The sequence below is a fragment of the Agarivorans sp. MS3-6 genome, from assembly GCF_054112545.1.
Map to the genome: position 1 here is coordinate 4,230,092 of NZ_CM134202.1, position 57,671 is coordinate 4,287,762.

Annotated in this window: 48 protein-coding genes (2 of these 48 running past the window's edge); 24 read left to right on the forward strand and 24 right to left on the reverse strand. The window is 43.5% G+C overall.

All coding sequences use genetic code 11. The features are described from left to right. Both ACVFI8_RS19510 and purF read left to right on the forward strand, forming a co-directional pair. Positions 1-303, forward strand: the 3' portion of a protein-coding gene (locus ACVFI8_RS19510; protein ID WP_248711928.1) for a CvpA family protein. Its footprint begins 189 nt before the window's first position; the window shows 303 of its 492 coding nt (coding positions 190-492); its start codon lies off the left edge, out of view; its stop codon occupies positions 301-303. Between the two features lie 14 nt (positions 304-317). Further along, positions 318-1,841 carry an amidophosphoribosyltransferase gene (gene purF, locus ACVFI8_RS19515; RefSeq protein WP_457872403.1) on the forward strand — a complete coding sequence of 508 codons (1,524 nt, stop codon included), beginning with the start codon at positions 318-320 and terminating at the stop codon, positions 1,839-1,841. Positions 1,842-1,914: 73 nt separating this feature from the next. On the opposite strand, the gene ACVFI8_RS19520 is transcribed toward purF, so the two are convergent. The 5 genes from ACVFI8_RS19520 to ACVFI8_RS19540 form a co-directional block, all read right to left on the reverse strand. Next, positions 1,915-2,871 carry an alpha-L-glutamate ligase-like protein gene (locus tag ACVFI8_RS19520; RefSeq protein ID WP_457872404.1) on the reverse strand — a complete coding sequence of 319 codons (957 nt, stop codon included), beginning with the start codon at positions 2,869-2,871 and terminating at the stop codon, positions 1,915-1,917. Beyond that, on the reverse strand, positions 2,871-4,394 hold the full coding sequence (locus ACVFI8_RS19525; protein ID WP_457872405.1) for an inactive transglutaminase family protein: 1,524 nt from the start codon (positions 4,392-4,394) through the stop codon (positions 2,871-2,873). Before ACVFI8_RS19525 ends, ACVFI8_RS19520 begins: the two co-directional genes overlap by 1 nt. Before the next feature lie 5 nt (positions 4,395-4,399). Next, positions 4,400-5,116 carry an ATP-dependent zinc protease family protein gene (locus ACVFI8_RS19530; protein WP_457872406.1) on the reverse strand — a complete coding sequence of 239 codons (717 nt, stop codon included), beginning with the start codon at positions 5,114-5,116 and terminating at the stop codon, positions 4,400-4,402. Positions 5,117-5,188: 72 nt separating this feature from the next. Beyond that, positions 5,189-6,163, reverse strand: coding sequence for a tRNA 5-methoxyuridine(34)/uridine 5-oxyacetic acid(34) synthase CmoB (gene cmoB, locus ACVFI8_RS19535; protein ID WP_457872407.1), 975 nt, complete (start codon positions 6,161-6,163; stop codon positions 5,189-5,191). A 121-nt stretch (positions 6,164-6,284) separates the two neighbouring features. Continuing rightward, complete coding sequence (locus tag ACVFI8_RS19540) at positions 6,285-6,998, reverse strand: hypothetical protein (RefSeq protein WP_457872409.1); 714 nt, start codon at positions 6,996-6,998, stop codon at positions 6,285-6,287. Between the two features lie 103 nt (positions 6,999-7,101). Between ACVFI8_RS19540 and ACVFI8_RS19545 the strand changes: the two genes are divergently transcribed. Continuing rightward, positions 7,102-8,973 (forward strand): methyl-accepting chemotaxis protein, encoded by a 1,872-nt coding sequence (locus ACVFI8_RS19545; RefSeq protein WP_457872411.1) that lies wholly within the window; start codon positions 7,102-7,104, stop codon positions 8,971-8,973. Between the two features lie 66 nt (positions 8,974-9,039). Here ACVFI8_RS19545 and chrA read toward each other — a convergent pair whose 3' ends face one another. After that, the gene (gene chrA / locus ACVFI8_RS19550; protein WP_457872413.1) at positions 9,040-10,203 is read right to left on the reverse strand and encodes a chromate efflux transporter; all 1,164 of its coding nucleotides are present in this window, start codon (positions 10,201-10,203) and stop codon (positions 9,040-9,042) included. A 139-nt stretch (positions 10,204-10,342) separates the two neighbouring features. Here chrA and ACVFI8_RS19555 point away from each other — a divergent pair, with 139 nt between their 5' ends. Together ACVFI8_RS19555 and ACVFI8_RS19560 are read left to right on the forward strand one after the other, a co-directional pair. Further along, positions 10,343-11,794 carry a hypothetical protein gene (locus ACVFI8_RS19555; RefSeq protein ID WP_457872414.1) on the forward strand — a complete coding sequence of 484 codons (1,452 nt, stop codon included), beginning with the start codon at positions 10,343-10,345 and terminating at the stop codon, positions 11,792-11,794. A gap of 52 nt (positions 11,795-11,846) precedes the next feature. Next, complete coding sequence (locus ACVFI8_RS19560) at positions 11,847-12,266, forward strand: HIT family protein (protein ID WP_248711918.1); 420 nt, start codon at positions 11,847-11,849, stop codon at positions 12,264-12,266. Positions 12,267-12,338: 72 nt separating this feature from the next. On the opposite strand, the gene cmoA is transcribed toward ACVFI8_RS19560, so the two are convergent. Further along, positions 12,339-13,067 carry a carboxy-S-adenosyl-L-methionine synthase CmoA gene (gene cmoA / locus ACVFI8_RS19565; RefSeq protein ID WP_248711917.1) on the reverse strand — a complete coding sequence of 243 codons (729 nt, stop codon included), beginning with the start codon at positions 13,065-13,067 and terminating at the stop codon, positions 12,339-12,341. A gap of 250 nt (positions 13,068-13,317) precedes the next feature. Between cmoA and aspS the strand changes: the two genes are divergently transcribed. Next, positions 13,318-15,078: an aspartate--tRNA ligase gene (aspS, locus tag ACVFI8_RS19570; protein ID WP_248711916.1), complete on the forward strand. Its 1,761-nt coding sequence runs from the start codon at positions 13,318-13,320 to the stop codon at positions 15,076-15,078. 95 nt (positions 15,079-15,173) lie between these two features. Here aspS and ACVFI8_RS19575 read toward each other — a convergent pair whose 3' ends face one another. The 3 genes from ACVFI8_RS19575 to ACVFI8_RS19585 form a co-directional block, all read right to left on the reverse strand. Then, entirely contained in the window at positions 15,174-17,645 is a 2,472-nt protein-coding gene (locus ACVFI8_RS19575) for a putative bifunctional diguanylate cyclase/phosphodiesterase (protein ID WP_248711915.1), read from the reverse strand. A gap of 84 nt (positions 17,646-17,729) precedes the next feature. After that, positions 17,730-18,935 (reverse strand): hypothetical protein, encoded by a 1,206-nt coding sequence (locus ACVFI8_RS19580; RefSeq protein ID WP_457872415.1) that lies wholly within the window; start codon positions 18,933-18,935, stop codon positions 17,730-17,732. Further along, positions 18,904-19,368 carry a type 2 periplasmic-binding domain-containing protein gene (locus ACVFI8_RS19585; RefSeq protein WP_248711913.1) on the reverse strand — a complete coding sequence of 155 codons (465 nt, stop codon included), beginning with the start codon at positions 19,366-19,368 and terminating at the stop codon, positions 18,904-18,906. Before ACVFI8_RS19585 ends, ACVFI8_RS19580 begins: the two co-directional genes overlap by 32 nt. Before the next feature lie 375 nt (positions 19,369-19,743). Between ACVFI8_RS19585 and ACVFI8_RS19590 the strand changes: the two genes are divergently transcribed. From ACVFI8_RS19590 to ACVFI8_RS19615, 6 genes are all read left to right on the forward strand, one after another. Next, positions 19,744-20,487: a YebC/PmpR family DNA-binding transcriptional regulator gene (locus tag ACVFI8_RS19590; protein ID WP_457872416.1), complete on the forward strand. Its 744-nt coding sequence runs from the start codon at positions 19,744-19,746 to the stop codon at positions 20,485-20,487. A gap of 5 nt (positions 20,488-20,492) precedes the next feature. Beyond that, positions 20,493-21,014, forward strand: a complete 522-nt coding sequence (ruvC, locus tag ACVFI8_RS19595) for a crossover junction endodeoxyribonuclease RuvC (RefSeq protein WP_248711911.1) — start codon at positions 20,493-20,495, stop codon at positions 21,012-21,014. 130 nt (positions 21,015-21,144) lie between these two features. Beyond that, complete coding sequence (gene lon, locus ACVFI8_RS19600; RefSeq protein WP_248711910.1) at positions 21,145-23,493, forward strand: endopeptidase La; 2,349 nt, start codon at positions 21,145-21,147, stop codon at positions 23,491-23,493. Positions 23,494-23,706: 213 nt separating this feature from the next. Continuing rightward, a complete protein-coding gene (gene hupB / locus ACVFI8_RS19605; protein WP_248711909.1) occupies positions 23,707-23,979 on the forward strand; it encodes a nucleoid-associated protein HU-beta in 273 nt (90 codons plus the stop codon). An 89-nt stretch (positions 23,980-24,068) separates the two neighbouring features. Next, positions 24,069-25,958 carry a SurA N-terminal domain-containing protein gene (locus ACVFI8_RS19610; RefSeq protein ID WP_457872417.1) on the forward strand — a complete coding sequence of 630 codons (1,890 nt, stop codon included), beginning with the start codon at positions 24,069-24,071 and terminating at the stop codon, positions 25,956-25,958. Positions 25,959-26,025: 67 nt separating this feature from the next. After that, a complete protein-coding gene (locus tag ACVFI8_RS19615) occupies positions 26,026-26,388 on the forward strand; it encodes a DUF2850 domain-containing protein (protein WP_248711907.1) in 363 nt (120 codons plus the stop codon). A 52-nt stretch (positions 26,389-26,440) separates the two neighbouring features. Here the strand turns inward: ACVFI8_RS19615 and fabV are convergent, their stop codons facing one another. Beyond that, positions 26,441-27,646 carry an enoyl-ACP reductase FabV gene (gene fabV / locus ACVFI8_RS19620; RefSeq protein ID WP_248711906.1) on the reverse strand — a complete coding sequence of 402 codons (1,206 nt, stop codon included), beginning with the start codon at positions 27,644-27,646 and terminating at the stop codon, positions 26,441-26,443. 386 nt (positions 27,647-28,032) lie between these two features. Here fabV and ACVFI8_RS19625 point away from each other — a divergent pair, with 386 nt between their 5' ends. Next, entirely contained in the window at positions 28,033-28,893 is an 861-nt protein-coding gene (locus ACVFI8_RS19625) for a PEP-CTERM/exosortase system-associated acyltransferase (protein ID WP_248711905.1), read from the forward strand. 6 nt (positions 28,894-28,899) lie between these two features. On the opposite strand, the gene ACVFI8_RS19630 is transcribed toward ACVFI8_RS19625, so the two are convergent. From ACVFI8_RS19630 to pspF, 6 genes are all read right to left on the reverse strand, one after another. Continuing rightward, positions 28,900-29,679, reverse strand: a complete 780-nt coding sequence (locus tag ACVFI8_RS19630) for a peptide ABC transporter ATP-binding protein (protein ID WP_457872418.1) — start codon at positions 29,677-29,679, stop codon at positions 28,900-28,902. Continuing rightward, the gene (locus ACVFI8_RS19635) at positions 29,672-30,679 is read right to left on the reverse strand and encodes a peptide ABC transporter ATP-binding protein (RefSeq protein WP_248711903.1); all 1,008 of its coding nucleotides are present in this window, start codon (positions 30,677-30,679) and stop codon (positions 29,672-29,674) included. The genes ACVFI8_RS19630 and ACVFI8_RS19635 overlap by 8 nt, the downstream gene beginning before the upstream one ends. Beyond that, positions 30,679-31,566, reverse strand: coding sequence for an ABC transporter permease subunit (locus tag ACVFI8_RS19640; RefSeq protein WP_457872419.1), 888 nt, complete (start codon positions 31,564-31,566; stop codon positions 30,679-30,681). Before ACVFI8_RS19640 ends, ACVFI8_RS19635 begins: the two co-directional genes overlap by 1 nt. Beyond that, entirely contained in the window at positions 31,553-32,518 is a 966-nt protein-coding gene (locus tag ACVFI8_RS19645; protein ID WP_248711901.1) for an ABC transporter permease, read from the reverse strand. Before ACVFI8_RS19645 ends, ACVFI8_RS19640 begins: the two co-directional genes overlap by 14 nt. 3 nt (positions 32,519-32,521) lie before the next feature. Next, the gene (locus tag ACVFI8_RS19650) at positions 32,522-34,120 is read right to left on the reverse strand and encodes an ABC transporter substrate-binding protein (protein ID WP_457872420.1); all 1,599 of its coding nucleotides are present in this window, start codon (positions 34,118-34,120) and stop codon (positions 32,522-32,524) included. Between the two features lie 72 nt (positions 34,121-34,192). Next, a complete protein-coding gene (pspF, locus tag ACVFI8_RS19655) occupies positions 34,193-35,173 on the reverse strand; it encodes a phage shock protein operon transcriptional activator (RefSeq protein WP_457872422.1) in 981 nt (326 codons plus the stop codon). Between the two features lie 169 nt (positions 35,174-35,342). Between pspF and pspA the strand changes: the two genes are divergently transcribed. The 7 genes from pspA to ACVFI8_RS19690 all read left to right on the forward strand — a co-directional run bounded on the left by pspA (position 35,343) and on the right by ACVFI8_RS19690 (position 42,173). Beyond that, entirely contained in the window at positions 35,343-36,008 is a 666-nt protein-coding gene (gene pspA, locus ACVFI8_RS19660; protein WP_457872423.1) for a phage shock protein PspA, read from the forward strand. Positions 36,009-36,016: 8 nt separating this feature from the next. Further along, positions 36,017-36,244 (forward strand): envelope stress response membrane protein PspB, encoded by a 228-nt coding sequence (pspB, locus tag ACVFI8_RS19665; protein WP_248711897.1) that lies wholly within the window; start codon positions 36,017-36,019, stop codon positions 36,242-36,244. After that, a complete protein-coding gene (gene pspC / locus ACVFI8_RS19670; protein ID WP_248711896.1) occupies positions 36,244-36,618 on the forward strand; it encodes an envelope stress response membrane protein PspC in 375 nt (124 codons plus the stop codon). The genes pspB and pspC overlap by 1 nt, the downstream gene beginning before the upstream one ends. A gap of 259 nt (positions 36,619-36,877) precedes the next feature. Beyond that, entirely contained in the window at positions 36,878-38,350 is a 1,473-nt protein-coding gene (locus ACVFI8_RS19675) for a TyrR/PhhR family helix-turn-helix DNA-binding protein (RefSeq protein WP_457872424.1), read from the forward strand. A 231-nt stretch (positions 38,351-38,581) separates the two neighbouring features. Beyond that, entirely contained in the window at positions 38,582-39,688 is a 1,107-nt protein-coding gene (gene leuB, locus ACVFI8_RS19680) for a 3-isopropylmalate dehydrogenase (protein WP_248711894.1), read from the forward strand. A 68-nt stretch (positions 39,689-39,756) separates the two neighbouring features. Then, on the forward strand, positions 39,757-40,935 hold the full coding sequence (locus ACVFI8_RS19685; protein WP_457872425.1) for a cystathionine beta-lyase: 1,179 nt from the start codon (positions 39,757-39,759) through the stop codon (positions 40,933-40,935). Positions 40,936-41,093: 158 nt separating this feature from the next. Continuing rightward, positions 41,094-42,173 carry a DM13 domain-containing protein gene (locus ACVFI8_RS19690; RefSeq protein WP_457872427.1) on the forward strand — a complete coding sequence of 360 codons (1,080 nt, stop codon included), beginning with the start codon at positions 41,094-41,096 and terminating at the stop codon, positions 42,171-42,173. Between the two features lie 97 nt (positions 42,174-42,270). On the opposite strand, the gene ACVFI8_RS19695 is transcribed toward ACVFI8_RS19690, so the two are convergent. Further along, on the reverse strand, positions 42,271-45,111 hold the full coding sequence (locus ACVFI8_RS19695) for an EAL domain-containing protein (RefSeq protein WP_457872429.1): 2,841 nt from the start codon (positions 45,109-45,111) through the stop codon (positions 42,271-42,273). 243 nt (positions 45,112-45,354) lie between these two features. On the opposite strand from ACVFI8_RS19695, the gene ACVFI8_RS19700 reads away from it, so the two are divergent. Continuing rightward, the gene (locus tag ACVFI8_RS19700; RefSeq protein WP_457872430.1) at positions 45,355-46,293 is read left to right on the forward strand and encodes a DUF808 domain-containing protein; all 939 of its coding nucleotides are present in this window, start codon (positions 45,355-45,357) and stop codon (positions 46,291-46,293) included. Between the two features lie 655 nt (positions 46,294-46,948). On the opposite strand, the gene ACVFI8_RS19705 is transcribed toward ACVFI8_RS19700, so the two are convergent. Then, positions 46,949-47,821 carry a LysR family transcriptional regulator gene (locus ACVFI8_RS19705; protein WP_457872431.1) on the reverse strand — a complete coding sequence of 291 codons (873 nt, stop codon included), beginning with the start codon at positions 47,819-47,821 and terminating at the stop codon, positions 46,949-46,951. Positions 47,822-47,951: 130 nt separating this feature from the next. Between ACVFI8_RS19705 and ACVFI8_RS19710 the strand changes: the two genes are divergently transcribed. Then, on the forward strand, positions 47,952-48,380 hold the full coding sequence (locus ACVFI8_RS19710) for a PACE efflux transporter (RefSeq protein ID WP_457872432.1): 429 nt from the start codon (positions 47,952-47,954) through the stop codon (positions 48,378-48,380). A 1,041-nt stretch (positions 48,381-49,421) separates the two neighbouring features. Here ACVFI8_RS19710 and ACVFI8_RS19715 read toward each other — a convergent pair. The 5 genes from ACVFI8_RS19715 to pdsR form a co-directional block, all read right to left on the reverse strand. Further along, positions 49,422-50,588: a MalY/PatB family protein gene (locus tag ACVFI8_RS19715; protein ID WP_457872433.1), complete on the reverse strand. Its 1,167-nt coding sequence runs from the start codon at positions 50,586-50,588 to the stop codon at positions 49,422-49,424. A 113-nt stretch (positions 50,589-50,701) separates the two neighbouring features. Then, positions 50,702-52,225 carry a glutathione synthase gene (locus ACVFI8_RS19720; RefSeq protein ID WP_457872434.1) on the reverse strand — a complete coding sequence of 508 codons (1,524 nt, stop codon included), beginning with the start codon at positions 52,223-52,225 and terminating at the stop codon, positions 50,702-50,704. Between the two features lie 152 nt (positions 52,226-52,377). Next, positions 52,378-52,917, reverse strand: coding sequence for an RNA polymerase sigma factor SigZ (gene sigZ / locus ACVFI8_RS19725; RefSeq protein WP_457872435.1), 540 nt, complete (start codon positions 52,915-52,917; stop codon positions 52,378-52,380). Positions 52,918-53,287: 370 nt separating this feature from the next. Continuing rightward, the gene (gene pdsS, locus ACVFI8_RS19730; protein WP_457872436.1) at positions 53,288-55,450 is read right to left on the reverse strand and encodes a proteobacterial dedicated sortase system histidine kinase; all 2,163 of its coding nucleotides are present in this window, start codon (positions 55,448-55,450) and stop codon (positions 53,288-53,290) included. Continuing rightward, positions 55,450-56,142, reverse strand: a complete 693-nt coding sequence (pdsR, locus tag ACVFI8_RS19735; protein WP_248711886.1) for a proteobacterial dedicated sortase system response regulator — start codon at positions 56,140-56,142, stop codon at positions 55,450-55,452. Before pdsR ends, pdsS begins: the two co-directional genes overlap by 1 nt. A 233-nt stretch (positions 56,143-56,375) precedes the next feature. On the opposite strand from pdsR, the gene pdsO reads away from it, so the two are divergent. After that, a complete protein-coding gene (gene pdsO, locus ACVFI8_RS19740) occupies positions 56,376-57,119 on the forward strand; it encodes a sortase-associated OmpA-like protein PdsO (protein ID WP_457872438.1) in 744 nt (247 codons plus the stop codon). A 26-nt stretch (positions 57,120-57,145) separates the two neighbouring features. Next, positions 57,146-57,671, forward strand: the start of a protein-coding gene (locus tag ACVFI8_RS19745; protein WP_457872440.1) for a marine proteobacterial sortase target protein. The gene runs 1,691 nt beyond the window's last position; only the first 526 of its 2,217 coding nucleotides appear in the window; it begins with the start codon at positions 57,146-57,148; the stop codon falls past the right edge of the window.

A 57,671-nucleotide genomic window follows, 5' to 3' on the forward strand; every position in this document is an offset into this window, starting at 1 on the left:
GTAGCCATTGTTCTGCTTTTCATAGCCACCTTGGTATTAGGTGCCTTAGTTAATTATTTATTTGGTCATCTTGTTAACTCCACAGGACTCACTGGTACCGATAGGGTGCTGGGGATTTGTTTTGGAGCAATACGTGGTGCCTTAGTGGTAAGCGCATTACTGTTTGTACTGTCGTTTACTGGTTTTCCTGAGTCTTCTTGGTGGAAGGGCTCAATATTGATCCCCGAATTTACCGTGATTGTTCAGTGGTTTTTTGAGTTTTTAAAAGATTCTTCTAGTTTTTTAGATAACTACCAATCTTAATAAGGAAAAGCTTCATGTGTGGTATTGTCGGCATTGTCGGTGCTAGTCCCGTTAACCAGGCGATTTATGATGCACTAACTGTTTTACAGCATCGTGGTCAAGACGCTGCGGGTATCGTAACAATTACTGAAGGCATGTTTAAACAACGCAAAGCCAATGGATTGGTAAGAGATGTGTTTGAAGTGAAACACATGCAGCGTTTACGTGGCAACTTAGGTATTGGTCATGTTCGTTATCCAACTGCGGGCAGTTCTAGCGCTGCTGAAGCACAGCCTTTTTACGTTAATTCACCCTTTGGTTTAGCCCTAGCGCACAATGGTAATTTGACGAATGCTAAAGAACTACGCGAGCAAATGGCTAAAACGGCTCGTCGCCACATCAACACGACTTCTGACTCTGAAGTATTACTTAACGTGTTAGCTCATGAATTAGACCGTATTGTTAAAGATGAGCTGTGCGAGAAGCAAGTGTTTACCGCAATACGTGCGGTACATAAGCAAGTGCGTGGAGCGTATGCAGTGGCTGCCTTAATCATTGGTCAAGGCATGGTAGCGTTTCGCGACCCTAACGGCATTCGCCCCTTAGTATTGGGTAAAAAAGTGTGCGATGTCGATGCCAGCAAAATGGAGTACATGGTTGCTTCTGAAAGTGTTGCGTTAGACGCGGTTGGCTTTGAGTTTGTGCGCAGTGTTGCTCCTGGTGAAGCAATTTATATTACTGAAGATGGGCAATTATTCACTCAACAATGTGCTGAAAACCCAGCGCATAACCCGTGTATTTTTGAGTATGTGTATTTTGCTCGTCCTGATTCAATTATGGATAAAATTTCAGTATATGGTGCTCGCGTAAACATGGGGACCAAACTGGGTGAAAAAATTGAGCGCGAGTGGGATGATCTCGATATTGACGTGGTGATACCGATTCCTGAAACGTCTTGCGATACGGCCCTACAAATTGCTATGCACCTAGATTTACCTTACCGCCAAGGTTTCGTTAAAAACCGTTACATCGGTCGAACCTTTATTATGCCGGGGCAAACCCAGCGTCGTAAATCAGTGCGTCGTAAGCTAAACGCCATTGATGTTGAGTTTAAAGGCAAGAACGTATTGTTAGTTGATGATTCAATTGTTCGCGGCACAACCTCAGAACAAATTATTGAAATGGCGAGGGATGCGGGCGCTAAGAAAGTTTATTTTGCCTCTGCTTCACCTGAAATCCGTTTTCCTAATGTTTACGGCATCGATATGCCTTCGGCTAACGAATTAGTTGCTCATGGTAGAGAAGTCGACGAAATTTGCGAGCTGATAGGTGCGGATGGCCTAATTTTCCAAGACTTGGAAGACTTAATTGAAGCTTGTCGTCAAAGTAACCCTGAAATTCATACTTTTGAAACCTCAGTATTTAATGGTAAGTATGTGACCAATGATATTGATCAGGACTATTTGAACTACTTAGATCAACTACGAAATAATGATGCACAAGCGCTTCAAGCTCATGAAGAAGTAGCAAGTTTAGAGTTGCACAACGAAGATAGCTAAAGCCTATCATCGCTCAATAAAAAAGCACCTCATGGTGCTTTTTTTATTTGAGTTGACTGGTCTAAAACGAGGCTTAGCGAGAGAACTCTCGCTTACTGAACTCGACACGTTCGTTGGGCGTGCGTTGTATATTCAACCGTTGTTGTTCTTCAACAAGCTTTAAGCGTGGCAGAATACCTTCACCATTTGCTATCTGAATAGCCAGGCCAGGGCGGGCGTTTAGCTCTAGTAACATTGGACCATTTGAGCTGTCTAAGACCATATCAGTACCAAGGTAGCCCATGCCAGACATTTCATAGCAACTAGACGCTAGTTCAAGTAAACGCTGCCAATGTGGCACTATCAGCTCTTTTAGCGGACGGTCGGTGTCTGGGTGTTTATCAATTGGCCTATCAAACTGAACCGCGTGCAAGGCTTTACCGGTTCCAATATCGATACCTACCCCAACAGCGCCTTGGTGCAAGTTGGCCTTGCCGTCAGAAGCCGCGGTGGATAAACGCATCATCGCCATCACCGGATAGCCTTGGAACACGATCACTCGCACGTCAGGTACGCCTTCGAAGCTAAACCCATCAAAACAAGGGTCAAACTCAATGAGTGCTTCAATTACCGCTACATCAGGGCTGCCCCCCAAAGAAAACAAACCAGCCAAAATATTCGAACAATGACGTTTTACATCTTCTTCGTGAGTAGGAGCACCACTGGGCTTAAAAAACACCCCAGATTCTTGCTTAGTGATAACTAAAATACCTTTGCCACCAGAGCCCTTAGCGGGCTTGATAACGAAACCAGAGTGTTTATGCAACAACGGAATGATTGACTCAATGTCATGCTGAGTACGTACCACTCCTATCAATGCAGGAATGGTCACGTTATCACGTTGGGCAATAATTTTTGTTTTTAACTTATTATCCACTAGCGGATAAAGTTTCCGCGGGTTATACCGGCTAATGTAGCCGGTATTACGTTGATTCATGCCCATGATGCCTTTGCGGGCTAACTTAAAGGGACTGGAAAATGGATTTATCATCAGTCCTCCTTATCCGCTAAAGGCTTAAAACGACGCAATTCTAATAGGCGGTAGCCAGTGTAGTTACCTAACACTAAAATAATACCCAAAACAATGAATTGGATACCCATAAAGTTGAAGGTGAGATGGCGAACATAATCGTTATTCATCGCCATAAATGCCAGTACCGCAACAAGTAGGCTGCCTCCGCCTTGCAATACTACTTCTTTAGGGCCTTCCTCTTCCCACAATATCGACATCCTCTCAATGGTCCAAGATAAAATAATCATCGGGAAGAAAGTGATTTTTAAACCTTCGGTTAAGCCCACTTTAAAACTCATTACGCTGAAAATGGAGATAATCCCAATTACCGTAATAATCACTGCTGATATTCGCGAGACCAATAACAAGTTTAAATGAGAGAGGTAACCACGAATAACCAAGCCTACGCCGACGACGAGTATGAAACCGACTAAGCCTGTCACCAGCGAAGTTTGCATAAATGCCATTGCTATGAGCACAGGCATAAAGGTTCCAGAGGTTTTCAGGCCAATAAGCACACGAAGTAATACGACAATAAGCACCCCGATAGGGATAAGCAAAATGCCTTTAAATAGCGCTTGTTCTTCTAGAGGTAGGCTGTCAATGGAGAAGTTTAAGAAATCCGCTTCGCTAATTTTAGGGGCAACAGCTGCTTGAGCGCTTTGCTCAACAAGAAGCATAGAGAAGGTGACTTGTGAATCTTGGCCGCCAACCACTTCTAACATGCTATTGCCGTTGTATTCCCATAGCAGGGTATTATCTGGTCTACCTTGCGTACCGGTTTTTAAGTCGAAAACTTGCCAGTCATTTTCATCTTTAAATACTTGAATATATTCGGTGATACTTTGGCGACGACGGCCGTCTTCTAGTTGTAAGCCACGAACAATTCTCGCTGGTACGTTGGCGTTATTTAGTAGGTCTACTACCAGTCGATTTTTCGGTTTGTAATCGAGAATCAGCCCGGTATTTTGGTTGCTTGTTGCTGTTTCGCCGGTTAATGCTTTAATCAGCTCACGGGTAAAGCTGTAGGCATCAGCCGACACTCCTTCTGCTTGTTTCGATAAGTGATTGGCCGCCGTTAGGTAAGGTTCTGGGTATTCAACGAACGGTGTATCTGGCATTTGCGGTTGGTAAATGTCAGCGGCTTTTGGGTCGACTAGAAAATCGACCTTGTAGTACATTTCTTGATGGCCGCTCGCTTCTCGCTTGGTCCAAATCGCTCTAGGATTATCTTGGTCATTAACAAATGACAAGCCATAAGCTAAAGAAGCGGTTGATTCATGAATACGGGTATAGCCCTGTTGGGTTTGGGGTAGTGCTAATACAGTCTCAACGCTATCGCCTTTAGCATCAAATTCTACTTTGGCTTCAATCGACCAAATTTGACGTTTTTCACCGGGAAACCAAGGCACTTCAAATTGAGTGTGGCGGTACATGGTCATGCTTATTCCTATCAGCATGCACAGGGTTACGATGAAATAGAATATATTGCGGGAGCTCATTGGCATTAATCCTTAAATGTCGGCTTTGCTTGAGTAAATTTTTGGCTTATATCAACCACACTAATGTCTCTTAAGAAACTACGCCCTAATAATACTGGATAACTTAGGTGGCTGCGGTCGGTTAGAGTAAATTGAGCATTTTCCGAAATAGGTCCAAGTTTAACTAGCATGGAAACTACTGGACGCTTATCTATGGTGTTGGTTGATGCTTGCGTGACTTCCGCGGTACGTATCACCGGGCGCTCAACCATAATATCGCTATCTATAGTTTTATGACGTAAGTTAAAACGAACCCAATTTTTACCATCTCGTTCAAACTTCACAATGTTGGTCGCATTTAATGAAGAGGTCGCCGCGCCAGTATCTATGCGCGCTTGAAAAGCCTGATTTTGTCCCTGAAGGCTCACCCACTCAGACTCCCCGAGTACCGTTTTGTTGCCTAACTTATAAGCGCTTTGTTTGTTACAAGATTGTGCTGAAGACTTACTATTAACGGCTACAGGAGCAGGCACTATTGCGACTATTTTCTCTTCCAGTTGGTCAAAACGCTGTTGATTAGCGGCGAGTTGCTCTGACATCGCTTCACATTGGCTAAGCACGTTAGTTTGTTGTGCAGAAAGCTGAGAGAGTTGCTCTAGTGCTTGATCATTTTGCTGGGACGTTGGTTGATTGGCGCAAGCTGATAGCGCGAGCGAGACTGCAATAACTGAAAGCTTTTTCATAGTATAAATCCATTAGGCAAAAGTAATAATAGCGGTTGATTCGTTTTTGTTAGCATAGCGTAACAACCTTGATTAGTCTGGGTTAATTGCAATAAAAACAGCACGTTTAGGCGCGGGTAACCCCTCAACTGTGAGCGTTTTGTCGCCTGGATCAAGATAATCATCAAGAGACTCATGCGTCATCCAAGAGGTGCTACGTTGTTCTTCGGTGGACGTTACATCAACATCTACCACCCTTACATCAACAAAGCCCACTTTCTCAAGCCACAGTTTTAACGCAGCGGTGCTTGGCAGAAACCATACATTGGGCATTTTCCCATAGCGCCCTGCAGGCACGAGAACTTGATTTTCGTCACCGTCAACGACTAGCGTTTCTAGGACCAGCTCGCCGCCAGTGTGTAACTGGTCTTTTAATTGAATTAAATGGTCCATGGGTGAGCGTCGGTGGTACAGCACGCCCATTGAAAATACCGTATCAAAGGCTCTTAACTTGGGTAATTCTTGAATGCCTAATGGCAACAAATGAACCCGTTGCTCGTTATTGGCGAAGTTGCGAATGGCTTCAAATTGCATGAGAAATAGGGTGGATGGGTCGATACCTACTACAAACTCAGCGTCATCGCCGAGCATACGCCACATGTGATAACCACTGCCGCATCCTACATCTAATACGTAGCGGTGTTTTAGCGGTGAAATATGTTGACGAAGGCGTTCCCACTTCCAATCAGAGCGCCACTCGGTGTCAATGTAGATGCCATAGATGTCGAATGGGCCTTTTCGCCAGGGATGCAAATGGCGCAGCAAACTTTCAACTTTCTTTCTTTCTCCGGCCGACATATCTTCGGCTTGACCAATACTGACTTTATCTTTCAGCTCGATATGAGTGGTAGTTTGTTGAGGGAGTTTATTCAGCACTCGCTGCCAACGAGGAAAATCGCCGTGGGCATGCTCTTTCTGCCAATCGCCCAATTGGGCGGGTAGCGTGTAGAGCCAATGTTTTAAACGGTTTTTAGCGATTATTTGGTAAAAATCAGAAAAGTCTATCATCGGTTACAAGAGTTTGATATTGCTTGAGTATATAAACCTAATTGTAGCAATGTTTACTTGATATAGGGGGATTTCTTGATTGTAAACTAAGCCATTCCCCCATTTTATGCGCTTTATCGTTTTATTTTTGCAAATCTGTTTTTATCCAAGCTAAGTGTTGCTGGTTATTGCCTTGCTGAACGCCGCTATCGCAAACTGCAACACCACGAGTCGCAATAATGAGCTGTCCTGTTTGGTGAACCTGAAGATCATGTTCTTGCAGAATGAGTAAGTCTGAGCCATTTAGAGGGGCTGCACTATTTATAAAAACGATTAATGGGCTGCGCTGCTTAATATAGTCTTCTTCTAAGAATGCAGGCAGTTGTTGTTGGTTGGTGATTGAGGCTGCTGCACTAGCCCACGTTTGTTGTTTGATACGCGCTAATGCTAAAAACGGTGCTGGTGTCAGTTGGCTTTGATTAGATTGATAAGCGTTAAACCACTCAAAATACTTTTTTTCCCAATGATAGCTGAACGCCATATCACTAGGTTTAATTGTGCTTTTACTGGTTGATTTGTTTAGCAGTGCGAAATCAAAATAAGGCTGAGTTGAGTTAACTGAAGGTAAATGAGCGACTAAAATACTCTCGTCAATCAGTGCCTTGGTTATCGGTTGCAATTGTTCCATATGAGCAAAAATTTGCGAAGAAGCAATACTGATAGTAGAAGCCGAACTTGAACAGTCATCGGTCAGTAATAAACTGTAATCTAAGTGTTGGACTTGTACTGTTGCATTCACCTGTGGTGACAACAAAAAAACACTTGCTGCAAGAATAGTTCTGCTAAAGTTATTCATATATATAGACATTTTTTATTAAGCTATTTTTATGCTAACACATAATTTTGATTAACTTGTGGCCTAAACAAAAATTTAGCCAAAGAACGATATTGAAAAAGGAATGATGATGGGACGTCTATCGATTAAACAGCGGCTGATTTTTACAGTGGTGATATTGTTAGCGGTGTTAAGTGGTGTGCAGGCTTGGTTTCAAGCTCGCAGCTTGTCTGAAGAAACCCTTCAGGATATTAGCAGAGATGCCAAGCAATTGGCCTTGGCGGCAACCGATCAAGTGAGTTTATGGTTTGATTCAAAGCTGACTATTGCCAAGGCGGTGAGTGCCGACTCAAAGTCAAAGCAATTTCTTTCCCATTTAGTTCAGGCGAAAGAAAGTGGTGATTTTATCTATTTTTACTTCGGTAGTAGTGAAGGGAAAATGACCATGGACGATCCTAATGAAGTGCTTCCAGACGGTTACGACCCGCGTACACGCCCATGGTACAAAGGGGCGGAGGCCAAGGGATCTTTTGTCTCAGCTCCTTATGTCGACGCAACTTCAGGGCAGATGGTTATTTCTGTTGCGCAAAAGGTAGCTGGCGGCGTTTATGCTGGGGACCTTGGCTTAGATGTTGTGACCCAGCGTGTACTTAACCTCGCGAATGACAATGTGTATCCCGTGATCGTAGATAAAGACGGTTTGGTGGTTATTCATGCAGACAAAAATTTGGTGCTTAAAAACGTGGCTGACTTATCGGCTGATTTTAACGCTAGCTTTATAGCGCAACTTGCTCGAAATTCGCAAATCAGTGATGTCGTCGTAAGTGGAAAAGATAGTTTAGTTAATGCAACCCCAATTCGTGGTACTGATTGGTACCTATTATTTGTATACGATAAGAACCAAGCGATGGCGCCAGTGGCAGCCATGGTTAAAAGCTCGGTGTTATTCGCGCTTGTGCTATTTGCAGTAGTGGCACTGGTGTTATTTAAGGTCATTAGTTCAGTGCTTAGTCCGGTCGAGGTATTGGGTGACGCAATTAAAGGGCTATCTTCTGGCGATGGTGATTTAACCAAGCGATTGAACTTTCAACGAGACGATGAAATTGGTTCGTTAGCTGGGGGGATCGATCAGTTTATCGAGCAGCTGCATGATTTAATGAAAGATATAGCTCAAGATGCAGATAACCTGCAACAGGCGGCGGCCTTAACTAGCACTTCAACGGCTGAATCTAACATTCAAATTGAGCGCCAACAGGCAGAGGTAACTCAAGTCGCAACCGCGGTAAATGAAATGGCCGCAACCGCCAACGAAGTGGCTAACAATGCAGAGCAAACCGCCGAGGCTGCAAGAGAGTCTGCAGAATCCTGTGGTCAAGGTAAGGTGTTGATTGGTCGTAACCAGCAGCAGGTTAACAGTCTAGCTGGCCAACTAGACAGTGCGGCGGCTACGGTTCAAGAATTAGAGCGTAATACTCGAGAGATTAGTGATATATTGTCGACCATTCAAGGTATCGCAGAGCAAACCAACTTGCTTGCTTTAAACGCAGCCATTGAAGCGGCTCGAGCCGGTGAACAAGGGCGAGGCTTTGCCGTCGTTGCCGACGAAGTACGTAATCTGTCACAACGAACCCAGAGTTCGACAGAAGAAATTAAAGCGATGCTGGAGCGTTTGCAAGGGAATACTGATAGCACCGTTAAAACCATGGATGAAAGTCAGCAATTAGTAAAAATCAGCGTAGAAGAAGCAACTCGAGCAGCTGAAATGTTAGATAACATTACTAACTCCATCACCCATATTAGTGATATGGCTACCCAGATATCCAGTGCTGCTGAGCAGCAAAGAGCGGTGACTGAAGAAGTGGGGCGGAATACTCAAGGTATTCAAGATGCTTCGTTAGAATTGGCTGAGCAAGCAGCGGGTAGTTCGCAGCGGGCTACAGAACTAGATGCTATCGCGGATAAATTGCATAGAGAAGTGAGTGCTTTCAAGATTTGATATTTAATTTAAGGTGACCACCTCAGATGAGTAACAACGTAGCCTGCTTAATCGCAGGCTATTTTTTTAAGTCAACAAAGCAATACCCGCCGCCCCTAAACTAATAAGCATTATGTACAGCGGAAGCTTTAATACTCGTAATATAAAAAAGCCCATCAGGGCTAATGTAATGTCTAGGCTAGAGTGCACTGCGTTAATAAAAATCGGTTGATAAAGGGCTGCAATTAACAAGCCAACGACCGCTGCATTCACCATTTGCATTGCTGCTGAGAACTTGGCCTTTTGGGCTAAAACTTGCCAAGCATCCGCAAAAGCGAGTACCAGTAAAAAACCAGGCAGGAAAATAGCAAAGGTGGCGGTAGCCGCGTAGCTTAAAGGCGTTTGGTCTCCGATTATTGCACCTAGATAGCTGGCAATAGTAAACATTGGGCCGGGTACTGCCTGTGCTGCAGCATAAGCGGTAAGGAATTGCTCTTGGTTTATTTCGCCAGATAGCGCTTGTTGCAGGAGCGGAAGTACTACGTGCCCTCCACCAAATACCCAGCTACCCGCTTGGTAGAATTGACTAAAACTCTGCAAAATAGGGGGGGGATTTAGCAATGGCAAAACTAGCAGCAGACCAAATATCACCAGGTAAGCGAAGTTGATTGAACCTGTTTTTAACACCATCAACTCTTTATTGGGTTTTATAAGCACGAGCCGCTTGTGTAATGCTAAACCGGCGAGTGCAGCGAGCATTAGGCAGACGAGTTGGGTGCTTAACTGAGGGAACAGGAGTAGCCCTGAAGCCGTTACGAAACAAGCGCTACTAAGATAAATATTTGTGCAAAATTGGCTGAACATTAACCTAATAGCATCTACTACCACCACCAACGCGGCAATTTTTAAGCCTGCGATTAGGCCGATGATATAGGGGTGGTGATGACTGTAATTAGCCGCTAAGGCTAAGGTCAGCATTAATACGGCTGAAGGTAAAGTGAAGCCAATAAATGCAGCAACCGCACCCAACTTACCCGCTCGATGCAGGCCAATGGCAAAACCCACTTGAGATGAACCAGGGCCAGGCAAAAACTGGCTCAGAGCAACTAAATTGGCGTACTCTTGCTGGTTTAACCATTGTTTGTTGTCAACAAACTCTTGCTTGAAAAAGCTAATGTGTGCAGCAGGCCCACCGAAGCTCAGTAAACCTAAGCGAAAAAAGCTGAAAAACACGTCAAATATTGCGCTCATAGTATTATAGTCGAGTGAGAAGAACTTCGATTTTATGACGGATTTGTTACCGTTATATTGCGCCCTATAAACTAATCTCATTGGTTGACTTGAACATGTACAATACAAAACTGCTTAGTTAATCAGTCAAGGAGTGGCAGTGTACTTTATCCATGAGGCTAAAATGGTGGTAGCACTTGTTTGCCTGCTAGTTTTGCAAGCTTGTAGCGCAACTGCGCCTCAGTTAACACTCTCTTGTGAGCCTGCGCTTAAGCGTTTAGATAAGCTATTAGTCGAGAACGTTGGTACTTTGAAAGGTGAGCGTGTTGCCGCAACTGCGTGGTTGCGTTATGACCGTTTTATCTATCATTACCTAGAAAACTCGGCACTCCCGAGTGGGGCTGTTCAAGCAACGCTAATTGATTCTATGAGTGCTTTAGCGATTAGTGGTTTACAAGCAGAATGGCTAGTTTTAGAGACGAAATATGCCAAAGAGTGGCTGCAATCCAATCACGTTGTGGACGCTAAGCCGTTTATTGAACAGTGTGTTAGCCAACTTGCTAAGCAGTATAAAACTAACCCTGAACACATGGTAAGTTTATTGGCTAGTGTTCCTCCTGATGAGGATTATTCAAGCACTGCGAAGGTGTTTGGTTTGTATCCTATTAGCTCAAAAATATTTGCTAGTGCTGTAGTAAAAGAACAAACCAGTCTAAGGCATCAGTGGCAAGCAGCCAGCCGTTCGCCACTGTCTGGTTTTAGTGAACAAGAAGTCGCACTATATATCCCTGCACAAAGAAGCCGCAAGCTAGACGCTGCCGCAGTTGAGTTTAATCAGTTTGGCCAATTAAGCGCGCAGCATCAACAAACGCAATTACTCGACTGGCACGCGCCGCAATGGTTGATTGAGAACTCGCAGGCAGACAATCTTCCTGGTTCACCATATTGGCGGCAACACCAGCTGGAGGTTGACACCACACAGCCTGTAAGTTTTTCAAAAATCAGCTACGGAAGATTTAAAGGGCGCACCAGTATACAACTCAATTATGTGCTGTGGTTTAAGCAACGCCCTAAACTCTCTTCTGTCGATTGGGTGGCAGGTCGGCATGACGCCTTGGTTTTTAGGGTTCATTTGAGTCCACAGTTGGAAGTGATAGCCTACGATAGTATTCACCTTTGCGGCTGTTGGTATACGTTGATGCTGCCTAAGGAACGAGCCTATGAGGCGATTCAAGATCCCAAGCAAGAGAGCGTTTTAATGTATCGGGTTGATACGGCAGAACAAATGCGCATTAGTGTTAGCGCAGATACTCACCAAATTATTAATGTTAGGCCTGTAGTCGATGATACCCTTCTGCTTGCTAGTCAACGGGAGTATCAACTTGCTCCTTGGGGAAATTTGCTTAGTTTAGAACACGAGCAGGGCTATCAAGCCATCTATGATCCGCAAGGTTATGTTTGGGGTTCTCAGCGTTTAGAGCGCTGGTTCTTCTGGCCTATGGGGGTTAAGCAACCTGGAACCTTGCGCCGTTTTGGCGATCATGCCATTAGTTTTGTTGGAGAGCGCTATTTTGACCAAGCCCATTTGTTAGAAGATCTGGGTGTGCAATAATATGCCGATAACAGCCCGATGCTGAAACTAAAACTATCAGGGAATCAATGATATGAGTTATGACAACAACAATATATTCGCTAAGATTATTCGCGGGGAAATGAGCTGTTTAAAGGTGTACGAAGATGAACATACCCTCGCATTTATGGACATTATGCCGCAGGCCGATGGCCATACTTTAGTGCTACCTAAAGAACATGCAGAAACGATATTTGAGTTATCAGACGATGCAGCTGCAGCAGTGATTAAAACTGTGAAAAAAGTCGCGGCAGCGGTAAAACAAGCTATGGGCGCTGAAGGCATTAGTTTGGTGCAGTTTAATGGTGCGGCGGCAGGGCAAACCGTCCCTCATTTACATTTTCATATCATACCGGGCTCACTGGCTGAGGCCCGAAGCCATGCTCGCAATATGGTTGATAGTGAAAGCTTACAGCCTTTTGCCGATAAAATTGTCGCTATTTTAGCCCAGTAAATGCCCCTGAGACAAAAAATCGAGCTACGAGATTGTTTTAGTAGCTCGTATTTAGCGCTTGCTTGGTAAAGATTACTTAATTGCGACTAAAGAACCAAAGTTAAAGCACTGAAACCATAACTCGCTATCACTAAAACCAGCTTCTTTAAATCGTTGTTTATGCTCTTCAATGGTATCAGGAACTAACACATTATCTAAAGAACTGCGTTTTTGGCTTATTTCCAATTCACTGTAGCCGTTGGCCCGTTTGAAATCTAAGTGCAATTCGCTAATTAAATCTTGAATGGCCAGCGCTGAAAAATGAAATTTCTCGCTGACTACCAATAAGCCGCCTTTCACCATACCCGCATGAATTTTTCTCAGTAAGCTTAGGCGTTGGTCCTTTGGAATAAACTGTAAGGTGAAATTTAGTACAACCACAGACGCGTTCGTTATCTCTACATCGCAAATATCATCACAAATAACCGTTACAGGTGTAGAGGCTCTAAACGCTTCTAAGTGCTTTTGGCAACGTTCAACCATGGCTGGCGAGTTATCAACTGCCACAATTTCAACGTTCTCAAGCTTAACGGCTCGGCGCATAGCTAAGCTGGCAGCCCCAAGAGAACAACCTAAATCGTATAAGGTGGTATTAGCTTGATGAAACTGCTCTGTAAGATGGCCAATCGTAGAAATAATATTGCTATAGCCCGGCACTGAACGTTGGATCATATCTGGGAATACTTCTGCGACTTGATCATCGAAACGAAATTCACCTAGCTGGGTGATAGGTTGAGAAAATAATTTGTCTTTGCCTTGCATGGGGGCTCTCGTGCGGAAATTGATAGAATTGAGCGGGTAATGTGACCCTAAAGGCTATTGTAACTAGCCAAACCTAACTTGTCTTCGGCAATTTTACCCTTAAGGGCAGATTTATTGCTGTATCACTATTCTTATTTGTGGTCGCTTTCCTTTATACTATCGCCTTTTCTCTTGGCAAAAACTCATTATTGGTGTTTTTGCCAAGTTAGATTATTCAATGAATTTTAAAACGTAAAACGGGAAAGGCCAAATGCGCACTGTTTACTGCGGACAAGTTACCAAAGAGCTAGTTGATCAAGAAATAAATTTAGTCGGTTGGATTAATCGTCGTCGTGATTTGGGTGGAGTAATCTTCATTGATTTGCGTGACCGTGAAGGCATTGTTCAGGTGGTGTTTGATCCCGACCGTGCTGATGTATTTAATACCGCTAATAGTTTGCGTAACGAATTCTGTGTGCGCCTGAAAGGCCGCGTACGTGCTCGCCCTGAAAGCCAGATTAATGCTGACATGACAACCGGCGAAGTTGAACTGCTAGGCTTAGAGCTCGAAATTCTGAACCGTTCAGCGCCACTGCCGTTAGATAGTAACCAAGATAACTCTGAAGAGCAGCGCTTAAAGTATCGTTATTTGGACCTGCGTCGCCCAGAAATGAATCAACGTTTGGTATTTCGTGCCAAGGTGACGGGGTTCGTTCGTCGCTTCATGGAAGAGAATGGCTTTCTAGATATTGAAACCCCAATTTTGACTAAGGCTACTCCTGAAGGCGCACGTGATTACTTGGTGCCAAGTCGTACCCATAAAGGCCAATTTTTCGCATTGCCTCAATCACCACAAATCTTTAAGCAATTGCTGATGATGTCAGGTATGGACAGGTACTATCAGATAGTTAAGTGTTTTCGTGATGAAGACTTACGTGCCGACCGCCAACCTGAATTTACCCAGATCGATATCGAAACATCATTCATGACCTCTGACCAAGTTATGGCGGTTACCGAGCAAATGATGCGTGAGTTGTTTGAAACGATGCTAGATGTTGATTTAGGTGTCTTTCCACAAATGACTTATGCTGAGGCCATGCGTCTATATGGTTCTGATAAGCCAGATTTACGTAACCCAATGCAATTAGTTGATGTCGCTGATTTGCTCAAAGACGTAGAATTTAAGGTGTTTTCTGGCCCTGCCAATGATGAAAAAGGCCGAGTCGCAGTATTACGTGTACCAGGTGGTGCTAAGCTTTCTCGTAAACAAATCGATGACTACGGTAAATATGTTGGTATTTACGGCGCTAAAGGTTTGGCGTGGATGAAAGTTAACCAGCTAGATGCCGGCTTAGAAGGCCTGCAGTCTCCAATCCTTAAGTTTCTAACCGAAGATGTGGCAACGGGAATTGTTGCTCGCTGTGAAGCCCAAGACGGTGATTTAATACTATTTGGTGCTGATAAAGCCAATGTGGTTTGTGAAGCAATGGGAGCGTTGCGTCTAAAAGTGGGTGAAGACATGGGCTTGGTGGCCGATGAATGGAAGCCTCTATGGGTGGTTGATTTCCCAATGTTCGAAGAAGTCGATGGCCAATTCCACGCGATTCATCACCCATTTACCGCTCCTGTTGCTGGTATTAGCGCTGAGCAACTCACTGAGTCACCGGCCGGGGTATTATCAAATGCTTACGATATGGTACTAAACGGTTGTGAGCTAGGCGGTGGTAGTGTGCGTATTCATAAGCAAGATATGCAAGCTGCGGCCTTTAAAGTGCTTGGTATTAGTGATGAAGAAGCGCAAGAGAAATTTGGCTTCTTGTTAGAGGCGCTACAGTATGGTGCTCCACCACATGCAGGTTTAGCATTTGGCTTAGACCGCATTGTGATGTTAATGACGGGTGCAAGCTCTATTCGCGACGTTATGGCATTTCCTAAAACGGCAACCGCTGCCTGTCCTTTGACCAGCGCGCCTAGTGCAGCTAACCCTGTTTCTTTGAAAGAGTTAGCGTTAACAATCACTAAGCCAGAGTAATGACTATTCACCACTAAAAAAGGCGAGCTTAGCTCGCCTTTTTTATTTTTACCGTAGCCTTCATATGAAGCTATAAGCAGTATGATAAATACTAACTAGGTGCTGTTAGAGCGACTCGACCCCTTGGGGAGCCGAAACAGTGGGTGCAAGTGTAATACTTCTCTATCTTTATCCAGTAAAGCGCCTTTACTATTACAATCGTTATAAAAAGCCAGTGCATCTGCCTTGGGCAGTGGTCGGCCAAATAAGTAGCCTTGCACTTTATCAAACCCATTTTTTTTCAGCCAATTAGCGTGGGCGAGAGTTTCAACCCCTTCAACCAAAATATCAAATTCTAAGGTATGCATCAGTTTGAGCATGCTTAATACAATGTTCTGAGTAGGAACTGATGTGATTGCGTTGTGGCCAAACTCACGGTCAAATTTAATTTTGTCACAGGCCAAATTACTGAGGTAACTGAGAGAGGTGAAACCTTTACCAAAATCATCAAATGCAACTTTAATCCCCGCATTGCGAATATGGTTAAGTTGATTTTTAACTTGCTGATAGTTTTGCACCGCAACACTTTCTGTGATTTCAAGTTCTAGACAATTATTGCCAAGCTCTGAACTCTGGTACTTGGATATTAATTTCTTTGCAAAGTTTTCATCTTCAAATTGCCTTCCACTAACATTAAATGCGATGGTTAAACCTTCATATCCTAGCTGGTTGAATTCCTCCATAAGCGCCAAGGTTTTATCGATAACCCAATATCCTAGCGGCAAAATATGCCGACCTGCCTCTACGGTATCTAAAAACTGGCCAGGATTCATCAAGCCTTGTGTGGGGTGATTCCAGCGCAGGAGTAACTCGAATCCGGTGATTTTTTGTTGAACCATTGATACTTGAGGCTGCAGATATAACTCTAGCTCATCATTACTCATCGCCTGCTGAAATTGGTTTTCAATGGTGAATACCATGTCGTTTGCATAGGCTAACTCAATGTCGAAATGGGTGCAGCAGTTTCGGCCTTTTCGCTTGGATGAGTACATCGCTAAATCTGCATATTTAACTAATAGTTGCGGTTGATACTCCGCCTGTTTAGCGGTGGCTATGCCCACACTTAGTGTGACTTTCATCGATACACCAGAAATGGTGATTTCGCGGGCTATTTCTTGCGCCAAGCTATAAGCGAAGCCAAGCACACTGTCTTTATTTTGGCGATGGATAATCAGTGTGAACTCATCCCCTCCCAAACGGAAAGTGTTTGACGAAAATTGACTGAGTTGCATGATGCGTTTAGCAACTTGTACTAATAATAAATCACCAAAGTCATGGCCTAAGGTATCGTTGATGGTTTTAAAGTTATCTAAGTCGATATAAATGAGGCTCAATTCTTCATTGAGTTCTTCGGCTGTTTTAAGGGATTCACCTAACTGTTTTAAGAATGCGGTACGATTAGGTAATTCGGTTAATGGGTCTTCCATCGCCATCTTTTCCAATACTTTGGTATTGGCTGCAATACTCGAGTTCATCTTGTTAAAACGATCGGCTAGCTCTATAGAAATATTATCTAAAGAGTCGAACTCGTCATTAAACATATGTAGCGTATTTTGTGATTGGTAACCTTTGTTATTGAGAATGCTGGGTAAATTTTCAGTGTGATAGCGCAAACTGCTTAGCGGCCTTCGCATCAATACAAGCCCAACAATAATGCTTAGGCTCATGGTTAGCAGCAGTAACATGGCCAGTCGGTTTTCGAAACTGGTGGTTAATAAAACTTGTTCACTCCAGTCTTTCAGCACCACTAACCTTAAGGCAGAAGTAGCACTGTTTTTTATGGGGTAAAGCTTACCTACAATGGTTTTGCCTTCGACCATAAATTCCATATTGGCGTGATTACGGTATTCAATGGCGCTATTAAACCACTGTTGACTATTTCGCTGAGTATTGGTCGCCAGCAAAATGCTTTTGTAGATGGAACGATCTAAATCGATGATTGCGAGTTCAATGTTATCGCGCTGAGTTACGTTGATCAGAGCGTCGGCAAGTTCTAATTGAAATGCCAATACTCCCTGTTCGGCATTGAGAGTACGAATTGGCAAGGAAATCCACAGGTGGCATGCAATATCGCATTGTAAAAGTTGCATAGGCCTAGCACGCGACGCGACTTGTTTTAGGAGTTCTTCTGGCGGTAATGAGTCTTTAGAGTGACAAGAATAGTCACCTTGGTTGTTTACGGTGCAGCCATTAGTTATCGGTAATAGCCATTGTAATTCGGGCAGATGTTTTGAAAGGTAAACATCAAGTTGGTTGAGGTTTTCTGCGTTACTAAACAGCGACTGTGCTTCAAATATGTAGGTAATACTGTCACTTAATCGATTAATTTGATCATTGAACTCTAAGGAGTAGTTATCCAAATAGCTTGTTTTGAGTTCGGCTTGCTGACTTTGGTAACGCTCCATTGCGGTTAAACCAAAAGTGGCCACTAATACACCCGCCGCTAAAATCAGCATAACCGTCAATTTGAGCCGGACACTGACATAGCGTTTTTTTATATCGATTAAAGGGAACCGACTTAACTTCATTGGTCTACCACTCAGTTTACTTTTTTATTATTAGTGTTATTAAGAGAAAATGTCATTTGCTCTGTTTAAGCATAGAGCGAATTATCAAAAACGATAACTAAGTTGAACAGCAAACAGTCTCCAGTAACGTTCAGGATTGTTTTCTCTAGTGGGGTTTAAGTCGTTTACCGGGGCTAACATAGACGTGCCCGTGAACCAGTGGTGTTCGATTTTTAGCTGTAAATTACGGTGGAAATTCCAGCTGGCTCCGATAGTCACATCACTTAAGTTTCTTAGGTTTTCATCTATATCATTATCTACGAAATGACTGCGGTCATACCGAGCTAATAAATTCCATTGTTGATTGAGCATATAAATCATTTGAAGATAGTAGGCATTGATATCAGTGCTACCATCAAATGCGGGTTCAAGGGCTTCAGCGATGGCGTTTTTACCTTGAGCATAGGTGCCGCCGCGGCGCATCGTGAATTCGCTGGTTAACTCATACCGTTGTTGAGCATACTGTAATGAAAGGATGTATTGGTCAGTATCCATAGTGAAATCTAAAGGCGCATAGGTGATGTCACCATTAGGTGGAGTGGGAATACCAATATTAATGGCATCATTGAGATGACTTTTAAGGCGACGGTATTCAACAGCCACTAACCAATTAGCATTTGGCCGAGTGGAAAGGTGAATTGAGGTATTCCAATCGCTTTCAAAAGTCCCTCCTTGGTCTTGGCCAAAAAAGCGTCGGCTAAAACTTTCATCAAACGCTTCCTTACCGATCGATGCGGCTAAACTATACTGTTGACCGCTTTGGGTATAGTAGTCTAAGTCGGCGCGAATACCGTCGGCCCGAAGACTTTGCTCCTTTAGAATATGTGGATAAACCGAAGACGGCAGCAAGATGCTAGGACGAGTAAATGGCACATCGCGTGTTGCGCCATAAATACCATTAGCCAGCTTAAAACGGCCTAACTTAAAGCCTATTTCCCAATCTTCGTTAGTTTCCACCTGGTAATTTAGGCTTAAATAGTCAACTTCTAAGCCCGTTTCAAACCAATCGCCACTTTCACGAGCGATAACTAAACCAGATACTGACCATCGAGGGTTTATGTACCAGTAGCCGTGTAGGCCAGCCTCAAATAGCGGTCCGCTATCACCAGAGTTATACCCGTAATAGTTGTTGGCGTTAACATCTATATAACTGGCCGAGACAAACCCTCCCCAAGATAATTTGGCATGGGCGGCATTAGGCAACAGCATGCCTAGAGAGCTACTCAACAAGAATAGAATGAAGTTCTTCATTGTTTACCTCTTGGCTTGAGTATCCAATCGCATTTGGATTGTCGAGAATTTTTTGCAGCATTGCTTGCTCTGAATCAACCTCTGTAGGCGCAATTGCGGTGCCCGTGTATATCTGTCTTTCCCAAATTCTGGTGAGTTGGTAAGGAAACAGTTTAAGAGCGCTTAAACAAAATTGTTTGTGCAATTCATCATTGCTGTTCATTACCACAATTTCTATGGCTTGGCCGTTTGGCCAATTTTTTTGACGTAACGAGAAGATAGAGCGGATGTTTTTAGTATTTAGTTCGAACTGATGAGTAGCATGGCCGACAACCCACACGTTGGCATGAAGAGGATTACTTACACTAATAATTAGAAATAATATAAGCGATTTATGGCCAAACAACTTGAGTTGCTTAAGCAGAACAAAAAATCGCCAACAAGTTGCAATCATAACCGTCCGTTGGTTGTTTATAATATCGATTCCACCTACATATTAACAATAGAATAAAATTATCAATAAGGTAAGGTAACTTAGTATTTAGGATGTTTTTAGTATTAAGGAATCGCTAAGTGATGGAATGTAAAGATTTTTTTATTCATTGATTTAAACGCAAATGCGGAAAGTTTCGTGCGCCATGATGGTGAAAATCACGATTGCTTGTCAAATTTTCTCTGTTAGTTAAAAATACCGCGCTGTAACGAAATATTTACCCACGACTTGTAAGTACTTATCGAATAGGCAATGGTTAATTCTCGTAATAAAGCTGTGCTTGCAGTGTTTATAATGTTTATTATTGCTGGATAGAATAAATAAAAGGAGATAATAGTGGCGGGGCATAGTAAGTGGGCCAATATTAAACACCGTAAAGCGGCACAAGATGCTAAACGTGGGAAGATTTTCACCAAATTCATTCGAGAGTTAACGGTTGCAGCCAGGGAAGGGGGGTCTGATCCTGATGCCAATCCTCGTCTCCGAGCAGCAATAGACAAAGCGCTGTCTAATAACATGACCCGCGATACCGTCAATCGAGCGGTTCAACGTGGCGCTGGAGAACTCGACGGGCAGCAACTTGAAACGGTTATTTATGAAGGCTATGGGCCAGGCGGTACCGCCGTTTTAGTGGAAACGATGACCGATAATCGAAATAGAACCGTATCTAGTGTCAGGCATGCTTTTTCGAAAAGTGGCGGTAACCTAGGCACTGATGGCAGTGTGGGCTACCTATTTGAGAAGAAGGGCATTATCTCTTACCCAGCCGGCACTGATGAAGAACGCGTCATGGATGCTGCTTTAGAATCGGGCGCTGACGATGTGACAACCAATGACGATGGCAGCATTGATGTATTTACCTCTCCCAATGAGTTTGGCGAAGTAAAAGATGCGCTAGATGCGAGTGGGCTGTTAGCTGTTCATTCGGAAGTGACCATGATCGCTTCAACCCATGCTGAACTAGATGCGGCAACGGCACCTAAGTTGATCAGGTTAATTGATATGTTAGAAGATGATGATGACGTTCAAGAGGTCTACCACAACGGTGAGATTTCTGATGAAGTCGCTGCGCAGTTGTAAGCACAGTGAATATTGTATTAGGTATTGATCCAGGGTCGAGAATCACAGGCTATGGAATAGTCAAACAAGCCAACGGCAAAATAGAATACCTGGGAAGCGGTTGTATTCGCACCAGCGAAAAAGAACTTCCGTTACGCTTAAAACAAATACATGCTGGTGTCAGTGAAATTATTACTCAATTTTCACCTGATGAGTTCGCCATTGAGCAGGTATTCATGGCAAAAAATCCCGATTCAGCGCTCAAGTTAGGGCAAGCACGAGGCGCCGCTATTGTTGCAGCTGTTCGTCATGACTTACCTGTAGCGGAGTATTCTGCCAGACAAATAAAGCAAGCGGTCGTAGGAACTGGCGCCGCAGATAAATCACAAGTACAACATATGGTGGCGCAATTGTTGTCGTTATCCGCTAATCCTCAAGCTGACGCGGCAGATGCTTTGGCGGTGGCTTTATGTCATTGTCATACTAGGCAAAGCTTAATCAGCATGGCTGGTAAAGTCCGAGGAACAGTAAGGCGACGCTTACGCTAATTGATTGTTTGCTTAAAAAAGCAGCAAACAACGGTTTTTTTAGTAAAAATTCAACGGAACGAATTGAAACTTAAAACTTTGACCCAATATATTGCTGATAGAGTTTATTAGCTAAGGTAAAGAGGACGACATGACCTTAGAGCGTTCAGAACGTTTTGAAATTCCCGTATTACCACTGCGTGATGTAGTGGTATACCCACACATGGTTATCCCATTGTTTGTTGGTCGTGAAAAGTCTATTCGTTGCTTAGAAAGCGCGATGAGTCAAGACAAGCAAGTTTTGTTAGTGGCGCAGAAAGATGCCAGTAATGATAACCCTCAAGCAGAAGACTTATATACCGTAGGTACGGTAGCTAATATTCTCCAATTGTTGAAGTTGCCTGACGGTACTGTGAAAGTACTTGTTGAGGGCAGCCAGCGCGCCAAGCTAGAGCAAATTATTCAAGACGATGAATACTATGTCGCTTCTGCTGAATACATCGTGTCTGCTCAACCTGACGAGAAAGAACAAGAAGTCATGGTGCGCTCGGCGATTAGCCAATTTGAAGGCTACATTAAGCTGAATAAAAAGATCCCACCAGAAGTGCTCACTTCGGTTTCTGGTATCGATGATGCCGCGCGCTTAGCTGACACCATGGCTGCTCATATGCCTTTGAAGTTAGAAGACAAGCAGTCAGTACTAGAGTTAGCCAGTATTCCTGAACGCCTCGAATATCTGATGGCGATGATGGAGTCTGAAATCGATTTGCTACACGTGGAAAAGAAAATCCGCGGTCGAGTCAAAAAGCAAATGGAAAAAAGTCAGCGCGAGTACTATCTCAACGAGCAGATGAAGGCTATTCAGAAAGAACTGGGCGAATCTGAAGATGGTCAAGATGAGTTTGAGCAGTTGTCTCAGCGCATTGAAGAAGCCAAGATGCCAGAAGAAGCTAAAGATAAAACTTTAGCAGAACTGAATAAACTTAAAATGATGTCTCCGATGTCTGCCGAAGCTACCGTAGTTCGTGGCTATGTAGATTGGATGTTAAGTGTACCTTGGGTGAAACGCTCTAAAGTTAAGCGTGACTTAGCTAAAGCTGAACAAGTCCTTAATCAAGACCATTACGGCTTGGAAAAGGTCAAAGAACGTATTTTAGAGTACTTGGCGGTACAAAGCCGAGTAAACAAATTGAAAGGGCCTATTTTATGTCTAGTTGGGCCGCCGGGCGTGGGAAAAACCTCTCTGGGCCAATCTATTGCAAAGTCTACCGGGCGTAAATATGTGCGCATGGCATTAGGTGGCGTTAGAGACGAGGCTGAAATTCGTGGTCATCGTCGCACCTACATAGGCTCTATGCCAGGTAAATTGATTCAGAAAATGTCTAAAGTGGCGGTAAAAAACCCGCTGTTTTTGCTAGACGAAATCGATAAAATGGCTTCAGACATGCGTGGTGATCCTGCTTCAGCATTGTTAGAAGTGTTAGACCCAGAGCAAAACAACAGCTTTAACGATCATTACTTAGAAGTCGATTACGATTTGTCTGATGTAATGTTTGTTGCTACATCAAATTCAATGAACATTCCTGGTCCTTTGTTAGACCGAATGGAAGTGATTCGTTTATCGGGGTATACCGAAGACGAGAAATTGAATATTGCTAAGCAACATTTGATCAGTAAGCAAATCAAACGTAACGGTCTTAAAGATCACGAAATCACCATTCATGATAGTGCCATTATTGGCATCATTCGTTATTACACGCGTGAAGCGGGTGTGCGTAGTCTAGAGAGAGAAATTTCTAAACTTTGTCGTAAAGCAGTAAAAGAAATTCTGCTTAACAAAGACTTGAAACAGGTTGAAATTAGCCAAGACAATCTCAGTACCTACTTAGGCGTGCAGCGTTGTGATTACGGTAAAGCTGATGAGAACAACCGTGTAGGTATGGTGACTGGTTTGGCTTGGACAGAAGTGGGCGGTGATTTGCTGACTATTGAAACCGCCTCGGTACCTGGTAAAGGCAAGCTCACTTACACGGGTTCTTTAGGTGACGTGATGCAAGAGTCTATTCAAGCCGCAATGACCGTGGTAAGAGCGCGTGCCGACAAGTGGCGTATCAACAGCGACTTTTACGAGAAGCGAGACATACATGTACACGTACCTGAAGGGGCTACGCCCAAAGATGGGCCAAGTGCTGGTGTGGCAATGTGTACCGCTTTGGTATCGAGTTTAACCGGCAATCCGGTTAAGGCCGAGGTCGCTATGACCGGTGAAATCACGCTACGTGGTGAAGTGTTACCTATTGGTGGACTTAAAGAGAAATTGTTAGCTGCTCACCGTGGCGGAATTAAAACAGTTCTCATTCCACAGGAAAACGAACGTGATTTAGAAGAGATACCAGAAAATGTTATTGGTGACTTAAAAATCATACCCGTACGCTGGATTGAACAAGTGTTAGAGGCTGCTTTAGAGCAAAATCCTGAAGGCTTTGAAGTAAAAGCTTGAGTCAATGCAAATAAACGATATTCGATAGCAAAATAGTTCTTGCCAGCCTTCTTCAAGGCCTATAGCCTAAGGCTGGCATGGACGCCGTTGATAATAGTATTGATGGTGATGTTTTAACTATATATAGACTGACTAGCCTGGTTCTTGGTCGTGATAAAGGAGTACCTATTATCACGGTAAAAAGAAAAGGAATAACAACAAGGGGAACCCATTGTGAATAAAGCTCAACTCGTAGACAAAATTGCTGAAGGTGCAGATATTTCTAAGGCCGCTGCCGGCCGTGCACTAGATTCTTTTATCGAAGCGATTTCTGAAACTTTGAAAGAAGGTGATAACGTTGCCTTGGTAGGCTTTGGTACTTTCCAAGTGAAAGAACGTTCAGCCCGTACTGGTCGCAATCCGCAAACCGGTGCAGAGATTCAAATTGCCGCTGCTAACGTTCCTTCGTTTAAAGCCGGTAAAGCGTTGAAAGACGCCGTAAACTAATTGTCAGTAGTAGATATTTCTGCGGTCTGTCAAAGGCGCATCTTGGGGTGCGCTTTTTCATTATTAAATGTGGTAAAGAGTAAATAAGCATGTTGGAAAAGCTCCGTGAAGGAAGCCAAGGTCCGGTAGCCAAAATTATCCTCGGTCTTGTAATTTTATCTTTTGCTTTGGCTGGTGTAGGTAGCTATATAGCAACACCAAGTGAGCAATTGGCTGCTGAAGTAAATGGCGAAGCCATTAGCAGAGCCGAATTTGACCAAGCCTATCAAAACGAGCGTTCACGATTAGAAGGGCAATATGGTGCAGCCTTTAATCAATTAGCCGCTGATCCTGCTTACATGGCTCAGTTTAGACAAAATGTACTCGACCGCATGGTTAGCGAGCGTTTACTCAATCAAGCCGCAGAAAAATATGGGCTGCGAGTGAGTGATGCACAGGTTAAATCTCAGATATTGAATATGCCAGAGTTTCAAGTTGATGGCCGTTTTGATAATGACCGTTACTTAGCTGTATTGTATCGAGCTAATCTTCAGCCAAGCCAGTTTCGTGATTTGATTCGCAATGATTTGACCCGTCAGCAATTACAACAAGCATTGTTAGGCAGCGAATTTGCCTTACCAAGCGAAGCTGAAATGTTGGTCAAGTTAAATCAACAAACTCGTGATGTACGCTACGTTACGGTTCCTGTTGAAAACTTTGCACAACAGCAAGCTCCAAGCGAAGAAGATTTGAAAGCTTACTACGAAGAACGTAAGAACACTTTTCAAACAGAAGAATCTGTAGATGTTGAATACATCGTTGTAGATACCAGTAAAATCGCCGAAGGCGTTGTGGTTGACGAACAAGACATTCAGCAATTTTATGATGCGAATAGCCAAAGCTATACTCAAGCGGAAAAACGCAAAGTAGCGCACATTCAAATTAGCTTTACTGATGACGAAGCGGCCGATAAAGCAAAGGCTGAAGCGTTACTCGTTAAAATTAACCAAGGTGAAGACTTCGCTGCGTTAGCCGCAGAAGCCTCTGATGAGACTTTCAGTGCAGAAAATGGCGGAGAACTCGGTTGGTTTGAAAGCGGAGTATTACCTACTGAATTTGATTCAGCCTTATTTGCGCTCGCAAATGAAGGTGATGTCAGTGAAGTAGTAAAAACAGAATCTGGTTTTCACTTAATCAAACTCATTGAGATCGAAACCGCTCAAGTTAAACCTTTAGATGATGTTAAAGAGCAAATTAGCCAACGCTTGCAGCAAGAACAGGCTCAAAATACGTTTTACGAGCAAGCACAGCGCTTAGCTGAAGTATCTTTTGAAATTCCTGACTCTTTAGTGGATGTGGCTAGTGAAACGGGTTTAACCGTTGAAACGGTTAAAGGCCTAACTCGCTCTAGTGCGAATGCGCTATTAAATCAACCACAGGTTATCAACCAACTATTTAATCCTGACTTTATTGCTGAAGGCTTAAATAGTGATGCTATTCAATTAGAAGATGATAGCTCTGTTGTTGTTCGTGTTATGGCTCATCAAGCCGCTGAGATTAAGCCTTTTGAGGAAGTTGAAGCTCAAATTGCGCAAGGTTTAACACAGTCTCGGTCAAATAAAGCCGCGCAAGATTATGCCGATAGCTTAATCGCTGCGCTGCAATCTGGTGAGGGCCTAGATGGTTTGTTATACGAGCAGAATCTTCAAGTTGACTCAAAAGTGAAGGTTTCTCGTGATAGCCAAGATTTTGAGCCTCAGGTGATTCGCCACTTGTTCATGATGGCAAAACCTAGTGAGCAAAAAGCCGCTAGCCGTATTGCCACTATGAATGGTGACCAATTGGTACTTCAAGTTACCGCTGTTAATGATCAAGATACAGTGGCGCCAGTTGAAACTGAGCGTTGGTTAGAGCAGTTAAGTAGCATTAAGGTTGAAGCTAGTTATCAAGTCCTTATTAATGTTCTAAAAAGTAAAGCAGAGATACAGTACTTGTTGTAATCTTTAATCTGGTTTACATTTTAAAAAAAGGACGTTTTACGTCCTTTTTTGTTATAGGGAGGGGCGTTTGAAAAAATCCATGGTGTTGATACTTGCCTTACTGGGTATTGGATTAGGCGTGTTGAGCTTTGTCTATTTCACTTACCCAGAAGTCATCGGCATCACCCCAGAAGCCACGAAAAATCCTTTGGTGGGCACTTGGGAATCAGAAAACGCCTTTTATGGAAAGAAAGAGCGCTTGGTGTTTGATGCTATTGGTCAACTTAAGTCAGGCAGTCGGGTTGCCACCAAATATGAAATAAATGGCAACAAGGTCATCGTAACATCAGCAGATAAAGTGGTGGAGTATCGAGTGGCAAAGGATGGGCAAAAGCTTGATGCCTATTTACCTAGAGTTGGCAGGCTACGCTATGTAAGAGTGAATAAATAAAGCCATCTAAGTCGACTTAGATGGCTTTATTGTTTAACGTTAGAAAGACTAACTATGCGAGTTCTACAATCTCAAAAGGAACAAGTGTGTCAACATCTTCTTCATAGTTAACCCCTTCAACGCCAAAACCAAACAGCTTTAAGAATTCAGTTTTGTAGTTGGCGTAATCAGTATGCTCTAGTAAGTTTTCGCTGGTAATTTTCGGCCAAAGGTCGACGCAAGTTTGTTGAATATCTTCGCGTAACTCCCAGTCATCAAGGCGGAGCCTATTTTTGTCATCTACTGCTGGAGCTGTGCCGTCTTCTCGGTATAAACGCTGGTCGAACAGGCGGTATATCTGCTCCATACACCCTTCATGCAAACCTTGTTCTTTCATAATTTTAAATACCATAGAGATATACAAAGGCATTACAGGAATGGCCGAGCTAGCTTGAGTGACGACACTTTTAAGTACCGCAACATTAGCGCTACCATGCTTGGTGGATAGCTTTTCATTCAATGCGCTGGCAGCGCGATCTAAGTCCATTTTCGCTTTACCTAATGCGCCATCCCAATAAATTGGCCAAGTTAGGGCGGTACCAATATAGCTGTAGGCTACGGTTTTACAACCTTCAGCAAGTACGCCTGCTTCATCTAATGCTTTAATCCATAGCTCCCAGTCTTCGCCGCCCATTACAGTAATCGTGTCTGCAATTTCTTGTTCGCTAGCTGGTTCTACACTGGCTTCAATGATGGTGTCTTTATTGGTATCCACCGCGGTAGCTGTGTAGGTTTCGCCGATTGGCTTTAGACTGGAGCGAATGACTTCTCCGGTATCCGGTAATTTGCGTACCGGTGATGCTAATGAATAGACAACCAGGTCAATTTGTCCTAAATCTTGCTTGATCAGCTCAATAGCAGCATCTTTGGCTTGATGAGAAAATGCATCGCCGTTAATGCTTTTTGCGTATAAACCCGCTTCATGAGCTTTCTGGTCGAAAGCCGCTGCATTATACCAACCTGCGGTACCGGTTTTTCTTTCTGTGGCGGGTTTCTCATAAAATACGCCAATGGTTGCTGCGCCACTACCAAAAGCGGCAGCAATTCGTGAAGATAAACCATAGCCACTTGATGAACCTACAACCAATACACGCTTAGGCCCATCTTTAACCACACCCTGTTGCTTGGTGTAATCAATTTGCTCTTGCACGTTGGCGGCACAACCTATCGGGTGGGTAGTAGTACATATAAAGCCGCGAATTTTTGGTTTAATAATCATCTTATGTCCTTAAACATGCTCGTTTGAATAACGCCGAAGTATGTTGTTTTATCAGCATTAAAATGCTGTAGATTCTAGCATGTTTATCAATAAAGTGGCATTCGGCTCGGCTGATCAGAGCAGTTAATAGAATAGCGAGAGTTTGTTGGCCAATTGGCGAGTAGATCGGTTATTTATTGCGCTTTCAGCTATTTGGCCACGGTTTATATTAAGTAAATGGCTGTGGCTTTGGTTTCCAATCAACCCAAGTTAGGGTAATTTAGTGATGCGTAAAGAAAAAGTGAATAGATAACCGTACGTCAACTTAGTGAGTCGGTATCTATAGGGAACAGTTAACTACCACATGGACCTAGTTAAATTCACTTAAAGGAATAGGGATTAAGCGATTGAAAAGCAAGATATTACCAACGCGTATTGAAGGTAAAATAGTGGGCTTACCAACCAGTAAAACCACTCAGTACGCCGCCAAGAAAAAGGCTGATGAAATTGCCAGCCACTATGAGACCTATTTTAAACCAATCGTTGCTCTGAACGATGATGAAATAAACAGCGTGTATCGCCTTCGTCATGATGTGTATTGTGAAGAACTCAACTTTGAAGAGACCAATGAGCAAAAAGTTGAGCGAGACGAATTTGATGATTATTCAGATTACTGCTTGGTTAAACATTTATCGTCTAACTCTTTTGCCAGCACGGTGCGTTTAGTCTGTCCCTCAGGCTCTCAGTTATTACCCTTAGAAAAATATTGCGCTGGCGCTATTACCGATGAAGCCCTCAACCCCAGTAACTTTGCACGTAAAGATGTCTGCGAAATATCGAGGTTAGCCTTACACGCCACCTTTAGACGCCGTAAAACCGATAGGTTTAAAGACTCTGCGGTGGGTGGCATTAACGTCTCGGAATTGTACGAAGAGGAGCTCCGTTGCTTTCCTTTTATAACCGCCAGTATGTATTTAGCTGCGACCGTATTAGCCGAGCGACAAAATATTCGTCACGCGTATGTGATGATGGAGCCACGATTGGCGCGAAGCACCGCTTTATTGGGAATCAAAGTTAAGCAAATAGGACCTGTTGTTGAGTATCATGGACAGCGCGCTCCTTATTACATCACCTCAGACAGAGTACGTAGTAATTTGCCGATCACCTTAAAGCCACTGATGGATTATATTGAACGAGAAGTGAATAGTTCCTTATCTATACCCGAAGTGATGGGAGCCCAAGAATCGATTCTGTATCGGGGTAATTGATACAGTCTACTTATGAAATGCGTCTTGATAAGCCGACAGTAATCTGCGGCTTAACTCATGTTCTGGTTGAGAAAATAGTTGTTCTGTTTCTTTAAATTCAACGGCCTTACCGTGCTGCATCACTAATACCTTATCGCTAAAGTGACGAACTAAACCTAAATCATTTGATACAAAAATGTAACTAATCGCAAAACGCTGCTGTAGTTCTAACAGTAAATTGATGATTTGCGCTCTCACTGACACGTCAAGTCCAGCGATACTCTCATCAAAAACAATGATTTTGGGACTTAAAATCAGGGCTCTAGCAACCGCAATTCTTTGTTTTTGCCCACTCGATAGCATGTTTGGATAGAAACCGGCGTGTTCTTCCAATAAACCCACCAATTTCAAGGTGGAAATGACCTTCTGTTGTTGCTCTTCTGCGGACATTGCGGTGTTCAGACTAAGCGGGGCTGCAAGGATCCTTCCTATATTAGAACGAGAATTGAGAGAACTATTGGGATCTTGAAAAATCATTCTGATTAGTCTGCAGCGGCGAGTATAGTCACCAAAGTGCAATGCCTCACCATTGACGAAGATATCGCCATTGCTTGGTTTATTTATGCCGGCGATAACCTTTGCTAAGCTTGATTTCCCTGAGCCGGACTCACCGATGATGGCTAAGCTTTCTCCCATGCCTAACTCAAAATTGATGTTGTCTATGGCGGCAAAGCGTTGGCGACTTAACCAACCTTTATGGACATAAACATGTTGCGACAAATTACTTACGCGTAATAGGTTAGCCATTGCCATTAGCCTTCTTTTCTAGGTTGAGGGGGTAGTGGCATGCAAACTGATGACCTTTTATTTTTCTTAACTTGGGTTGAATAACGCACTCTCGCTGGGCTTTAGGGCAACGTGGTCCTAAGCGGCAACCAATGGGTAAATGTTGTAGCGCCGGAATAGACCCAGGCAATCCAGGCAGAATACTTTTTCGTGGAAAAGGCTGATTAAACTTAGGTACTGAATTGAGCAGGGCGGCAGTGTAGTGATGATGGGTATTGCCTACCACTTGTTCAGAGCGGCCAACTTCTACCATCTGCCCACAATATATAACACTAATAGTATCGGCGAGATCTGACAGGGTATTCAGGTCATGGCTAATCAGCAAAATAGCGGTGTTGTTGAGTTTGTTAAGTTTATGCAGCAAGCGAAGTATCTGACTTGCGGTTGTCACTTCCATCGCCGTTGTCGGCTCATCAGCCACCAATAGTTTGGGTTGACCTGCAATGGCCATGGCGATCATTACCTTTTGGCACAAGCCGTCTGACAGCTCGTATGGGTAACTGCGCATGACTTTGTGGTGGTCTTTAACGCCGACTTTGTGTAACAAAGCTTGCGCCTGTTTCTTACGCCATTGAAAACGCCGCCAAAATCCACCCTTAATATTGTGACAAGGTATAGCTTCTTCAATCTGTTTGCCTACCTCTTCGGAAGGATCAAGACATGAGCTAGGCTCTTGAAATATCATGGCGATATCATTGCCTAACACTTTTCTACGCTGTCGAGCGGTAAGTGCGAGTAGGTCAACATCGCCTAAGCGCATGCGGTCTGCTTTTACGGTCCAGTTGGGTTTAGTTACCCCTAATAAGGCTTTAGCGATCAAGCTTTTGCCTGACCCCGATTCGCCGACCAGCGCTTTAATCTCGCCTTCTGCCATGGTTAGGCTGACTTTATCAACCGCTTTAACCACCCCGGCAGGCGTATCTATTTCAATCGTAAGATTACGAATATCAAGCAGTGCCATTAGTCCACGCCCTCTAGCATAGCTTGTCTAAGCCCTTCACCCACCATATTCACGCTTAAAATACTGGTCATAATAACGAAGCCCGGTAAGGTTACTGTCCAAGGCGCTGAGAATAACAAATCGTTGCTGCTGCCTAACATTGCTCCCCATTCAGGGAGAGGCGCTTGAGCGCCAATGCCAATGAAACCCAGGGCGGTAATATCGATTAAAGAAGATGAAAAGCTACGGTTTATTTGAAATACAATTGCATCCGCAATATTGGGTAAGATACCATTTTTCAAAATTCGGTAATTGGTCGCCCCATCTAAGCGAATAGCCACAATATATTCTTTTTGAATTTCGCTAGAAACCGTAATGTAAGTGAAACGAATAAACTGAGGAATTTGGGCGAGCGTGATGGCGATTAGGGTATTTTCTAAGCCAGGCCCTAAAAATGAAACCACCATAATAGCAATTAATAGCGAAGGGATTGATAACGCCGTATCCATCACATGGTGTAAAACGCTCGATTTTACACCATGGCTCATCCCGGACAAAACACCTAACGGAATACCAATTATTGCGGCGAATATCACCACGATAAGCCCGCTACCAAAAGTGAGTTGGCAGCCATAGATCAAGCGGCTCAATAAGTCTCGGCCTAAGTCATCGGTACCCAAAAAGTTATCTACATGACCCAACTTGTTCCATGACGGGGGCTGTAAGAGGTTACTTCCTTGGAAATCTAAGGGGTAGGGCGCAATTAGCGGGCCAAACAAGGCCAGTATAATAAAGCCGAGCAGCACCCATGCTCCAATCATTGCAATTGAGTTATTTTTGAACCGCAGCATGACCCTTTGTAAGGCACTGGATACGGTGGTTTCTGAGAATACATTATTGCTGAGCATAAACTTCTCTTCGGCGTAACGGGTGGATCAATGCAGTGAAAATATCGGTTAATACAAAAGTACATATGACTAAAGTGGCGATCGCCAACATACCGCCTTGTATCGCAACATAATCTTGTTGGTAAATGCTTGAAATAAGCCAACGACCAATGCCAGGCCAGGCAAATACCACTTCCAGAACCATTGCCATTGTTAGCACATTACCAAATTGTAAGCCTAAGCTAGGAAGGATAGGCGGTAAGGCATTGTGCAGGGCATGGCGCATCACTATCTGCGTTTTCGACAAACCTTTAGTCGCAGCCGCTTTAATATAGTTTTGGCTCATTACTTGCGCCATTGAATTAGACAGTTGACGAATCACTTCCGTGGTGGGGACGACAGCAAGCACAATGGTGGGCAGAAGTAAGTGGCTTAAGATAGACATAAATGCTGGCCAACGAGCTTGCGGTTCAAGCCACATAACATCAATGATGCCAAATCCAGTAATTTGGGGGATTTCCAGCAATAGATTGTAACGACCAGAGACCGGAAACCAACCCAGTAAAACGGAAGAGTTCATCACTAATAATAGCGCTAGCCAAAAAACCGGGATGCTATAACCAATCATAGTCAGGCTTAAGATAGTGTTTCTGATCCAGTGTTGGTGATAAATACCCGCTAAAGTCCCTAAGGGGATCCCCACCAAGAAAGACAATAAAAATGCCGAGAAACAAAGCTCTAATGTGGCGGGTAGGAATACAATTAGTTCGTCAAATACTGGCTTGCCAGTAACGCTAGAAATACCCAAATCGCCGTTTAAGTTATGCCATACAAACTGTAAGTATTGGCTTATCCACATATCATCAGATTCAATCAATACGGATTGTTTTTGTTGAAAAACAAAAGCAATGATATTGATGATCAAAAAGGTAATGATCAGTAAATTAATACGCCTTAATAGATACCTTAACATCGGCTACTTCCTATACGCATTGTTAAAAGACACTCCGCCATAGGGGTTCCAAGTAATGCCGTTTAAGCTATTACTATAAGAATACATTTTTAGTGCATGGGTTAAGGGCAGCACCGGTACGTCGGTTTCAATTATTTTTTGAATCTGATAATAATTTCTAACCCGGTCAGCTAAACGGGTAGAGCTAATGGCGTCATCGAGTAACTGCTCAAATTGACCATTGCACCATCGACTGTAGTTATAGCCTTGTTCAACAGCATCACAAGAAAACTGTTGCCTAAAGAAGTCATCGGGATCGCTGTTATCTGTCGACCAACCAACCAACAGCATATCGTAATTTACACTAGGGCTGAGCAAATAGCGGCGCAGTACCGCCCAATCTAGTAATGTTACGTTGACCGTGTAGCCATCGTTGACTAAATCATTTCTAATTAGCTCAGCTGTTTTATGTGGCTGGGGGTTATAGCTTTTCGATTCATTTAACACCCACAATTCAATCGGAGTGTGTTTGGCTTTTTCTATATAGGGGTAAACCTGCTGATCTTTATTTGGAGAGCGTGCTTGATAACGGTAAGCCCAAGACGACGGTGACAGCATGCTATCGGCAATTTCAGCAGTATTTAAATAGACCGAATCTAGGATTCGTTGTTTATCGATTAAGCCAGCAACATTGCGGCGGATCCGAACATCAGCGAACGGGGGCTTTTGCGTATTAAAGGCTAGATACGAAACGTTTAAACCCGACTGCACCGAAACCAGCAAGTCATCTCGCTCTTTCAGTACCTCCAATTGGTTTGCGGCGGGCTGCGCCATTATGTCACATTGGCCGGTTAGCAGTTTAGCTAGGCGAATAGAGGATGTTGGCGTGATATCAAACACTAATTGCTGCATTGGCGGTGCGCCTCGCCAATGTAACCAATGCCGATAATAACGAATAAAGTGATCTTTACGTTGATTGGCAAAATAGAACGGGCCGCTACCAATGGGCAATTGGTCAAGTAAACCTAATTGATTTTTTTGCTGTAGCTTATCGGCATATTCGGCGGATAAAATAACGGCATAATCACTGGCTAGATTTGCTAAGAATGCCGCATCAGGGTGTTTTAAAACGAATTCGACTCGGCTGTCACTTAACTTGTTAAACTCACGAATGTTATTACCAAACCCGATATTGTTGAAAAAAGGGTATTCACCTTCAGCAAGTTGATACAAAGGATGTTCTGCATTGAGGACACGCTCAAAACTAAACATTACATCATCGGCATTTAGGTTACGGCTTGGTTTAAAATAATCGGTTTTATGAAAGTGAATGCCTTTTCGTAAATCAAATTGATAGCGCAGACCGTCGTCACTAATTTGCCATTTATTTGCGACACCGCCGATCAGTTGCTGGGTAACGGGGTCTATTTCAATTAAGCGATCGTATAAATGGCGAGATGTAACAGCTATCGCATTCACAGAGCTTTCTAATTGCGGGTTAAATGTATCTGGCGCTGATTCTGTACAGTAGACTAAACCAAGCTTTTTTACGTCTTGTTGTTGCTCGCAACCCAGTAGTAAAAACGTTAGGCACATCATTGTGCCTGAGAATAATGCGTTCATGAGATGCTGATATCCTGATAACTGCTTGATAATTTACCATTAACCATCTGGTCATCTCAACCAATGATACACCTAGCGGTGGGTATTAATCCTATGTTTTTTGATCAGACCCCGAAGTTGATGGTAGCTGATACCTAAAGCTTCTGCAGTTTGGGTTTGTTTATAGCGGTTTTTTTCTAATGATTCGCAAATTAGCTGTTCCTCAAAGTCAGCCACTTGTTGATTAAAGTCGCCTTCCCTGTGGGATACCTTTTCTGTTGAATCAGCTGCTGTGACGGGGCGCCATGGCGAGTCAAAAGGGTCGAAGTTAAGCTTACTAATAAGGCCATTTTCATTGCTGTTTTCTATTACCGCTCGCTCTACTACATTTTTGAGTTCACGAATATTGCCGGGCCATGGGTATGCTTCAAGTTGCGCCTTTACTGCTTGGCTAAGCCGAGGGGTATTAACAAAATTTAGCTCTTGAGCGATTTTTTTAGAAAAGTGCTCAGCAAGTAAGTTGATATCCTGCTTACGGTGACGTAGCGGTGGGAGGGTAATTACTGCAAAGGATAATCGGTCGAGTAAGTCTGCCCTAAAAGCGCCGAGTTCAACCAAACGCGGAAGGTCTTGGTTAGTTGCGCAGACTAAACGTACATCTACATCGAGGGTCTTATTGGAGCCAAGTCGTTCAATTTGGTTATACTCGATAGTTCGCAGCAGTTTCTCTTGTACCTCCATTGGCATGTTAGCGAGCTCGTCCAAAAATAAGGTCCCTTTATCGGCTTGCTCAAAACGGCCGATACGTTGTTGTGAGGCACCGGTAAATGCTCCTGCTTGATGGCCGAATAGCTCTGATTCAATTAAGTTTGGGTTTAAGCTTGCGCAGTTGAGGCTCAAGTAATGGCTGTCCCAACGTTCAGACAAATAGTGTAAACGGGCGGCTATTAATTCCTTTCCAGTGCCTCGCTCCCCAATCACCAAGATTGGTCTATTAAGTGGCGCGAGTAGCGATACTCTATCTAATACTTCTAAAAAACTGGGCGCGTTACCGAGTAAGCTAGGTGTTTCCATAGGTCACCGTGACTAAATATTGGTCAAAATAACTATATACATGCTGGTGATAATTGTCACTATTTATAAAATAACTTAAATATCAGTGTCTTAAAGAGTTGGCATGAGAGTTGTAATAGTAAAGCGGTACTGACAATATCTTTATTCTTCTCAATTAAGGGGAAATACCATGGGAATGTTTACACGTTTAACCGACATCATTAATTCCAACATTAGTGCCATGTTAGACAAGGCTGAAGACCCACAAAAAATGTTGCGTCTAATTATACAGGAAATGGAAGACACTTTAGTTGAGGTGCGTGCTAGCACCGCAAAGGTTCTGGCAGACAAAAAGCAGTTAATTCGCAAAATAGATAACTTACAGCAGCAGGCTGAAGACTGGCAAGGCAAAGCTGAACTCGCATTGAGTCGCCAACGTGATGACTTAGCTCGCTTGGCCTTGGTTGAAAAAAAGCATATTCAGGAATCAGTAAAGCAGCAACAACATGAGCTAACATTAGTCGATGATAGCTTATCGCAATTACAACAAGAGATAGAACAACTAGAGCTGAAACTCAGTGAATCGCGTAATCGCCAAGCAGGGTTGCTCGCAAGGCAAACTACGGCCAAAAATCGTCACGCAGTAAGGCAGCAGCTCGACAATGAGCGGGCATTAAAAACCCGCGAAAAATTTGAGCAATTCCAAGCTAAAATTGATCAACTTGAAGCGAAAGCCGAAGTGCTTGGTACCGACGGGAACAACCCAGACCTCAATAAACAGTTTGCTGAATTGAGCGCAGATGCAGAAATTGCTGAAGAACTCAGTAAACTTAAAGCTAAGTTAGAGCAACAATAGGAGACGCTATGCTTACTACTCTATTTGTCACTCCGTTAATTATATTTATGGCGATAGTGGCGCCGTTATGGCTAATTTTACATTACAAGAGCAAGCGCCAAGTTGAGCATGGTATTAGCGAGCAAGAGCGCGAGCAACTTACCGTTATTGCTGCACGAGCAAAAGAAATGTCGGCGCGTATTGGTGCTCTAGAAAGTATTTTAGATGAAAGCGTGCCACACTGGAGGGACAGCTAATGTTTGACAAACCCTTATACCGTGACCCCGCTAAAGGAAAAGTAGCTGGGGTGTGTGCAGGACTCGCCCATAGCTTAGGTGCCGAAACCTGGTTAATCCGGATTATTGCTGTCACTGTTGCAATTACCAACTTGGGCCTATTTTTCATCATCTACGGGGCGGCTTGGCTATTTTTAGACAAGCGACCGAGCGACCAAGTGGGTGATGAGTCGGTAACGATTAAATCTAAAGTATGGCAACGCGGAGGTACGCCAAGCCAAGCAATTAAAGAGCTAGAACACCAATTTGATAATTTTGAACACCGGCTACGCAAGGTTGAAAAGGTAGTCACCGCTCGCGATTTTGAGTTACATAGTCAGTTCAAAAATTTGTAAAGCAAAGGCAAAATTTAAATACCGAGTTCAAATAACTCAAGTGAATGTTAAATGACGCTTGGGTTAAACTCACTTTTTTGGTTAGACTAAAGAAGTGTAAACATATTTTTGCACCTGCAAAGCCGCAGGGCAATAGGGACTAGGAGAGCTTTTTGCGTTTAGTATGGATCGCTGGACAAGACGGAATGCGGTGTTGCTGTGAGTTTTTACAGGGGCCTAAAGGCCTGTCTCTATGGTTAAATAAAGACATGGGCGCGTCATGCGCATAGAGTTAAACTGCCAACAGAATACCCAAGTTTTTAGCGCTGTGTTAGGAGTGTTAGTTAAACACGGCCTTGCATTACAAGCCATGCAAAGTGTTGATAGCGGACATTTATTCCTTCATATCACCGAAATTGAGCTTCCACTTACTCAGCAGTTACTTAGCGAATTTCGTTATTTACAAGGTGTTTCCGATGCGCGGATCGTGTCTGCTCTGCCTTCAGAGGTAGAGCATAAAGAAGTTCAAATCTTACTCGATAATGTTCCTTACCCAGTGGTGCTGATTGATAAGTCGGCTCAAATTCGTCAGTTTAATCAAGCCTTTGAACAATCTTGTGGTGATACCCCCCAACCACTTGCCAATAGCGATATCAGTAAGTTTTTACGGGGCTTTAGTGTTCAACGTTGGTTTGGTAGTGGTTCAGGTAAACGCGAATTAGTTGAAATTCAGCTAAGTGGCCGTGTTTATATGGCTGACATCATACCGCTGTCTGAAACATCCTTATTTTCACATTTGCCCGGCGCCATAATGCTGTTTAAATCAGCGCATTGGTTAGAGTCGAGTTTTGATTTGTCTCAGATAGAACTCGGTATCAGTGAAGGGCGTTTGGTGGCAAGTAGCGATGAAACCAACAATGTGCTTAATAGCCTGAAACGCCTAAATGAACACCCTATGCCTTCTTTGCTGTTTGGTGAAGCAGGGGTTGGTAAGCGCTTTTTAGCTCGCTTGCTTAATGAGTTATCAATGGGCAGCGATGAACATTTTTACTGTGTGAGCTGCCAAAACCAAGAACATAGCTTATCAGAGCAGCTAGCAGAGATAGCCGCTGAAAAACCTAATACGGTTTTGTTGACCAATATCGAGCATTTAAAAAGTAGTGAAATAGAAGATGCCATTGTCTCGTTAACCGCTCCACAACTCGGCATTAAGCACTTACTTTTCTCTAGTCGTTATAGCCCTGATCAACTGGCGGCTATGTGGGGAGGGGATAGCTATTACTCAATGATTAAAAATAGCATTAATGTGCCGCCTCTTCGTCAACGTAAAGAAGATATCGTACCGCTTACTCAATCTTGGCTAGATTTTCAATATGCCAAGCATCAAGAGGTTGCGCCAAGGCTTAGCCGAGAAGTAAAACGCTACCTTAGCTCTCTTAGTTGGCCGGGCAATATTCCTCAGCTATATCAGGTGCTGCAAAACTCTCTGGATATAGGCAGTATGAAATCTTGGCAAGTTAGCGACATTAAATATCATCACGAAAGAGTGGTGGACGATGTGAGCGTCGAAAGTTTGCTGCAGCAAGATTACCACTCAGCGATGGGGCAGTTTGAACATCTTTTGTTAAGCTACCATTACCCTCAGCATCCTAGTTCTCGACTACTCGCCAAGAAACTGGGCTTATCACATACCGCCATTGCCAATAAACTGCGAGAACATAATATTCGCAATAAAACTGATTTAGATAATTAGGGTCATTAGGCTGTTTTTACGGCGCGGCGCCCTTTTTATCTTTACATACAATACCTGCATTACTGATATAACGGCCAAAAAACCACGGCAAAAATCAATATCAAACCCTAGTCGCCACTAAGCACCTTGCTATGAAGAGTAAAAATTTTTGCTCGGTGGTTTACCCTAGCGCTGGTTTTGCTATCATGCGGCAACTAAAAAAATAAATTATGCAACGGAGACGCAAACACAATGAAGACCTATAAGATCGCCTTATTGGCTGGTGACGGCATCGGCCCTGAAGTAATGAAGCAAGCGGTCAAAGTACTTAAAGCGGTTGAAGCGCGTAACCCTGAAGTAGCATTTGAATTAAACGAAGCCCTATTTGGCGCCGTCGCCTACTTCGAAACGGGCAAATCTTTCCCCGCAGAAACCATCGCCATTTGTGATGAAGCTGATGCCATTTTAAAAGGTACCATCGGTTTAAATCACGAAGACTCTAAAAAGATCCCAGTAGACGAGCAGCCAGAGCGCGGTGCTTTGTTGCCACTTCGTCGTCGTTACAATACTTACGCTAACTTCCGTCCTGTTTACTTGCCTAAAGAATTAGCGCATTTTTCACCACTTAAGCCAGAAGTTGTGGGTGAAGGTATCGATATTATGATCATCCGAGAGTTAGTGGGTGGTTTGTACTTCGGTGAGAAAGAAATGGGTAAAGACGAAAACGGTAAGCGTTATGTTCGAGAAGTCCTTGAATACGACGAAGACCAAATTCGCGATATTCTTAAAGTGGGCTTCGAAACTGCACAGCGCCGCAAAAAAGTACTACATAACATCCATAAAAGTAACGTATTAAAATCAAGCGTACTATGGAATGAAGTATTAGAAGAAGTTGCCGTAGATTACCCAGATGTAGAAGTTAAGCACATCTTAGTGGATGCAGCGGCTACCTACCTGTGCCTGAATCCTGGTCTATTCGATGTAATGGTAATGGAAAACATGTTTGGTGACATTTTAAGTGACCAAGGCGGCGGTATTTTAGGCTCTTTAGGCTTAATGCCTTCAGCCTGCATGGGACCAGAAAAGTCTTACTACGAGCCATCTCATGGCAGCGCACCAGATATTGCTGGTAAAAATATTGCCAACCCATACTCAATGATTGGTTCTGTAGCCTTAATGCTAGAAATGAGCTTTGGCATGGACAAAGAAGCTAAAAACCTATGGCACGCTATGAAGTCAGTATTTGCCAATGGTTACGGTACTCCAGACTTAGCTAAAGGCGACGATGCAAAACTTATCGACACCGATGCATTTGGTGATATGGTAGTAGAAGAGCTTAATAAAGCCCCTCGTGCTTAATCGCTCCTACTGTTAATAACCAGCCTACGGGCTGGTTTTTTGTTGCTGCTAATCTGGATTTAAGTACGATGAAAAAATCAACTAAAATAGTCAGCGCTGGGCGCGATAAAAAATGGACACAGGGCTTAGTTAATCCGCCAGTTTCTCGTGGTTCCACGGTGGTGTTCTCTAGCGTTAAAGAGATGAAACAAGCCACTGCCAAACGTCATGATAAAACCCTATTTTATGGGCGTCGTGGTACCCAAACTCATTTTGCTTTTCAAGAAGCAATGGTTGAAATCGAGGGCGGCGAAGGGTGTGCCCTTTACCCATGTGGAACAGCTGCCATTAGTGGTGCACTTTTATCATTTCTACAGCAGGGTGATCACTTACTGATGGTAGATACCGCTTACGAGCCTACCCGTGATCTGTGTGAAAAGCTGCTTACCCGCTATGGTATTGAAACCACCTATTATGACCCGCTAATAGGTGCGGGAATAAGCGCGCTAATTCAAGACAATACTAAGGTGATATTTCTAGAGTCGCCAGGTTCGTTAACCATGGAAGTGCAAGATTCGCCGGCGATTGTTGCTGCTGCACGTGCTGCAGACCAAGACATTGTGGTAATGCTTGATAATACCTGGGCGTCACCGCTTAATTTTAGTCCCTTTGATTTTGATATAGATATCTCAATCCAAGCGGCCACCAAGTATATCGTGGGTCACTCTGATGTGATGTTAGGCACGGCCGTTGCTAATAAGCGCTGCTGGGACCAACTTCGAGAAAACTCCTACTTACTGGGCCAATGTACCTCGCCAGATGATATCTACTTAGCAATGCGTGGGATGCGCACCCTTGGGGTGCGTTTAGCCCAGCACGAGAAAAATGCCCTACAGATAGCTAATTGGTTAGCGAGTCGAGATGACGTAGACCATGTTCGCCACCCGGCACTAGACAGTTGCCCAGGCCATGAATTCTTTAAACGAGATTTTCAAGGCTCGTGTGGTTTATTTTCATTTGTCATGAAAGGCGGTAACCAAGCGGCATTAACCGCACTACTCGATGGCATGGAACATTTTAAAATGGGCTATTCATGGGGCGGCTATGAAAGCTTAATTATGGGCGTGAACGGTGTTGATAAATTGCGAACAGCTACCCAGTGGCAAGCTAGCGGAACCTTAATCCGTGTGCACATTGGTTTAGAAGATACCGAAGATTTGATTGCCGACTTAGACGCGGGCTTAGCGAGGTTTAACGCTCAGTTGTAACATGATGTAGTGTCACTTAAAGCCACTTTTACTATAAAAATAGTTAAAGTGGCTTTTTTATTTGAAGTTATCACAATTTGATAACGTTTTTGATATCGGCTTGTTGAAGTAACAAAGCTTTGTTAGCGTTAAATAACAACGAAAGCAAAGGACTGCCCATGTTTAACCACCGTTTATCCTATTTTCAAGCAGGATTAGTTTTTTCTACTGCAATTTTGTTGAGTGCATGTGGAGGAGGAGAGGGCAGTAACGAGCCTGCACAACCCTTAAGTGGCCAGCAGCTGTTTAACCAAGCCGATGTTAACGGTAATCAGTTTGCCTGCAGTACCTGCCATGCTACGCAAGAAAATAACCAACAATTAGACAGTAATCAGCTGCATCGACCAGCGCACCCGCTGTTTAATGCGGTCAAGCGCAATGCCTTTTATAACGGCAACTTCAGTGAACTGATTGATGCTGTAAATAACTGTCGGGTTGATTGGATGGATACCTCAAGTTATCGCGAAGATAGTGAACAGTGGACAGCGTTGCAGCAATATCTTGAAAGCTTAACTGATAGCACGACAGCCGAAGAAATTGTGTTTAACCAAGTGCCAGCCATTACCGACTTTAGTGGGGCGAATGCTGCGCATGGCGAGCAACTATTCAATCAAACCTGCGCCACGTGCCACGGTGAAAATGCCGTAGGCAGTAATCTGGCCAAAAATCTCAATGGCTCAGGCTTAAGCGCGGCACAAGTGGCAAGCAAAGTAAGAAGCTCTGGGCCTTCAGCAAGTGAGTACTTTAGTAACTTGGTTGAAGGGAATATGCCATTTTGGAGTGAACAACGTTTAGCTAACCAAGACTTAGCGGATATTGCCAGCTACGTTGAAAGTATTAATGCTAGCCAAACCTTTAGCTGTAACGCCGCAAATCACCCCAAAGTGGGTCAGGTTGCTATGCTCAGTACTCTTTCTCATGGTGTCAGTGGCAGGGTAGAGATTGTTGATAACTGTACGTTAGAAGTCACTGGATTTACCTATGACGGAGAAGGCCCTGACGTAGTGTTTTACGGTGCACCAACCAGCAATTACGAGCTAGGTGGTTTTGATATAGGTAGCACCATAAATGGACCAAGCTACGTCAACGACTCGCTTAGTTTGAGTTTGTCTAATGCTGGGCAACTGGATAACTTAGGTGGCATTAGTGTTTGGTGTAAAGATTTTAGCGTCAGTTTTGGTGATGGTCTCTTTAACTAAATGCCTCAAACTATTGTTTAATGGTTATTTGGCTCAAACGGTATTGGAGCATGGCCGGTAACACAGCAACAGTGAGCTTGTCCCTCGCTGTTGGTGGTTAAAGGTTCGGTTCACAAGGCTTAGGTTTACCTATGCCGTAACCTTGCACGTAATCAACCCCAATCTCTTCTAGCACCGCTTGGATCGCCTGGTTTTCTACAAATTCAGCCACGGTTTTCATATTCATCATATGGGCGATAGCGTTGATTGATTCAACAATGGCTCGGTCAGTAGGCTCACTCACAATGTTAACGATTAAGCTGCCATCAATTTTTAAGTAATCCACCGGTAGGCTTTTTAGGTAGGTAAATGACGAGGCGCCGCTACCAAAATCATCTAAGGCAAACTTTATACCTAAGGCTTTCATTTCGCGCATAAAATCAAGCGCACGAGAAAGTTGAGAAATGGCCACGGTCTCGGTTATTTCAAAACAAATATTTCTAGGGTTCACCGAAGAGTTTTTCACCAAGTTGATAACGCTACCCACAAATTCATCATTGCTTAAACTAATACCCGACAGGTTAATTGATACCACCGTGTCACCATCAGGAAAATACTGGTGATAGCGCTCAAATACCGTTTCAAGTACCCATTGATCAATGATAGTAATCACACTGTGTTTTTCTGCTGCGGGTATAAATAGACCCGGTGGAACGGTTTTACCTTGATCATCTCGATAACGTATCAAGATTTCGTAATGCTGCTTGTTATTACCGGTGTCGAGTGACGAAATCACTTGTTTCACTAAGTAAAATTGCTGTTGTTCAATAGCTTGAGCAACATTAGCGATATAACCCATTTGCTGTTCTTCATCAAAAAGGTCATCGTTGTCTAAGTTAGCAATATACACTCTTCCACGGCCTTCCTCTTTGGCTTTATAACAAGACAAATCGGCTTTACTTAATAGTTCGGTTTCATTCAGTGAGCCAGTAACCGGAACCATGCCAATACTAATGCCAACGTTAAACATGCGTTGATTCCAAACAAAGCGATAGTCTTTTACTTGAGCGATGATGTCTTCGCATAGTGCCTGAGCCTCAGCGAGGGATTTATTCACCAAAATTAAGCCAAATTCATCCCCTCCCAAGCGGCCAATAATATCTTGCTTGCTTATGCATTGGCTTATCACCGTTGCTACTTCAGCTAACATCGCATCGCCAATTAAGTGGCCAGCGGTGTCATTAACCAATTTAAAGCGGTCTAGATCTAGAAAGCATAGGTAGGCGTCTAAATGGGGATCTTGATGTTGCTGAACATAAGATTTGAGCTGCTCGTTAAAGCTGCTGCGATTTATTAAGCCAGTGAGAGAATCATAAGCCGCTTGGTAAGCGAGTTTTTTGGTAAGCAAGTGTTCTTCGGTTATCTCTTTACTGATCCCTCTATAGCCAAGATAGGCCTTATTTTTATCAAAAATAGGTTTACCGTTAAGTAAGAATATTTTGATGTCTTTACTGGGCATTTTGAGCTTAAAGACCAAGTTACTTAGTGGTTGTTGGTAAGCAATCGCCTTTTCATAGCTTAACCAGGGGAAATTCATGTTGGGGTTAGTTCGGCATAGTTCAGAGATCGTGTGACCCATTAGGCGCTGTTCTGGTATGCCAAACAGGGTTTGGGTATCGCCAGATACATAACTAAAACGTTGGCCAGGGTCTGTTTCCCAAAAAATATTGGCGCCTGCTTTAGCCAAGTCACGATAGCGAGATTCATTTTCTGCTAGCAAGTGGCGGGTAATACTGCCTCTGCGAATAACCTCCATCAACAAAATGATGATAAAGATAGAGGCGATAAAAGCCGACGCCACAATGCGAACCATTAACTTATATTTTTCGTAAAAGGTTTCTTCTTTATTGATGATTCTTGCGTCGCTTGGCAAAGACTCAAGCGAGTAGTTGTGTTCTCGTAGTTTTTCCCAGTTATATATCCACTGGCTTTTGGCAGTGGTTATCGGCGGAATATTGGCAAGCGCTTCGCCCGCTAATATTCGTTTAACTAAACCCGCGGCCCGAGTAGCATGCTGTCTGCCATCTAATTCATCAGCGCCCACCGCACCATATTCAAGGGTAGTAATAGCAATGGTATACACTGGATTATTGGTCCAAGTGACCAGTTGTTCGGTGCCTTGGTTCCAGCTTAATAGCGCATTATTGTTACGCGGGCTAGTGAGTTGTCCTATTAATAACACCGGAATATTGCTGTTGAAATGGCTAAAAGTATCGGGGATGTTGTCTTCTATCAATTCTTCAATAATGTGAATTTTCTTGGGCGCTTCGGGTTGTCCAATGACCATTTTCGCTTTAGCTAAATTGGCTAAACCAGTAGATGTTTGGTCAACAATCAGGATCAATTCATCAATGCCGGTTTGTTGTTTTATGCTGACAATAGTGCCGGCAATATCTCGGTTTTCAAAGACACCTGTCATATTAGGGGTATTTATCACCTCATCGCTGACTCGGTTAATGCCTAAATACACAATGGGCACAGCGTTAAAAAACTGTTCTCGATGTTCACGAATCAGATTAAAAGCTGGGTCGTCAGAGATAACAATCACGTCTAAATTAGTATTTGCATATTTGGTGTTTAAGTAGTCTAAAAAGCTAAGTTTAAATGGACTTTTAGGGTAGCGTTTTGCATCCATATATTCATGGAATAAACGGGTATCCGCATCATCTTTGAACGCGTTATCGAGGCCTTGCTTAAGGTAGCCAGTCCAAAAGTGTTCATTATGGTAAGAGTGGATAACCAAAATATTGTTAGCCTGAACAGAAAAGCTTAGGCCGCTTAATAGCGCTAAACCTAACAATACAATTTTGATGTTATAAAGAGTTGTTTGCAATGCGGCTCCCTGCCTATCAATGTGCTTTGGTGACTTAGCATATTGGCAATACAATGGTACTGACATATTGCGCTACCTAGATAGTATAGATGCTAGCACCATACTCTGATAAATCGAGTCGACCGGGTGACAAATATTAAGTTGAGGGGGTAGGGGCTTACACCACGAGTTTGCTTATGGAGTTCACTATCGCGGTGTTAAGCAAGAGAGCTAGGTATAAGCTAATGACTACATTAACGCTAAACAGTACTAGGTGCTTTTAAAGCTCTCCGTTAGGATACCTTTAGTTTATATATTCCAAGGATTAGGATGGCTGGTTTAAGTTTAATAGCCTTACTCGATGATATCGCCACAGTGTTAGATGATGTGGCGTTAATGACAAAGGTGGCAGCAAAAAAAACAGCAGGGGTATTAGGGGATGATTTAGCGCTAAATGCCCAGCAAGTCTCAGGGGTTAAAGCTGATCGCGAATTACCCGTGGTGTGGGCGGTAGCTAAAGGCTCGCTACTTAATAAGCTTATTTTGGTACCTACAGCGTTAGCCTTAAGCGTATTTTTACCGGTAGCAATTAGCATATTACTGATTGCTGGTGGTTTATTTTTGTGTTTTGAAGGCTTTGAAAAGGTGTTTCATGTGTTGTTTCCTCATGGAGACGTAGAGCAACAACATAAACAGCAAAGGCTAAAAGCCAATTCAGACGACTCTATAGACTTGGTTGCCTTTGAAAAAGCTAAAATAAAAGGTGCCGTTCGCACCGATTTTATCTTATCGGCTGAGATCATAGTTATCGCTATGGGCAGCATGGTAGGGGCTAATTTGTTAACTCAGGGTATCGCCGTTTCTGGTATTGCCTTATTAATGACCATTGGCGTTTATGGCTTGGTGGCTTGCATTGTAAAACTAGATGACGCCGGTTTGTATTTACTGCAACAGGCTGAAGACAATAACGGCAGTAAACTACAGAAATGGCTTGGCCAAGCTTTATTAGGTTTTGCCCCATTATTAATGAAGTTTTTAGTGGTAGTCGGCACCGCAGCAATGTTTCTGGTGGGAGGAGGGATTTTAAGCCATGGCATCCCCTTGTTTAGTATGTATGCTCATCACATTCAAGATTGGGCCGCTGGCTTTGGCGCTATCAGCCAAATAGTTGCACCACTTCTTTTTGATGCCTCAATAGGCATTGTGGCGGGTGGTGGCGTGATGCTGTTGATAAATACTGCGAAGCGGGTATTTGGCAAAGTGATGTAACTCATTTTTGGACAGCAATGAGTTAGCAACCAAAAGAACAAGCGCGAGATCTACTGATTCTCGCGTAATCTTTTCCCCTTACTGGTGCACTTTCTTGCTTACCGGCTTTAAAGCTTTCATAACTGACGACTGTTTCCACATACCCACACCTGTTAAAGCAAGCGCTGGTATTAGCCCCCATAACGTAGCTGTAATATATGCTTCATAGTTTCCTAAGGGTGAATAGAAAGCCGTACCAACTAATAGCGCTAACGCTATGTGTACCCATCTCAAAATTATTCTTATGTTCTTACCATTCATGATGCTTTCCTTCTGCTGTTATTTTAAGTTCTATGATAAAGCTGCTTTATCTATAGTTCTTATAATTGCGACAGGCGGTATTTACAGAGCGTGAGTTGCTGCACCTTACGATAAATGGGGAAATTCATTGCAAGTGTCAATATAGACACTCGAACACTTAATGAGGCACAAACGAGTCAGTACGCCCTAACCCGTTTTTGGACAAAACCTTCTTAGGATTAAAGCTCGAATAGTCTTTCGTCTGATAAGTTTTCCTTATGATTAATCAAATATAGTTGTATTGAAACACTCTAAAAACGTGAGCAATATCACCGTACCCCACTACAATACTTACTGGTGGCGATGAAACTCAAACCTATTGAGTTTGTAGGGTTTCTAGTAATCGCTGTAACGCGGGACCAGACTTGTGACGGCGCGAGGTCAAACAGCCATGAGTGGCTAACCAACCATCTTTTTCATGTGCTACGGGAAGTTGTACCAACTGTTTGTTTTTAATAAACGGCAATGCCATCGAATCTGGAATGAGCGCCCACCCAAGCCCCTCAATCGCCAATTTTGCTAACAAGTCATGGTGGTTGGCATACCAAAAATTTGAGCTAATACGATAGCTAAACCATAATTCTTTCTGGGAGTTACTTCGGTGTACGATTTGGCGATAACCTCTTAAATCGGAATCACGGACAACACTCAGTGAAGCAAGTGGGTGACGTGGAGAAGTGACGTTTAAAAAGCGGGTCTGACCAAGCGTAATGAAATCCATATCTTCTTTGAGTTCACCATCCGCCAAGATAATGCCAACATGTGCTTTATCACTGCGAACCAAATCTTCTACATCATAGGTTGCTGCAGAAATGACATTGAAGTGAGTAATTGGAAATTGTTTTTCTATGTTAGACAGCACATCCAATATCAACTGCGTCATTAAGCACTCATCAATAGCGATGACTAGATTATCCTCTACTATTTTATCTAAAGACTCTACTTTTTGGTCAAAATATGTCTGTTGGTTCAGTATCGATTTCGCAATTGGCAGTAAAGCTTTTCCGCTATCCGTCAGTGTGGGCGTATTTTTTTCACGATTAAACAGAACTTGATTGAGAGCAATTTCGAGATTGGCGATGGATTGACTAACCCCAGATTGTGCTCGCCCTAGTTTTCTGGCTGCCGCAGAAAATGACCCTACTTCACTAACAGTGACAAAAATTTTGAGTTGTTCAAAGCTGTACATATCAAGATCTCGATAAAAAACCAAAGACCATGGTATCACAAATGGTGATGGCTCTTAACTTTCTATTGTAGCTGAATCCTCCATAATCATCCCCACTTGAGTTCCACACTAATAATAGAATGAGGTTAACATGGGCACTTTAGAGCGTATCTTTCACGCGGTATTGTTTGAAGTATTGGCGGTAAGCTTGTCGATTGCGGGACTAGCACTATTTACCGAACACAAGGTGACTGCTCTATCAGGAACTATGATAGTCATAGCAACCATAGCGATGATATGGAACTTCATTTTTAATTATGTTTTTGACTGTTATGCCACTGGAGATAAAGAGAAGCGCTCACTTCGATTACGTGCGGTTCATGTGGTGTTGTTTGAGATGGGCTTGTTGTTTCTTACTATGCCTGCAATGGCTTGGGTGTTAGACGTAAGCTTATGGGAAGCATTCATCATGGATGTTGGTGTGACAATCTTCATCACTATCTATGCTTTTGTATTCAATTATACCTATGACCATTCACGAGCTTACTTTGTTCAAGGACGAGTGAAAGCAATGACTTAATGGTAGGCGAGCCCTCTATTTCATACTTTCTAGGTACAACAAAAAGTAGGGGGCAAGCTTGTATCACTGTAATTAGCACTCTAGGCATCGTTGGCACAAAAAAGATATTTTTGTGCGAAACATGCAATGGTACGATTCTAACGCAGTGGACATTACACACATAAGAAAAAGTAGTGTAAATCACCTCGATGTGGCTGGAGTGATTGAGAGCTGCTTACACACAATGGGGCAAAAGTGAGTTACCTAACCCAACCCTGAACAGTTTCGAGTGACGAATGGAAGCAACAATGTCTTGAGAGCCTATAAAGTGTCTAGAGTTTTCAGGCCTTACCAGGCAAAGAATAGAATAGATAAGACGAGTGAGGCCACGAAAACGGTGTTATGCACATCCATGCCCCACTTACTGATGTTATCTTGACTCACTTGATAGTCAGTAGATTCAATACTGTACTTTTTGGATTTTAAGACCATAAATTATAATGTTCACACATTCGAATAAACGAATATACCGAGCAACTCCTTATCCAATTATTATTAGATCGGCTAGCCGTACCCTATAAAAATGATATAGGTGATTCTGACTTTTGCTCAACCCCAAGAGGTGTATTTCAGCATGCTATATGGTTTTTTGCATTGGCGGTATTATTTTTACTAAGCCTATTCTCCTGTGGTTTTTGGTTTAACATGCTGATTGGTTTGTGGGTAGAAGCGAGCTTGGTATCTAAGGTAAGAATTTCAAAGTAACTATGCCCCTTTTATGCCCCTTTTATGTCACTTTGAATAGGATTAACGCGTTGCTCATTAAGAGCACCACTACTTTTTTCAAGCCTTGATAGAAATCTTAGCTGGTGGAGTGGTGAAGTTAAGTTAGAGTAAATGGCGCGAAACGGATCTATACCAAAGTGACTTAATTTAATTCGCGAAAGCTTAGCTGCACCGAGCCTCGCAGATATCCAATTGTGAGGGGCTTTGGGTACAAAAAACCGACAGTTAGACGACCAACTAGTCACTTCATCATTTAGGCCCTCAATGATTGTAAGCTCACTTAATCGATAATTTAAGTAAATCAAACGAGGCCTGTATTTGCTCCAGTGGCGAGGCAAAATTCATGCGGTAATAGTTTTCATTAGGCTCTCCAAACCAGGTACCTGGTGTTAACGCCATTTTAGCGTGTTGAGCTAATAGTGATTTTAATTGTGCAGGTTCTAAATCTAAACCGGTAAAATCAAACCAGATCTGATTACTTCCTTCTGGCGCAAAGGTCTTAACTTGTGGAAGCTCTGTGGCCATAAACGTGATAATCCAGTTGCGAGTTTTTTCAGTGTAAGCTAAAAAAGCATCAAACCACGCTTTGCCATGCTGATAGGCTGCAATGGTCGCGTAGGTGGTAAACGCGTTACCGTGGTCCAGTGACATTGACGCTGAGGTGGCTTTTATTTTGTCTCGCAGCACCTGATTGTCACTGTAAATATAGCCATTGGAAATACTGTTCAAACCAAAGTTCTTGGCCGGAGAACCAATAATAGTCAGGCTGTTGATATATTCTAAAGAAGCCATGCTAGTGAACGTAGAACCTTCAAAGATGATGTCGCCATGCACTTCATCACTAATGATTAAGGTGTCATATTCTTTGGCAATAGCAACTAGCCGTTGCAGCTCACCTTGAGTCCATACACGGCCTACAGGGTTATGTGGATTACATAACAGCACCATTTTAACGTCGCCGCTTTTTAGCTGTTTCTCAAAGCCTTCAAAATCAATGACGTAACGGTCGCCTTCTATTTTTAGGGGGCTATTTACCGCTTTGCGCCCAGCAGACTCTATCAAGCGGCGAAATTGGTGATACACCGGTGTTTGAATTAACACTCCGTCACCTTCATTGCTAAAATCTCGAATCAGTAATGCAATTGCACTAAGCACGCCGGGCACCTGAACAAAGTGGTCTGGGTTTAATTCAAGATTGTGACGGTCTTTGTTCCACGCTGAAATGGAGTTAAAAACCGTTTTTGAATCAAACTCGTATGAATAAGTCTCGCGGCTCACCAAATGCTGCATGGCTTGGGTAATGGGTGATGCAATAGGGAAATCCATATCGGCAATCCAATAAGGCGTGATATCTTCAGTGCCATAGATTTGATTTAGCATATTACTATCGTGCTTAATAAATTTGTGGCTCAAATCATTGTTGTTTGAATTTACTTGGAACATTTATTTTTCTCGTTAGCTTAACTCATTACCGTTAAGACGCAGCACCAATAGAAAAGACGCAACTATTTTTGAGTTGTTATTCCGCGCTTGTTGTTCAAGAGAATATTGGCTCGCTAATCAATCAATGTCAGCGAATCTAAAATCCCTTTGCCGCTATGAATGCCTCCCTCATTCTCACTCGCAGGTTTACTGCGAATGAGGTAACCCGTGTATCCATTCATTTTAGTGGCCGGCTCGCCGTCATAAAAGGCTGTAAATAAACCTATTTCACTAACAAGATCGTTTACCTGAGTTTGCTGATTATTGCGCACAGCAATGGTTGGTCGTTCACGCTCATGGGGATGCAAGCGCTGCATCAGCGCCCATGCATCATATTCTTGTGGGGTAAGTCGCTTTAATTTTTCACTAATAGCATCACCAAAAATGCAGTGTCCACCGCCTTCACCTTGGTTTTTTAGTACCCACTCATGTTTATTCGCTTGAGAGTTAAACCAGTTGATGGTGTCTTGGCTTATCGGCTTCATGTCAGCAAGCACACTTTTAATCAACTTCGCTTGTTCAAGATTGAGCCCCCAGCGCGCATATTCAGCGGCTGGCATCATGGTTAGAAGCATCTGCATAGTTTTGCTGGTTGCGAGCTGTTGGCTGAAGGTAGCGTTTACCGCTACATGGTGTTGTTCGATAAATAGTCGTGTCTGACTTAAGGTCTGACAACATACTTCTTCATCTCTGTCTGGCGAGTAATAATCGGCATACTGATAACCGGCGCGCAGATACACAACATCAACAGCGCCTATGTCCTCTAACATTAAACGCTGATTATCGCCGGTTGAAAGCTGAACGCTAAGTTGCTCAAAGGTGCGCCGAACAGTTTTTATTCCCTGTTTTTGTAGGGCTATCTCTAGTAAATGTTGGTCGTAAACATTGTCTTCATTTTCTTGAATTACCATTAAAAAAGTCGGCCGATGGTGGTCTTCCTTCTTAAGTGTTAAAGCCGTATTCGCGTTTGAACTATAACTAGCATTAGGGGCATCGACAGCAAACGTTGCCGCGATTTTTTTTGCAGCTAAGGAAATACCATAGGCTAGTTGATCTAATCCTCGATTCTCTGCTTGTACCGATTGACTATCTTCTAACCAATCTCGGTAAACCGTTGGCCATTGGCTGCGTAAAAATGCGTGAAACTCAGTAGCTCGTTGGCCAAAGGGTGCCATGCCAGCAGCAATACCATTAAACTCTATAACTTTTGCACCGTGCTGGCAGTCATCCATAAAATCAGTACGCATCAATAATAACGGCTTTCGAGCAGGAGTCAGGCGCTTAGCTATATCGCCCTGCGCCTGATGGTGTAAAGCCAATAAACGACCAAAAAACGGGTCAGCTTTTGCCACATCAGCAAGTGCAGACTGAAGGAAGTCGTGATCTTCAGAAACATTGTTTATCAGCTTAGTGATGAGAGGAGTTACTTTACGTAAATGCTCGAACACTTCACTCTTCATGGTCATTGGCGCAATACTAAAAGGGCAGTGCCTAGCGGTGTTATCTGCTTGGCGAAAAGCTACGCCATGCATAATGGCCCATTCACTGGCTTCTTCAATGATTTGCTGTGGAATAAGTGACCGAGTTTGACTCTTCATGGTTTCTCCAAAAATAGCTTTTGGGCGCTATGAAAGAAGTGTTTAGCGCCTTCTAGTTGTAATCTAGGTAATTATTTATGCTATATGGCATAGCAATGTGGCGACGTAAACTTACCTATACCGAGAGGGTTATTCATTCAGCGGGTGAACAGTTAACATTTAGTACGTTTGTTTGGATCTTTTGGGGAGTAGCCTGTTATACCGTCTTGACCTACTTCAAAGTCACAGCAGGCCATCATTTGTTCTCGAAACTTAATGCGGCTCCTTTGCACACGACTTTTAGCACCAGAGAGCGATAAACCAAGCTGGTCGGCAATCCCTTGTTGAGATACACCTTCAAGCTCAGCTAAGCGCAGCGGAACGCCATATTTCTCGGGCAACTCGTCAATTAATGGGCGTAAGCACTCTGCTAACTCTTCACGAGCCTGTTTGCCGGTATCTTGCTCTTGAGCTACAAGATCATCAGGCAGCTCGTCATAGGGCTGACGCTTTCGATAAAAATCCATAATGGTATTGTGAGCAATGCGATAGAGCCAACCTTTGAGGCTACCTTTTGATTTCAATTGATGCAGATTACCACTGGCTTTGATGTAAACATCTTGCAAAATGTCATCTATCGCATCTGAGTCATCAATGCGTTTGCTAACGTAACTACGCAGTTGCGCTTTGTGGTTTTGCCATTCAGATATCATACAAACAGGCTCTCTACTCAACATAAAATTTCGATACAATGCCTAAGACGCAACTATTAGTAAAAAGATGCAATATTTCGTTTTTTATTTGAATGTCGACTCAAATACTATGTGCTATTTATTAACGCATGCTTCTGATAAAACTTTAGCACAATAGATATTCAGCAAATTGCGGTACCACTATGCGGCCTCTGTTAGTTCTAGGGGTTTAGACAACAGGGCAGATTGAGTAAAAATTAATGCAATGCTGAAAATGCCGGAATGTAAGCTAAATCGTCATGCGGCTACATGAGCTAAAGCATCACTACTGACTCGGCCGTCAAATGTGTCCAATATCATTCATTATTCAGAATATGTAGCGTTAGCTTTATTACTCAAGTGGTAGCCTTACACAAAACTCTACACCACTGTTATCGGTAAAGTTTCGCGCGCTTATTGTGCCACCATGAAACTCGGCAATTAACCGTGCTATGTACAGGCCCAACCCTAAGTGTGGTTTTTGTTGGGCTTGTTGGCTACGAATAGACACCATCGACTCAAATATTTGTTCAACCATGTTATCAGGCAGGGTGGGACCATGGTTGCTAATCAGCAATACGGCATCTTTGTTGTCTTGTTGAAAACTCACGGTAATAGGTTTGTCTGGCAAGCTGAATTCCATGGCGTTGGCCACTAACTTGTCCATTAGTTGGGCGATATACTCGGGTACGCCAACAATATTGAGTGTATTAGGGCTTATGTTGCAATCAAAGGCTTGTTCTGGGTAAGTATATTGGTAACCCTGCATACAACCAGACACCACCTTAGACAACGGAAAGGTACTGGTTTCGGCCTGCGACAGGCTTTGTTCTAGCCGTGTTGCTTCACTCATGTTATTGAGGATCATGTTTAAACGGTTCACCCCTTCTTGAGCTCTATCTACGTATTTTTGGGTATCTTGATCAAGCGTTTGCAGGTTTAAGTGCTCTAGAGAAGAGCGCACTACAGCAACAGGTGTGCGCAACTCATGAGATAAGCGCGAAGACATATTTTCTAAATAGTGGGTGTATTGGCTTAAACGGCTAACTATGCTGGCAAAGCTACGAGACAAATCGCCAATCTCGTCACGGTCTTTTGAATCGGGTAAGGTTGCAGTTACTCGCCCTTGGCTATCAATGGCTTTTTCTGCTTGGTCGCGTAATTTACGGATACGGCTAGAAATGCTTGAGGCAAACAAAAATAGCGATAAAGTACCCACGCCCATCACCAACAAAATAATGTTAAATAGGCGCTCTAAAGCGCGGTTACGCAAGGTGCGAATGCCGTTGGTGGTTTCTTCGGCCACCACCACGCCCATGACTTTATCGTCTATCCATATGGGGCTGGCAGCGGCTAATACCACCGCGCGGCCATCGGGGGTTAAACGCCAAGTAGAGCCGGGTTTTCCGCTAAGGGCTTGTTGAATATGGCTACCTTCTAGTTGGGTAGAGTCTTGCAAAGAATCAACAAAATCTTGCGGCGGCTTGGTGAGTATTTTGTAGTACAAGGGATGCAGGTATTGTTTGGTAAATTGGCTCCACCAAGAGTCGCTGTTTTCAGGGCTTAAACTACGCGCCCAAATGCTTTTAGTACTGCGAATATCCCCAGATTTAGCCAATACCCGCCCATGTTTATCCACCACCCAAATGCGCGAGCTATTGTGGCTCATGCCTTTAATGATGCTTTCTATCTCAGGGGAGGGCACCAACACCGTACCCAAGTTATCTACGGTATCGAGTGCCGATGTGCCAACCACCGACACCAACTCACGTTTAGGCGTACGGTTAACATCGTAGATAGAAAAGCCCAGCTTACTGCCTACCATAGACAAAGGGATCCGCAGTTCAATATTGTAGCCCTTAGGCGTTTTTAACCATTGGCCTTGAATTTTTACCTCAGGTTTTACTGGGGTATTTAGGCTTGGGTCTAACGGTAATTCAAAGGCGTTAATCCAGCCATCTTCGGTGGTAGCAACGATATAGCGCCTAAACTCTCCGTCGGGTGCGAGTGTGGCTATGGCTAAATGGTCATTATTATCAACACGCAGGGTATTTTTACCGCGATAAACAACATCTTGGTCGGTGACTTCAAAGTAGGCATATAAATAACGGCCAAATTTACCCACCATGTGGGTAAATTCGCTAGTAATAGGGGTATCGGGATCGGCTTGATAAATGACATGGTCTTCGCCATAGCGCAGCATGCGGTGTTGGTAATCTTGCCAGTCGTTTAGTTTTCCGTCTAGTTGTATTGGCCCAGAAAGCGGGTAGGCGTATAAGTCTCGGCCTTTTTGTACTTGGCTTAAAAAGCTGGCTTGGCTATTAAACAGTTTGGGGCGCTCGTGCAGGGCGGTAGCGAGGGCCTGAGTGGTGCCTTCTAAGGTTTTTTCTTGGCCTAGGCGTAGGTATTTTTCCATTTCCCAGACGTACTGGTAACCCAGCCACGGTAAACACAGTAGAAATAGTGACAAAATGGTGACTTTAGCACGAAGGCCTATAGGCAATACCGGTAGCATTAGGCAACACTGTCCCAGCGATAACCCATGCCATACACGGTGTCTATACACTCAAAGTTTGGGTCAACCACTAAGAACTTTTTACGAATGCGCTTTACGTGCGAAGTAATGGTGCTGTCATCAACAAAAATCTTGGCTTCGGTCATTAGTTCTTGGCGGCTGCGCACATGACCTGGGCGTTTTGCTAACGCATGCACCATCCAAAATTCGGTCACTGTAAGCTCAATGGTTTGTTGATTCCACAATACTTGCATGCGATTTCCGTCAATCGCTAAAGGGCCACGCTCTAGCAGGTTATCCTCTAACTGCGCAGCACCTAATAATTCAGAGCGGCGAAATAAGGCGGCGATGCGAGCCACCAAATGCGGAAAACTAATATCTTTGGTGAGGTAGTCATCGGCTCCTAAACGTAAACCACATACGGTGTCAAAATCACTGTCACGCGCGGTAAGGAAAATAATCGGCAAGCTGCTCGACATGGCGCGCAGCGATTGGCACAACGAAAAGCCGCCGTCGATTTCATCTTCTAGGCCAATATCAATAATAGCCAAATCAGGCAAACGGGTGGTAAAGGCGGCCAATGCACTAGGGCGATTGGCATAAGCTTGCACGCTATAGCCTTGTTGCTGTAATACGTCTTTGTAGTTTTCGCGGATGGCCGCTTCATCTTCTACGATAGCAATTCGTTTCATGGTTTTTACTAAGTTATAAGCTGCTGACTTGCATAGACTATACATGATTTTCTCAGCACTTTGGTGGGCTGAGGCAAATTGCCATTTTGTTGCCACAATTGATAAGCGAACTGCCACTTTTAACGCCCCTCAGTGCCATTTCAGTCCTGTTTAATGAAGTCATCGAAAGGCTTGGCGCATCCAAGCCAATCTAATCAACTCACTGATTAACCATACTGAAAAGGAAACATTCCATGAAAAAGCATCTAATTGCCTTAGCCGTTATCAGCAGCCTTAGCTTATCTAATGCCACCATCGCTAGCGAGAGTTCAGATCAAACCATCAGCCGCAACGGCAAAACAGAAATGATTGGTTTTGGCTCTGGCGCGGCGATCGGTGCTTTGGTTGGCGGCCCCGTTGGCGCGTTTATTGGTGGGTTTACCGGGGTGTGGATTGGTAAATCGGTCGCCGACGAGCAAGAGCTTGGTGCTCAACAATTGCAGTTGAGTCAGCAGCAAGATGAGATACAAGTACTGGCTCAACGTAGCGAACAACTTGAGTCTCTTACTCAGCAGCACGTGCGGCTCAACTCACAGTTAGAGCAATTGAAAGAGGCTCAGCAGCAAAAACTAGAAGAGTTAGCCATTGGTCTAAACGTACAGTTTAAAACCGGCTCATCGCTAATAGAACCTCACTTTAAACATCAATTAGATGACGTCGTATACGCAATGTCGCTATCGCCAGACTTACAGCTCAATTTAACCGGCTATGCCGATCGCCAAGGAGACTCAAGTTACAACCAAGCATTATCTGAGCAGCGTTTAGCGGAAGTGAGAAGCTATTTGATCAACCAAGGTATCGCAGAGTCTCGACTTAATTCGCAAGCCTTTGGTGATAGTGCGCCATTAAGCGCTGAAGCTAACTTAGAAAATAACTTTTTTGACCGCCGAGTCACCTTAAAACTGATGTCTGAGCGCGGCATGTTAGCAGCCCAATAATCACTATTGCTAAGGGAGGTAGCCTAATGAAAATTGATGTAGTACGTACAGCCACTCATTTCTGCCATAGCGTTTCGGTTGGTGGTGCCATCATTGTGTTATGGGCGGCTTTTATGTCGCCCAGCCAAGCTGCAGAGCAAGGTGACAAACAAGCCGCAGAACGGGATGAAATACGCCAAGGCAGCTTAGTGTTTATTGACGCAAATGGCCAACGCCAACAGCGTTTACCCCTGCATACTGACGTTGAAATGACAGTATCAGGATTAACCAACCGAGTGACGCTAAGCCAAACCTTTGTTAACCAAAGCCAAGATTGGGTAAATGGCACTTATATGTTTCCTTTGCCTAATCAAGCAGCGGTTGATCAAATGCAGCTTATTATTGGTGAGCGCGAAATAGAAGGCCAAATTCAAGAGAAACAACAAGCTAAACGCACCTTTGACACGGCTAAAAGAGAAGGTAAGCGAGCAAGTTTAGTTGAGCAATTGCGACCTAATATTTTCACTACAGCGGTAGCCAACCTTGGCCCTAATGAAACGCTGAAAGTCACCA

Excerpts from the sequence above, each read along its gene's own strand:
- ACVFI8_RS19575 (WP_248711915.1), bottom strand. The coding sequence starts at position 17,645 with ATGAAGTTAAGTCGGTTCCCTTTAATCGATATAAAAAAACGCTATGTC.
- fabV (WP_248711906.1), bottom strand. The coding sequence starts at position 27,646 with ATGATTATTAAACCAAAAATTCGCGGCTTTATATGTACTACTACCCAC.
- ACVFI8_RS19525 (WP_457872405.1), bottom strand. The coding sequence starts at position 4,394 with ATGAGCTCCCGCAATATATTCTATTTCATCGTAACCCTGTGCATGCTG.
- ACVFI8_RS19720 (WP_457872434.1), bottom strand. The coding sequence starts at position 52,225 with ATGAAGAGTCAAACTCGGTCACTTATTCCACAGCAAATCATTGAAGAA.
- cmoB (WP_457872407.1), bottom strand. The coding sequence starts at position 6,163 with ATGATAGACTTTTCTGATTTTTACCAAATAATCGCTAAAAACCGTTTA.
- pdsS (WP_457872436.1), bottom strand. The coding sequence starts at position 55,450 with ATGCTACCGGTATTGCCTATAGGCCTTCGTGCTAAAGTCACCATTTTG.
- chrA (WP_457872413.1), bottom strand. The coding sequence starts at position 10,203 with ATGAGCGCAATATTTGACGTGTTTTTCAGCTTTTTTCGCTTAGGTTTA.
- ACVFI8_RS19545 (WP_457872411.1), top strand. The coding sequence starts at position 7,102 with ATGATGATGGGACGTCTATCGATTAAACAGCGGCTGATTTTTACAGTG.
- ACVFI8_RS19695 (WP_457872429.1), bottom strand. The coding sequence starts at position 45,111 with ATGTCAGTACCATTGTATTGCCAATATGCTAAGTCACCAAAGCACATT.
- ACVFI8_RS19640 (WP_457872419.1), bottom strand. The coding sequence starts at position 31,566 with ATGCTCAGCAATAATGTATTCTCAGAAACCACCGTATCCAGTGCCTTA.
- cmoA (WP_248711917.1), bottom strand. The coding sequence starts at position 13,067 with ATGCAAGGCAAAGACAAATTATTTTCTCAACCTATCACCCAGCTAGGT.
- ACVFI8_RS19675 (WP_457872424.1), top strand. The coding sequence starts at position 36,878 with ATGCGCATAGAGTTAAACTGCCAACAGAATACCCAAGTTTTTAGCGCT.
- ACVFI8_RS19540 (WP_457872409.1), bottom strand. The coding sequence starts at position 6,998 with ATGAATAACTTTAGCAGAACTATTCTTGCAGCAAGTGTTTTTTTGTTG.
- ACVFI8_RS19585 (WP_248711913.1), bottom strand. The coding sequence starts at position 19,368 with ATGATTGCAACTTGTTGGCGATTTTTTGTTCTGCTTAAGCAACTCAAG.
- ACVFI8_RS19635 (WP_248711903.1), bottom strand. The coding sequence starts at position 30,679 with ATGGCACTGCTTGATATTCGTAATCTTACGATTGAAATAGATACGCCT.
- ACVFI8_RS19700 (WP_457872430.1), top strand. The coding sequence starts at position 45,355 with ATGGCTGGTTTAAGTTTAATAGCCTTACTCGATGATATCGCCACAGTG.
- pspA (WP_457872423.1), top strand. The coding sequence starts at position 35,343 with ATGGGAATGTTTACACGTTTAACCGACATCATTAATTCCAACATTAGT.
- pdsO (WP_457872438.1), top strand. The coding sequence starts at position 56,376 with ATGAAAAAGCATCTAATTGCCTTAGCCGTTATCAGCAGCCTTAGCTTA.
- ACVFI8_RS19685 (WP_457872425.1), top strand. The coding sequence starts at position 39,757 with ATGAAAAAATCAACTAAAATAGTCAGCGCTGGGCGCGATAAAAAATGG.
- ACVFI8_RS19520 (WP_457872404.1), bottom strand. The coding sequence starts at position 2,871 with ATGATAAATCCATTTTCCAGTCCCTTTAAGTTAGCCCGCAAAGGCATC.
- ACVFI8_RS19710 (WP_457872432.1), top strand. The coding sequence starts at position 47,952 with ATGGGCACTTTAGAGCGTATCTTTCACGCGGTATTGTTTGAAGTATTG.
- ACVFI8_RS19630 (WP_457872418.1), bottom strand. The coding sequence starts at position 29,679 with ATGGCTAACCTATTACGCGTAAGTAATTTGTCGCAACATGTTTATGTC.
- ACVFI8_RS19580 (WP_457872415.1), bottom strand. The coding sequence starts at position 18,935 with ATGAAGAACTTCATTCTATTCTTGTTGAGTAGCTCTCTAGGCATGCTG.
- leuB (WP_248711894.1), top strand. The coding sequence starts at position 38,582 with ATGAAGACCTATAAGATCGCCTTATTGGCTGGTGACGGCATCGGCCCT.
- purF (WP_457872403.1), top strand. The coding sequence starts at position 318 with ATGTGTGGTATTGTCGGCATTGTCGGTGCTAGTCCCGTTAACCAGGCG.
- aspS (WP_248711916.1), top strand. The coding sequence starts at position 13,318 with ATGCGCACTGTTTACTGCGGACAAGTTACCAAAGAGCTAGTTGATCAA.
- lon (WP_248711910.1), top strand. The coding sequence starts at position 21,145 with ATGACCTTAGAGCGTTCAGAACGTTTTGAAATTCCCGTATTACCACTG.
- pspC (WP_248711896.1), top strand. The coding sequence starts at position 36,244 with ATGTTTGACAAACCCTTATACCGTGACCCCGCTAAAGGAAAAGTAGCT.
- pspF (WP_457872422.1), bottom strand. The coding sequence starts at position 35,173 with ATGGAAACACCTAGCTTACTCGGTAACGCGCCCAGTTTTTTAGAAGTA.
- ACVFI8_RS19690 (WP_457872427.1), top strand. The coding sequence starts at position 41,094 with ATGTTTAACCACCGTTTATCCTATTTTCAAGCAGGATTAGTTTTTTCT.
- ACVFI8_RS19610 (WP_457872417.1), top strand. The coding sequence starts at position 24,069 with ATGTTGGAAAAGCTCCGTGAAGGAAGCCAAGGTCCGGTAGCCAAAATT.
- ACVFI8_RS19715 (WP_457872433.1), bottom strand. The coding sequence starts at position 50,588 with ATGTTCCAAGTAAATTCAAACAACAATGATTTGAGCCACAAATTTATT.
- sigZ (WP_457872435.1), bottom strand. The coding sequence starts at position 52,917 with ATGATATCTGAATGGCAAAACCACAAAGCGCAACTGCGTAGTTACGTT.
- ACVFI8_RS19560 (WP_248711918.1), top strand. The coding sequence starts at position 11,847 with ATGAGTTATGACAACAACAATATATTCGCTAAGATTATTCGCGGGGAA.
- ACVFI8_RS19650 (WP_457872420.1), bottom strand. The coding sequence starts at position 34,120 with ATGAACGCATTATTCTCAGGCACAATGATGTGCCTAACGTTTTTACTA.
- ACVFI8_RS19645 (WP_248711901.1), bottom strand. The coding sequence starts at position 32,518 with ATGTTAAGGTATCTATTAAGGCGTATTAATTTACTGATCATTACCTTT.
- pspB (WP_248711897.1), top strand. The coding sequence starts at position 36,017 with ATGCTTACTACTCTATTTGTCACTCCGTTAATTATATTTATGGCGATA.
- ACVFI8_RS19705 (WP_457872431.1), bottom strand. The coding sequence starts at position 47,821 with ATGTACAGCTTTGAACAACTCAAAATTTTTGTCACTGTTAGTGAAGTA.
- ACVFI8_RS19530 (WP_457872406.1), bottom strand. The coding sequence starts at position 5,116 with ATGAAAAAGCTTTCAGTTATTGCAGTCTCGCTCGCGCTATCAGCTTGC.
- pdsR (WP_248711886.1), bottom strand. The coding sequence starts at position 56,142 with ATGAAACGAATTGCTATCGTAGAAGATGAAGCGGCCATCCGCGAAAAC.